We start from the raw sequence: 56,128 nt of genomic DNA, 5'->3' as shown, positions 1-56,128 counted from the left end.
CGACGGTGTCCTGCATGCGGTCGCGGACCCGCTGACTGACGAAGATGCCGGCCGTCCCGGAGACCGACTGCACCTGGTTGGCGAGGCTCACCGCGTCGCCCCACATGTCGTAGGCGAGGCTCGTCCGCCCGACGAGGCCGCTCGTCACGACACCGGCGTCCACCCCGACCCGCAGGGTGAGGTCCGCCTGGTGCTGCGCATTGAAGCGTTCGACGATCGTGCGCATCTCGAGCGCGAAGTCGAGGGTCCGACGCACGTTGTCGACACGTGGGACGATCAGCCCGCAGCTCGCGAGATACCCCTCCCGCAGCGTCCGCACCTGCTCGATCCCGAGCCGTTCGGCCGCCTCGTCGAAGCTGCGGACCAGCGCGTTGAGCATCGACAGCTCCCGCTCCGGATCGAGGCCACGGGTGAGGTCGTCGAACCCGACGAGGTCGGCGAAGATGACGGACACGTCCTGGTGGACCTCGGAGATCGTCTCCTCACCGTCCTTGTAGCGCTTGGCGACCGACGCCGGCATGAGGGTGAGCAGCAGCTTCTCGTTCTCCGCTCGCTGCTCCTCGATGAGCTCCTGCTTGAGTCTCAGGCTGCGGCTCATGTCGTTGAAGGCCGTGCCGAGGTCACCGAACTCGTCGCGCCGGGTGTTCGGCACCTCGACGCTGTAGTCGCCACCGGCCACCCGCCGCACCGCACCGACGAGCGCCCGCACCGGCCGGGCGAACACCTGCGCCAGGAGCAGGGAGAGCAACGACACCACGACGACGATCGCGAGGACCGAGATGACGAGGTTGCGGGTGAAGTCGGTCACCGGCGCGAAGGCCTCAGCGGCGTCGACCCGCGCGACGAGCACCCACTGGAGCCCGTCGATGTCGAGCGGCGTGTACGCCGTGAGGTTCTCCTGACCGAGGTAGCCCCGCCCGATGGCCGTGCCGGTCTCGCCCGCGAGCGCCCGCTCCACCGAGACGGTACGGGTCGGCTGGATCTGGATCGTCCCCGCGACGGCCACGGCGCGCGCGGCGGTCTCCGGCGGTGTACCTGCTGCGACCGCGGCCCGCTCATACGCCTTCGGATCCTCGATCAACAGGCGGGAGGTCGATCGCATGAGCTGATCGGGACCGGCGAGGTACGTCTCTCCGGTCTCCCCCAGGCCGTCCTGCTCCCACTGGCCGGAGCCCGTCATGATGTCGTTGATCGCCCCGATCGGGACCTGCAGCGCCATCACCCCGTCGATGCGACCGTTCTCGCCGACCGGTGAGAAGATCCACTGGGTCGGGACGTTGAGCGACGGCTGGTAGCGCTCGAAGTCGGTGATGCCCACGTAGTCGATCGCGTTCGACCGGAGCGCCGCGGTGAAGCCGTCTTCGAGCACCCCGCCCTTGTAGGGGCCGGTGAGGACGTTCGTGCCGAGGTCCGGGCCCTTGTAGGCGCTGTAGACGACGTCGCCCTCGTCGTCGATGAGCAGGGCGTCCTCGTACCCGAAGCGGTCGATGATCTCGCGGAAGTAATCGTGGTACTGCGCGTGTACGGACGACCAGGCGCTCCCGTCGCCGGCATCGTCGACGGTGATGGCGGTGTCGTAGTCGAGGTCGTCCGGCGTGTACACCGACTGCAGGTAGGTCTCGGCCGGGTTCGTCGGGATGAACGCCGACGGGTCGGCCTCGTCGCCGGTGCGTTCAGCGAGCTCCGGCGCGAAGGTGTCCTCGTAGAACGACGTCACCGCCGACGCGCGCGCCGGGTCCACCGGCTGCTCCTCCAACTCGTGGAAGGCGTCGTGGAAGCCGTTCATCGCGTCGACCACCGTGGTGCCGCGGGTGTAGACGACGAGCGAGTCGCGCGTCTGGTCGTAGTAGTTGGTGATCTCGCGGGCGCGCGACTCCCGGACCTCGGTCAGCCGCTCGAACGAGGCCTGGCGCAACGAGTCGCTGCCGGACAGGTAGCCGACGATCCCCGTGACGATCGACGCGCCCACGCTGACGAGCAGCAGCATGACGAGCAGCTTCGACTGGATGCTGAAGCCGGGGCGGCCGAACCGTCCGCGGCCGAGCCTGCGGGATCTGGCGGCCGAGGAGGGCGCCGGTGGGATGGGCGGGCCTGACTGGGCTGTCGGCGCGGGGCCGTCTGGCGATGATCCGGATGGTGCGTCCACAGCTGCGGTCATCGACGAGTCCCCTACTCGATCCGGCGGTGCGCGGGCACCCCCTCCTTCGGGGGTCACGATGGCGCTCACTCTAGCCACTCGTGCCACGCGTGCACAATGGGCTGGACCGCTCAGACGGTGACGGCCTGCTGGGCGTAGAGGGTCGCGTACACGCCGCCGGCGGCGAGCAGTTCCTGGTGGGTGCCGCGCTCCACGATGCGCCCGCGATCGAGCACGAAGATGACGTCGGCGTGCACGATGGTCGACAGCCGGTGCGCGATCGACACCGTGGTGCGTCCGCGGGTCGCGTCGTCGAGCGCCACTTGCACGACCCGTTCGGAGATCGTGTCGAGGGCGCTCGTCGCCTCGTCGAGGATGAGCACCTCCGGGTCCTTCAGCAGCACGCGCGCGATGGCGATGCGCTGCTTCTCGCCGCCGGACAAGCGGTAGCCGCGTTCTCCGACGAGCGTGTCGTAGCCGTCCTCGAAGCGAGCGATCGTCTCGTGGATGTTCGCCGCACGACAGGCGGTCTCGAGCTCGTCGAGGGTCGCGTCGGGTTTGGCGTAGCGGAGGTTCTCCGCGATCGTCGCGTGGAAGAGGTACGTCTCCTGGCTGACGATGCCGATGCGGGAGACGAGGGACTCCTGGGTGACGTCGCGGACGTCGGCACCCGCCACCATGACCCGGCCGCCCGACACCTCCTGGAAGCGCGGGATGAGGTAGGAGATGGTCGTCTTGCCGGCTCCCGACGGTCCGACGAATGCGGCGAACTGTCCGGGTTCGATCGAGAAGGAGACGCCGTCGAGGGTGGGGGTCGAGTCGTCCTGGGCGTCGGCGTAGCGGAAGGTGACGTCGTCGAAGCGGATCTGCGGTGCGACGCTCGGGAGCGGTGCGGCGCCGGGGCGGTCGGCGATCGCGGGCTTGAGGTCGAGGTACTCGAAGATCCGCGCGAAGAGGGCGCCGGAGGTCTGCAGGTCGAGGGCGACGCGCATGACGCCCATGAGCGGGAACAACAGGCGGGCCTGGATGGTGGTGAAGGCCACGATGGAGCCGGCGGTGACGTCCACCGCACCGCCGGTGATGAGCCAGCCGGCCACGAGGTACACGATCGCGGGGATGGACGACAGGAAGATGTTCACCATCGCGAAGAACCACTGACCGCTCATCGCCTGGCTGACCTGGAGGCGGATCTGGGTGCGGTTCTCGGCGCTGTAGCGCTCGACCTCGGTGTCCTGGCGGTTGAAGCTCTTCGCGAGGAGCACGCCGGAGACGCTCAGGGCCTCCTGGGTGATCGCGGTCATCTCCGACAGCGACTCCTGCGTCTTCGTCGCGATCCGTGCCCGGACCTGACCGACGCGGCGCTGCGCGATCACGAGGATCGGCATGAGGATGAGGGCGACGATCGTCAGCTGCCAGTTGAGGATGAGCATCGCGACGAGCGCGGAGATGACCGTCACGGTGTTGCCGAGCACGCTCGACACGGTGTTGGTGAGGACGTTCGCGACGCCGCCGACGTCGTTCTGGAGGCGCGACTGGATGATGCCCGTCTTCGTGCGGGTGAAGAAGCTCAGCTCCATCGCCTGCAGTTGCGAGAACAGCTTGATGCGCAGGGCACCCATGACGCTGTTGCCGACGGTCGCCGTGAGGTAGGTCTGCCAGACGCCGAGCAGGGCGGCGATGATGAACAGCGCCACCATCACGCCCACGATCTCCGCGAGGGCGACGAGGTTCGGACTGCCACCGTCGGTCGGGAACAGACCGACGTCGAACGCCTGCTTGACCAGCAGCGGAGGGAGCACCGCGAGGGCGGCACCGATGACGACGAGCACCATCGTGAGGATGATCTTGGCGCGGAAGGGCACGAACAGCGCGACGATGCGCTTGCCGAGGTTCGGGATCCTGGGCGCCTCGGCGTTGAGCGCCTTCTGCGCCGCCATGTCGCCACCGCTGACGCGGCTGCCTGCGCGGGGCCCGCCGCCCCCGGGTGCACCGCCGCGTGGCCCGCCCCGTCCGCCGTGCATGCTCATCCCGCCACCCTATCCCCGCCCACCGTCCCTCCCGCCCCTCTCCCCGTCCCCGTATGCTTCCCGCTCCGTGTCCTTTCTCAGGAGTCCGCCGGCGCGTCGCCTCGCCCGCTCTCCGACCCGCCGCAACTGTCCTGAGATAGGGCCACCGCCGCGAGTCCGCTCCCCAGATCCACGACGGGGCGGATCATCCCCAGATGAGCAGCGTGGCTCGGCGGTCCGGCGACACCGGGTGGACGATCGACCGATGACAGGAGGAACCTACGCCTACCGCCCGGCGTACGGTATCGCCACGGTCCATCAGCTTCGGGCTCGCGGCCATTCCAAGCGGTCGCTCCGACTCGCGGTCGAGATGGCCGAGCTGATCAGGGTGAAACGAGGCTGGTACGCGGACCCCGGTGCACCCCCGGAGATCGTCCAAGCCGTTCGGGTCGGCGGGAGACTCGCGTGCATCTCGGCGGCCGCTTGGTTCGGCTGGGCCACACCGGAAGACCAGCGCGTACACGTCGCTGTCCCGTCGAACGCGGGGCGCCTCCGCGATGCGGGCGACCGCCGGTGCCATCCGCCCGCGCAGGACCGGGACGACGCGGTCCTGCACTGGGACGACGATCAACCGGTGGTCCCTCGGGGCGATTCGATCGCGCCGCTCCTCGTGGTGAGCCGTGAGTCGGCCGTTCGTCAGATCGTCACCTGCCAGAACCCTGACGTCGCCGGCGCGATCTTGGACTCCGTCCTGCACCGAGAACCCCACCGCCGTCGCGATCTCCGGGCATGGCTCGACAAGCTGCCTTGTGCCCGCAGGCGCAGGCTTCCCCGTCTCGAGGCCGGATGCGAGAGTTTCCTCGAGAGCATCGGTCGCATCCGGCTCGAACGCGCTGGGATCGTCGGTCGACATCAGGTCGAGATCCCGGGCGTCGGACGCGTCGACGAGCTGATCGACGATTGGTTAGTGGTGGAGTGGGATGGACGTGCGTTCCACGACACCCCGGACGCCCATGAACAGGATCGCTGGCGCGACGCTCAGTTGGCGATCCTCGGCTATCGCTCTCTCCGCTTCACGTATCGCATGGTGATGGACGACTGGTACGCAGTCATCGGAGCGGTCCACGCAGCGCTCGCGCAGGGCCGTCCAAGGCGCCGCTGAGCGGATCCGATCACCCTCGCACCTGCCAGCCTGCACTCCGTCCCTTTCTCAGGACTCCCCCGGCGCGCCGGGCGTGCTCAGACACGACGCACCGCAACTCTCCTGAGAAAGGACCATCCCGGTCACTCGTCGGCCAGAATTCAGCTTCGTCCCGTTCTCAGGACTCCCCCGGCGCGCCGGGCGCACGCCGACACGACGCACCGCAACTCTCCTGAGAAAGGACCATCGGGACGAAGAGAACGAACGACCCGCAGACGCACGGACGCCCCGGGGGCGTGAGCTCCCGGGGCGTTCGCGCACCGACGACGCTGTCGATCGGAGGATCGAACCGCGTGTCAGGTCAGCCCTTCGTCGAACCGGCCAGGAGCCCGCGGACGAAGTACCGCTGCAGTGCGAAGAACACGACGAGCGGGACGAGGATCGAGATGAACGCGCCAGCCGTGAGCAGGTGCCACTCGTTGCCACGCGTACCGGTGATCTCCGCCAGCAGCTTCGTGATCGGTGCGACCTCGCCGTCCGCGAAGATGAGCGCGACCAGCAGGTCGTTCCACACCCACAGGAACTGGAAGATCGCGAACGACGCGATGGCGGGCATCGTCAGCGGCAGCACGATCCGGAAGAAGATCTGACCGTGACCCGCGCCGTCCACGCGTGCCGCCTCGATGACCTCACCGGGGATCTCCGCGACGAAGTTGTGCAGCAGGAAGATCGCCAGCGGCAGCGCGAACATGGTGTGGGCGATCCACACCTGGGCGAAGGTACCGCTCGCGTCCAGTCCCTCGCCGACCTGCAGACCGAAGATGTTCAGGCCACGGGAGAAGGTCGACAGCAGCGGGACGAGCGCCATCTGGATCGGCACCACCTGCAGCGCGAACACGAGGATGAACAGGAAGTTCTTGCCGCGGAAGTCGATCCACGCGAACGCGTACGCCGCGAGGCTCGCCACCACCAGCGGGATCAGGGTCGCCGGGACCGCGATGGCGATCGAGTTGACCCACGAACCCGCCAGGTTCAGTGTCGAGTTGCCGGCCTGCAGCACCTGTACGTAATTGTCGATGGTGACCTGGAAGTCGGAGAAGATCGTCCACCAACCGGTGGTCTTCACCTGCTGCTCAGGCCGGAACGAGGAGACGAAGAGACCGAAGGTCGGGATCGTCCACAGCACGGCGATGACGACGGCCGCGATGGTCGCGCCACGGCTCGTGAGCCGCTTCTTCGTCCGTCGGCTCGCAGCCTCGATGCCGCGCTCACCCTTCGCGAGCTGGTCCTTGGTGGACTCGTCGATCGGTAGTTCGATCGGCTGCACAGCACTCATCGGATCTCCCTCTGCTTCTTGATCTGCCGTGCGTTGTAGATGACGATCGGCAGCACGAGGATGAACAGGATCACGGCGAACGCCGCACTCCGGCCGTTCTCGAAGTTCTTGAACTGGGTGTACATCTCGTTCGCGATGACCGAGGTGCCGTTGTTGCCGGCGGTCATGGTGCGGACGATGTCGAAGACCTTCAGCGACGCGATGGAGATCGTCGTGACGACGACGACCAGCGAGGAGCGGATGCCGGGGACGATGACGTTGGTGAAGCGCTGCCAGCCGTTCGTGCCGTCGAGCTCGGCGGCCTCGATCTGCTCGGTGGGGACACCCTTGATCGCGGCGGACAGGACGACCATCGCGAACCCGGTCTGCACCCAGATGAGCACGACGATGAGGAACAGCGTGTTCCACGGCTCGTTCTGCAACCACTGCACCGGGGTGCCGCCGAACCACACGACGATCTGGTTGAGCAGACCGATCTGGGTCGCGCCGGCCTCACGGTAGGCGTAGATGAAGCGCCAGATGATGGATGCGCCGACGAAGGAGATCGCCATCGGCATGAAGACGAGGATCTTGAAGTACTTCTCACCGCGGGACTTGTCGATGAACACCGCATAGGCAAGGCCGAAGGCCGTCGACAGCGCCGGGACGAGGAGCACCCAGATGATCGTGTTGATCACGGTGCGGATCGCGCTCGGCTGCGTGAACAGCCAGATGAAGTTGTTCAGCCCGACGAAGTTCTTGCCGGACGCCGACATGAATGCGGCGATCGTCGTGTTGATCGACGGCAGGATCAGGCCGATCAGCAGCAGCAGGAACGCCGGTGCGAGGAAGCCGACGAGCTGGACGAGGTACCCGACGCCCTTCTTGGAGCGGTAGTCGAGGAGGAAGAGCACGCCACCCAGGACGGCTGCGACAGCCGCGGCCCACAGGAACGAGCCGAAGAAGAGGACGACGACGACGGGCACCAGGACGCAGAACGCCAGACGGATGACCGTGTAAAGGGTGCCCTTGCGTGGCGCGATGTCCACGAAGAAGAGGAGGAGGGCCACCACCGCGCCGAAGGCGATGACGACGATCGGGATCTGGGCGAGCGGTGGCAGTCCGCCCAACCAGTTGAGGAAACCTGACATAGCTGGCCTTTCGAGTACGGCGTTGGACCCTGAGTGAACCCTAGGGGGTTCCACTGCCGAGGCGGAAGCGCCGGAGGGTGATCACCCTCCGGCGCTTCCGCTCATGAGCAGCAGTTCCGGATATCGATTACTCGCTGGAGGGCCAGCCGGCTTCGATGTCCTTGAGGACCTGGTCGGTCTCGTCGCCGTTGATCCAGTTCACGAGGCCCTTCCAGAAGGTTCCGGCGCCGACGGCACCGGGCATCAGGTCGGAGGCGTCGAAGCGGAACGTGGTCTTCTCGTCCTGCAGGATCTCGATCGCCTGGCTGAGGATCGGGGTCGAGGCGTTCGCCGGGTCGAGGCCGTTGTTGGCGGAGATGACACCGCCGAGCTTGACCCGCTTGTTCGCCCACTCAGGGCTCGAGAGGTACTCCTGGACCTTGACGGTGCTCTCGTCGTCGCTGAACGCGCCGACGATCTCGCCACCACCGGTGACAGCGGTCTCGCCCTCCTTGATGCCGGGGGTCACGAAGGCCCATACGTCACCGTCGGGAGCCACGGTCGCGCCGGCGTCCTCGAGGAAGCCGGAGAAGAACGATGCCTGGTGGTGCAGTGCGCAGGCGCCGGAGGCGAGCGCCGGAGCGACGTCACCGAACTCGGTCGAGTTGATCGAGGACACGTCGCCGAAGCTCGCGTTCACGTACTCCGGGTTCTTGAGGATCTCGCCGACCGAGTCGAACGCTTCCTTGATCTTCGGGTCGGTGAACTTGACCTTGTTGGCCACCCAGTCGTCGTAGACGTCCGGACCCTGCTGGCGCAGGACGAGGTCTTCGATCCAGTCGGTGCCGGGCCAGCCCGAGGCGTCGCCGGAGCCGAAGCCGGCGCACCAGGGTGCGGAACCCGTCTTCTCCTGGATGGTCTTGGTCAGCGTGAGCAGCTCGTCCCAGGTCTTCGGGACCTCGACGCCCCACTCCTTGAACTTGGCCGGCTGGTACCAGACGAGGCCCTTGACGCTTGCCATGAGCGGCGCGCCGTAGACGGTGTCGTTGACGGTGCCGTAGGCGGCCCAGTCCGTCGACCAGTACTTCTCGATGTTCGCCTTGACGCTGTCGGGCGCGGGCTTCAGGTAGTCGCGCTTGGCGAGGTCGGCCAGGAGGCCGGGCTGCGGGAAGATCGCGAGGTCGGGCGGGTTACCACCCTGGGCGCGGATACCGATCTGCGACTCGAACTCCTTGGAGGACTCGTACTTGATCGTGATGCCGCTGTCCTTCTCGAAGTCGGCCCAGCTCTCCTCGAGCAGCTTCGCCTCGGTGTCGGCGATCGTCCCGTAGATGGTGACGGTCTTGTCGTCGTCGCCACCGCCGCTGCTGCCCGATCCGCCTGAACAAGCGGTGAGCGCGACGCCCGCGACGGCCAGGACGGCCAGCGGCAGGGCCGTCCGGCGGGTCCGAATGAAACTCATCTGTGTCCTCCTCATTGAGTGCTGCAGGTTCGAACGTCTCCAGGGTCGAGCCGTTCCGATGATGCACTGGTGCGGAATCGGTCCGGATGCGGAACCGTTTCCATGCGTCAAAGTACTTCACCCGGCGACAGGATGCAAGCACGAGAACATAACGAAATAGACAGTGAGAGCGCTCCCACCAAAATCACGCGGCTGGGCGGACCATTCGTGTTCCAGATGTTATGGATCAGTTCCAGTCGGCAGTTCCAGGTCTGTTCCAGATTCGCTATGGTGGTGCTACCCAACGGAGGGAGTCGGCATGAGTGGTGCCATCAGTGATGTCGCGGCCCTCGCCGGCGTCTCGAAAGCGACGGCCTCGCGAGCGCTCACCGGGCGCGGATACGTGTCGGCCGAGACCCGGGAACGGGTCGTGCAGGCCGCGGCCACGATCGGGTATGTCGCCTCGCCCATCGCCGCGAGCCTGTCCACCGGACGCACGCTGGCCATCGGCGTCCTCACCTCATTTCTCAACCGCTGGTACTTCGGCGAGGTCCTGGAAGGCGCCGAGGGAGCCCTCCGTGCGCGGGGATACGACCTGACACTCCACCATCTGCCGCCCGACTCCCCGGAACGCGATCGGATCTTCGACGCCTACCTCACGAACAAGCGCTTCGACGGCATGATCTCGATCGGGATCGAGGCCTCGCAGGACGAGATCGCGCGCCTGCTCGCCAACCCCCGTCCACTGGTGTCGATCGGCGGCAACATCCGCGGGGCCCACTCCATCAACATCGACGACCAGGCACTCGGGCGCGAGGCGACGGAACACCTCATGACACTCGGGCACACGCGCATCGCCCACATCACCGGTCACGACGCCGAGCTCCAGACGGACACCGTGCACGGCAGGCGCCTGGCCGGCTACCTGGCGGCGATGGAGGATGCCGGTCTCACCTCGGCCGTGCACGTCCTGCCCGCCGTCCACTCGCTGCCGGGCGGGTACGAGGCCGCGGCTCAGTTGCTGCGGGACGCGAGGATCCGCCCGACGGCGGTGTTCGCCTCGACGGACGAGGTGGCGATCGGCATCATCATCGCCGCACGACGCCTCGGGATCACCGTTCCCGCGGAGCTGTCGGTCATCGGGATCGACGGGCACTCCTACGCGGAGATGTTCGCGCTCACCACCTTCGAGCAGGAGCCCCGCGCGCAGGGGCGGCATGCCGTCGAGATCCTCCTCCAAGACCTGGAGGACGAGCAACGCACGCAGGCCCCGGACTCCGGGGAGCCGGGCAGCACCGTCTCCGAGGTGCGCTGGCCGACCCGTCTGGTGATCCGACAGACCACGACGCGCCGCGAGTCCGCCGAGTAGACACCCGGCTGCGCTCCCCAGCGCGATGCCCTGACACGAACGCGCCCCACTGACGTGAGCGCGGGCCCCGGAGGGGAGCGCTCGCGTCAGTGGGGCGCGGTGACCGGTCGGATCAGCTCGCGTCGGCTGCGGTGATCGCGATGGCCTCGTCGAGTTCGCTCTCCACCGGACCGTCGACGCGGGCGAGGTGCTTGCGTCCGAGGACGACGATGAGGACCGCGACGATGAGCGAGCCGGCGGCCACGTAGTACGGTGCGGCGGGCGAGAGGAGCTTCGCGATCTCCGCGGCGGCCGGCGGCGCGATGGCCCCACCGAGGAACCGTACGGACGAGTACGCCGAGGATGCGACGTTGCTCGGCAGGTCCGTCGCCTCCATGACCGACTCGGTCAGCACCGTGTTCATGACGCCGAGCAGGAGTCCGCCGACGACGATGCAGACGATGAGGCCGGTGGTGGACTGCACGAGGAGTCCGGCCGCGACGAGGTCCAGCGCCAGCAACGGCAGGACCAGCTTGATCACGGAGGTGCGACGCATCCGAGCCGTGAGCAGCGGTGCGACGAACACGCTCGTGATCGCCAGCGCGACACCCCACCCGAAGAACGTGAACCCGAGACCCATCGCATCGAGGCCAAGCGGGAACGGCGAGTACGCGAGGAGCGTGAAGAAGCCGATGTTGTAGAACAGGGCTGCTGCCGCGAGGATGCCGAGCGACGGGATCGCCAGCGCTTTGAACGGCGCGGACAGCTTGAGCGGCGCGGGCTTCGGCCCCTCGGTCTTCAGCAGGGTCACGATCGCGATGAACCCGACGGCCATGAGCGTCGCGGTGCCGAAGAACGGCCACTTCCAACCGATGCCGCCGAGGAGACCACCCAGGAGCGGACCGATCGCAATGCCGAGCCCGAGTGCTGCTTCGTACAGGATGATCGCGTTGGCGCGGCCGCCCGCTGCAGCACCGACGATGGTGGCGAGTGCCGTCGAGATGAAGAGCGCGTTGCCGAGGCCCCAGCCGGCCCGGAAGCCGATGACGGCTCCGACGGAGTCGGACAGGCCCGCGAGGAGGGCGAACAGGACGACGAGTGCGAGTCCGATGAGGAGCGTGCGTTTGGCACCGATCCGGCTCGACAGCCAGCTCGTGAAGAGCATGGCCACGCCGGTGACGAGCAGGTAGCTCGTGAAGAGCATCTCGGCCTGGGTCGGCGTCGCCTGGAGGTCTTCGGCGATCGCGGGGAGGATCGGGTCGACGAGGCCGATGCCCATGAAGGCGATGACGCTCGCGAAGGCGACCGCCCAGACGGCCTTCGGCTGGTGCAGGATGCCGCCGAGGCCTGCACTGTGGCCGGCGCCGTGGCCGTGGCTCGACGCCGTGGGAGTGGGCACGGAGGACGTTCGTGCGCTGGTGTCGGCGCTCATGCCGTCAGCTCCGAGGCGACCTCGACGGCCACGCGGGCCTGGATGATCTCGACCGTCCTGGCGATCGCAGCGAGGTCGTCGTCCTCGAGGTCGGTGAAGGCCGGCTCCAGGGCGTCGGTGAGCTCGTCCCGCCAGGCGAGGAGGGCGGCCGTCCCCTTGGGGGCGATGGCGATGAGCCACGCGCGGTGGTCGTCGACGTCGGCGATCCGCTTGATCCAGTCGCGCTCGTCGAGGCTCTGCACGAGCTTCGTCATCGTGGGTTGGGACACCCGACTCTGGCGGGCCAGTTCGCCGACCCGGACGGGGCCGACCGTGGTGAGCACGGAGAGCGTGCGCCAGACGGCGGGCGATTCGGAGGATCCGGTGGCCTGGGCGGCAAGGCGGGTGAGCCGGTGCGATGCCGTGATGAGGTCGCCGAGGATGGTGTGCAGGGGTGAATGCGTGCGGTTCTCGGTCATGATCCATCCAGTATACATAGCCAGGCTATGCATTTGCACACGCAGTCCGGTGATCACCATTCAGGAGGCTCCCGGCGTGTCGGCACCGGGAGCCTCCCGCAGGGCGGGACTCGCCCAGGCGGACCTGAATTGTGAACCGGTCAGCGCATCCAGGTGGTGAAGGACTGGCTGACCCGCGGATCGGGCGGGTGGGCGTCGCTCGCCCGTTCCGACTCGGTGAAGGCGGATGCGAGCTGGGCTCGGATCCAGGTGATGGTTGCACGCCAGCGTGCGTGGGTGTTCATGGTGGTGGGTTCTCCCGATTCGGGCACCGCACCGACGGCCCGCGCTCACACGGAGCGGGACGACGACGCGGATACCTGCGTGAACCGTCGACGAACGTCGTCGACGGGTGCAGAGCATCCGCGTCCGTGTGGAGTGACGCGACGAATCGCAGGCCCCCCGGTTAACTGACGGAGGGCACCGCTCCCGAACGAATCGGGGGCGATGCCCTCCGATCACGGATGTCTCTGCCGAGTGCGTGCAGCACTCGTCTCAAGAAGATCCGCGATCGTCAGCGGCGACCGACCGGAGTCGGTCGCCAGCCCAGTGGTTGTCCCCCGCAGGGGACCGACTACTTGAGCGTGACGGTGGCGCCGGCAGCCTCGAGGGCTTCCTTCGCCTTGTCAGCGGCTTCCTTGTTGGCGCCTTCGAGGACGGCAGCCGGAGCGCCGTCGACGAGAGCCTTGGCCTCGCCGAGGCCGAGCGAGGTGAGCTCGCGGACCGTCTTGATGACCTGGATCTTCTTGTCGCCAGCAGCCTCGAGGATGACGTCGAAGTCGGTCTTCTCTTCGACCTCTTCGACAGCAGCGCCAGCAGCAGCCGGGCCGGCGACGGCGACGGGAGCAGCAGCGGTGACCTCGAAGGTCTCCTCGAACAGCTTGACGAACTCGCTGAGCTCGATGAGCGTGAGCTCCTTGAACGCGTTGATCAGTTCTTCGTTTGACAGCTTTGCCATGATTGTTCTCCTTGTTTCATGCCCTGCAACCGCATCACGCGGCGGACAGGTACGGGGTTGATTGTTCGCGGAACCGAATTACTCGGCCGCGGACTCCTGCTTCTCGCGCAGCGCCTCGACCGTGCGAACGGCCTTCGAGAGCGGTGCGTTGAAGAGGTAGGCAGCTCCGAACAGCGAGGCCTTGACGGCGCCGGCAAGCTTTGCCAGCAGCACTTCACGGGACTCGAGGTCGGCGAGCTTGCCGACTTCTTCAGCGGTCAGCGGGTTACCGTCGAAGTAACCGCCCTTGACCACGAGGAGAGGGTTTGCCTTGGCGAAGTCACGAAGAGCCTTCGCGACGGTGACCGGGTCACCGTGCACGAATGCGATCGCGGACGGACCGGCGAGCTCGTCGTCGAACGACGAGATGCCGGCGTTGTTCGCCGCGATCTTGGTCAGCGTGTTCTTCACCACGGCGTAGGTTGCGTCCGCACTGATGCTCTTGCGCAGGTTCTTGAGCTGAGCAACAGTGAGGCCGCGGTACTCGGTCAGCAGAACGGCGGTCGAGCTCTGGAACTTCTCCGTGAGTTCGGCAACCGAGGCTTCCTTGTTCGCCATGGCCACTCCTTTTCGAATCTTGAATGCATGCAGCGGAGGCCGCACACACCAACCGCCGGGACGGCGAAGGGTTCGGGCATGAAAAAAGCTCCGGCGCAAGCGCACGGAGCTGGGGAGAGGCGAGCCTCGATCAGATCTTCATACACCTGCGCTGGACGTCTCGTCATGAGAACCTTCGACTGTCTCGTTTGCACGCGACAGTGACCGGCGGTCTTTGGTTTCGACAACCATAACACACCCCCGGCCCCGTTCCGACAGGCGTGCACCGGGCGCTCACGACCGCCCGTCCGGATGTCCGAGGCGACCGGCACCATGGAGCCATGATCCAGACGCTCGCCATCTCCGGCTACCGTTCCATCCGAGACACCGTGCTGCCGCTGCACGGCCTCGACGTCGTGACCGGCGCGAACGGCACCGGCAAGTCCAACCTCTACCGGGCACTCCGACTCCTCGCGAGTGCGGGCGACGGCGATGTCGTCGGATCCCTCGCGCGCGACGGCGGGCTCTCCTCGACGCTCTGGGCCGGCCCCGAGCACGTGAGTCGAGCCATGGTCGACGGTTCCGTCCCGGTCCAGGGCACGCGCCGCACGGGTCCGATCAGCCTGCGACTCGGGTTCGCGACGGACACGCTGGGGTATCTCATCGACCTCGGGATCCCGCAGCCGTCCACGACGCTGTTCGGCCGCGACCCCGAGATCAAGCGGGAGCAGATCTTCGCCGGTGCACTGGCCAAACCGAGCAGCCTGCTCGTCGACCGGCACGGTCCGGCGGTCCGGGTCCGCGACGGGTCGTGGCGTCCGATCGGTCGAACGCTCGGCACCGCGGAGAGCATCCTCACCGAGTTCTCGGACGCCGACGCGACGCCCGAGGTCCTCCGCGTGCGCGGCCAGGTGCGCGGCTGGCGGTTCTACGACCAGTTCCGGACCGACCGCGACGCCCCCGCACGTGCGCCACAGGTCGGCACGAGGACGCCGGTCCTCGGCCACGACGGCGCGGACCTCGCCGCCGCGGTGCAGACGATCATCGAGTCCGGCGGTCGGGACCGGCTCGACACCGCCGTCGACGACGCGTTCCCCGGCAGCGTGCTGCGCGTGCGCGCCGACGACGGGGTGTTCCGACTGGAGCTCGAACAGCCCGGGATGCTCCGTCCGCTCTCGGCCGGCGAGCTGTCCGACGGCACGCTCCGCTACCTGCTGCTCGTCGCGGCGCTCCTCACTCCGCGCCCGCCCGAGCTCATGGTGCTGAACGAACCCGAGACGAGTTTGCACGGCGACCTCCTCCCCCAGCTGGCTCGGCTCATCACCGCGGCGAGCGCCGACACACAGCTCGTGGTCGTCTCCCACGCCCGCCCACTCATCGAGGCCATGCTCGAGGCCGGCGAGGTGCATGAGCACCGGCTGGTGAAGCGACTCGGCGAGACGACCGTCGAGGATCAGGGCCTGCTGTCGACGCCGCCGTGGGCCTGGCCGTCGCGGTGAGCGTCCGGCCCAGGTGACCGCCGGCTAGGCGCGGTCGGCCTGCTTGCCCAGGTAGCGGTCCGAACCGTAGCTGAGGATGAAGAACCCGATCAGCTGGAACAGGACGAGTCCGAAGATCCGGAACACCGTGCTCTTGTCGAACTGCTTGCCGATATGCCATCCGACGATCCACCCGAACACGATGTTCACGAGCGGGATGAAGTAGAGGATGGTCGCCGCACCCGTGAAGCCGGCGAGCTTCACGACGACGTACCAGTTGTAGATCGGGATGATCGCGGTCCAGCCGGAGCGGCCAGACTTCTCGAACATCCCCCAGACGGAGGCGACGAACAGCGCGTAGCCGATGATGCCGCCGAAGACGTTGGCGGGGGCGTTCATGAACTCGATGGCGGCACGACCGTTGTCGTCAGCGGCGAGCAGGATGGTGTCGATCACGGTGGTGGCGCTCCTTGTCGTCATCGCGGTCGACCGACCGCCTCATCCGACGAATGTAGCGCGCGGGTCGCACCCCGGACCAGCGGGTGTCCCGCAGACGCTCAGACGGCCCGGGCGGTGCGGGCGGCGTGCACGAACGAACGGATGAGCTCCGGCGACTTCACCCCGCGCGAGGACTCGACCCCGCTGGACACGTCGACCCCCCAGGGCCGGAGTTCCGCGATGAGGCCCTGGACGTTCTCCGGCGTGAGACCGCCGGCGAGGATCCACGTGCGGGTGGGTGGGTTCGCCACCAGAGCGATCGTGTCGAAGGTCTTCCCGGCTCCCGGGTCAGGTGCATCGAGGAGCAACAGCTCCTCGGCGTAGGCGGCGCGCTCGGCGGCGTTCTCGGAGGCGTAGTGCACCGCCGAGGTCGCCCGGAGCGTCCGCCATCCCATCGCCTGCAGCTCCTGGAACGCCTCGGGTGGTTCGTCACCGTGGAGCTGGACAGCCTGCACCCCGGCAGCACCGGCGATCCGCGAGACCTCCTCGACCGACTGGCGCCGGAAGACGCCGACCGTCAGCACCGACTCGGGGACGTCGGCGAGCAGCGAGGCGACGCGTTCGGGCTCGATGGTCCGGGGCGACCCCGGCGCGAAGACGAATCCGATCGCGTCGACTCCGGCGTCCACCGCCGCAGCGACGTCGGACGCCTCGGACAGACCGCACACCTTGACCCACATGGGGACCACGCTACCCGGCCGCACGGATCACTCCGCCGTCGGGACGAGGACGTCCGGGGTGGCGACGGCCGGTAGCTCCACGCGGAACACCGTCCGTCCTGGTGTGCTCTCGCACCTGACCGTGCCGTGGTGCGCGGCCACGACGGCGTGCACGATCGCGAGCCCGAGGCCGGTGCTCCCGGTGGCCCGGGAGCGGGAGTCGTCACCGCGGACGAAGCGCTCGAAGAGGTTGGGCTGCAGCGCAGGGTCGATGCCGGGGCCGTCGTCCGACACGGTCAGCACGGCGATCTCGCCCGCAGGACCGCTCTCGACCGCCAGCCCCGTCCGCACGGTCGTCCCGGCGGGCGTGTGGGTCCGCGCGTTGGCGAGTAGGTTGACGATCACCTGTTGCAGTCGGGACGCATCACCCGTGACGAGGACGGGCTCCTCGGGGAAGTCCAGTTCGAACACGTGGTCCGGCCCGGCGACATGGGCGTCGCCGACGGTGTGGATGACGAGTTCGGTGAGGTCGACGGGGCGCTTGGCGAGTTCGCGTCCCTCGTCCAACCGCGCCAGCAGCAGCAGGTCCTCGACGATCGTGGTCATGCGACCGGCCTCGGAGCGGATCCGGCCGAGGGAGTGGGTGACGTCCTCCGGCAGCGCGTCCGACTTCCGGGCGGCGAGTTCCGAGTATCCGGCGATGGACGCCAGCGGGGTCCGGAGCTCGTGGCTCGCGTCCGAGACGAACCGGCGCACCTTGTTCTCGCTCGCCTGCCGGGCGTTCAGCGCGGACGAGACGTGCCCGAGCATGCGGTTGATCGCCGATCCGACGCGTCCGACCTCGGTGCGCGGGTCGGTGTCCGACTCCGGTACCCGGACGGCGAGCGCCACCTCACCGCGGTCGAGGGGCAGTTCGGCGACGACCGCGGCCGTCGCGACGACCCGGTCGAGCGGGCGGAGCGAGTACCGCACGATCGCGAACGCGGCCAGCCCGGCGAGCAGCAGGACCACGACGCTCATGATCGCGATGAGGGTGACGAGCTGCATGACCGTCGACGCGACCTCGGCGAGCGGCAGCCCGATGATCCTCGTCGCGCCGCTCGCGTCGGTGACCGCGACGACGCGGTAGTCGCCGAGATGCTCCCCGAGGTTGATGGTCGACGGTCGGTCACCGGCCGACACCGTGAGGATCATGGCGTCCTGACTCTCGGTGCACGGGACCGTGCTGCCGTCGGCGTTGAGGTATCCGGCGCTGACGATGGTGCCGTCGACGACGATCGCCCCGAGTGCGCCGGGCCCGAGGCCCGGAGCGCCGATGAAGGCGGGCGGCTCGCGCGTGCCCGAACCACCGCCGTAGCCGTCGGGGATGCCGGAGTCAGGCAGGGATTCCGGTGCGGGGAGCTGGCCGTTGCGACCGTAGTCGACGATCCGCTCGGCGGCCTTCGTGAGCTGGTTGTCGACGCCCTCGGTGAGGAGGCCGCTCACCGCTACCGCGCTCGCGACACCGACGACGGCGCTGCCGAGGGCGAGGAGCCCGACGACGACGACCATGAGGCGTCGACGGAGCGTCCACGGAGCGCGCTTGGGGTGGGTGGAGTCGGTGGTCGTCGCTGCCGGGTCGGTGACGGGGGCGCTCGTGGTCACGAACCGACCGTCGGGATCTTCAACATGTAGCCGGCGCCGCGCACGGTGTGGATCATGGGCTCGCGCCCGGCGTCGATCTTCTTCCGCAGGTAGGAGATGTAGATCTCGACGACGCTCGCACGACCACCGAAGTCGTAGCTCCACACCCGGTCGAGGATCTGGGCCTTGCTCAGCACCCGGCGCGGGTTCCGCATGAGGAACCGCAGCAACTCGAACTCGGTCGCGGTGAGTTCGATGGGCTCGCCGTCGCGCGTCACCTCGTGGCTGTCCTCGTTCAGCACGAGGTCGCCGACCACGATGTCCGGGCCGGACTCGTCGGCGGCCAGCAGGGTCGAGCGGCGGATGAGCCCGCGCAGCCGGGCGACGACCTCCTCGAGGCTGAAGGGCTTGGTCACGTAGTCGTCGCCGCCGGCGGTGAGGCCCGCGATGCGGTCGTCGAGCGAGTCCTTGGCGGTGAGGAACAGGACGGGGACGTCGCTCCCCGAGGTCCGCAGGCGGTTCAGCACCTGCAGGCCGTCCAGGTCGGGCAGCATGATGTCGAGCACGATGGCGTCCGGGCGGAAGTCGCGGGCGGTCGTGAGGGCCTCGCGGCCGTCGGCGGCGGTCCGGATCTCCCAGCCCTCGTAGCGCAGGGCCATCTGCAGGAGGTCCGTGAGCGTCGCCTCGTCGTCGACGACGAGCACACGGACGGCGGTGCCGTCGGCCCGTTTGAGTGCGCTTCGCGCGGCACCGGGCGCCTGGGTCGGGATGTTCACGCGTTCAGTATTCGCCTCCGCCCTATGAGCTGTCTATGAACCGACCAGACGGATGCTGTGCCCTCCCCGAGCCGGCGAGGCGCCCACATCGACCTGGGCCGATTCATAGCGTCGCCGAGGCGCAGGCCAAGCGGGCCTCCGTAGCGTCCGGTCCAAGTCATCCGCGACGTGCGGATCGTCGGCGTCGCGCAACGGGGACGCCGGAACGTGCACCAGAGCAGAAGGAAACACAGACATGTTCGGAACGTATCTCCGGCGGGAACTCGTCGGTCGTCGGAAACAGACGATCATCATCGCCATCGGGATGGCGCTCGCCATCGCCCTCGTGATCATCGTCAACTCGGTCGCAGCCGGTGTGAAGACGGCGCAGGCGTCGGTGCTGGAATCCGTCTACGGGGTCGGAACGGACATCACCGTGAGTCAAGCCGCCGAAGCGCCGACGGAGGGCGGCGGCCCCGGCCAGAACTTCGACTTCGGCTCGGGCGACGGGTCGACGAGCGACGGCACGACGACCGTCAACCAGTCGCGGTTGGAGGCGGCGCGCGGCACGTCGACCTTCGACGCGACGGCGCTCGGCACGATCACCGACGTCGCCAACGTCGAGGCCGCCGCAGCCACCCTGTCGCTCACGAACACGACCTTCACGGGCGAGCTGCCCGACTTCTCGCAGGCGCAGGGATCCGACGGGACGGCAGGCGCGCCCGGCGGTGACCCGTCCGGTGCGACCCCGCCGCAGGGCGGTCCGGACGGCGCAGGCGGGAGCTCCTTCGGCGTCGACTCCTTCACGGTCCTCGGTCTCGACCCCTCGGGCGACGCCGTCGGTCCGCTCTCGGCCGTCACCCTCAGCGACGGTCGCTCGCTCGCAGCCGACGACACGGGCACGGACGTCGCCGTCCTCGACGCCTCCTACGCGACCGAGGCGGGGATCGCCACCGGCGACACGATCGACATCGCGGGCACCACGTTCAGCGTGGTCGGCACGGTGACCGCCTCCGGAGCCGACGCCACGACCGCCTCGAACGTCTACATCCCCCTCGACGTCGCGCAGACGCTCGCCGGACTCGACGGCCAGGTCAGCGACGTGTACGTGCAGGCCGCCTCGTCGACCGACATCACGCAGGTGCAGACGGACATCGAGGCGGCACTGCCCGACGCGACCGTGAGCACCCAGGAGGACCTCGCGTCCACCGTGTCCGGCTCGCTCGCCTCGGCGTCGACGCTCGTGTCCAACCTCGGCACCTGGCTGTCGCTCATCGTGCTCGCCGCCGCGTTCCTCATCGCGATCCTGTTCACGATCTCCGGCGTCACGCGCCGCACTCGCGAGTTCGGCACGCTCAAGGCGATCGGCTGGAGTGACCGGCGCATCGTCGGCCAGGTCGCCGGTGAGTCCGTCGTGCAGTCGCTCATCGGCGGCGCCGTCGGTGTCGCGGTCGGCCTCGTCGGCATCCTCGTCGTGAACCTCGTCGCCCCGACGCTCAGCGCGGCGGCGACGACCTCGGCCGGTGGCGGACTCGGCGGCCCCGGCGGTGCCGCGGGCATGCCGTCGGATGCGGCGGCGGGAGCGGCCGGTGGGTTCGGCGGTGCCCCGGGCGCTGCGGCCGCGACCACCACCGACATCGTCCTCCAGGCTCCCGTGACCGCGTGGATCATCGTCATCGCCGTCGGGATCGCCGTCCTCGGCGGGCTGCTCGCCGGTGCCATCGGCGGGTGGCGCGCCTCACGGCTGCGTCCGGCCGAGGCGCTCCGCTCCGTCGCCTAGGCGACGCACCAGACGCCGCCGGGTGGCCCCCCCCCCGACCACCCGGCGGTTTCACTTCTCACTCCGACCAGCAGAACGAAGGACCCCATGTACACGATCACCGGCCTCACCAAGCAGTACCGCCAGGCGAAGCGCTCCGTCACGGCGCTCGACGACGTCGCCCTCGACATCCCCGACGGACAGCTCGTCGCCATCCAAGGTCCGACCGGCGGCGGCAAGTCGACGCTCCTCCAGATGCTCGGCGCACTGGACCGACCGACCTCCGGCAGCATCTCGCTCGCCGGCGACAACCTCTCGACGCTCAGCGAGACGAAGCTCGGCAGGATCCGCGCCACGGAGATCGGCTTCGTGTTCCAGGGGTTCAACCTCATCCCGACGCTGACGGCACAGGAGAACGTCGAGATGGCCCTGGTCCCGATCGGGACCCCTCGGGCCGAACGCGAGACCAGGGCTCGGGCGGCGCTCGCGTCCGTCGGACTCGCGGAGCGGGGTTCGCACCTCCCCGCCGAGTTGTCCGGCGGGCAGCAGCAGCGGGTGGCGATCGCCCGTGCGCTCGTCAAGGAGCCCGAGGTGCTGCTCGCCGACGAACCGACCGGCAACCTCGACGAGGAGACCCGCGACGAGATCATGGACCTCCTCGAGGGCCTGTGGCGCGACCGCGGGCTCACGGTCATCGTGGTGACGCACGACACCGCGGTCGCCAAGCGCGCCGAGCGTCGTCTCCACATCGCGAACGGGAAGCTCAAGGACGTCACGACTCGGCGCTGATCGGCCACTCGGCAGGCTCGGGGAGCGGCTCACATCCGCTCCCCGAGCCACCTACTCCCTGTCGAAGGGCCACGGGAATACCCCGTCGTCGTGATTGGTTGACACTGATCAACTACTTCTCATATAGTTGACGCATATCAACTAGCTGACGTCATCACGATCGCGGAGCCCATGTCACACACCACTTCTTCACCAGCCACGCCCGCTCGCGCGGACAACGGCATGACGCATCGCCAGGTGCTCGAGGCCCTCTCCGGCCTCCTCCTCGGCATGTTCGTGTCGATCCTCGCCGGAACCGTCGTCTCGACCTCCCTCCCCCGGATCATCTCCGACCTGAACGGCGACCAGACGGCGTTCACCTGGGTCGTCACGGCCACGTTGCTCGCCACCACCGTCTCGACGCCCATCTGGGGCAAGTTCGCCGACCTCTTCAACCGCAAGCTGCTCATCCAGCTGGCGCTCGGGATCTTCGTCCTCGGCTCGGCGCTGGCAGGCTTCTCGCAGGACACCGGCACGCTCATCGGCTTCCGCGTCCTGCAGGGCCTCGGCGCCGGTGGTCTCACGGCGCTCAGCCAGATCATCATGGCCGACATCATCAGCCCGCGTGAGCGTGGCCGGTACATGGGGCTCTTCGGCGCGGTCATGGCGGTCGGCACGGTCGGCGGCCCGCTCTTCGGCGGCCTCCTCACCGACTCGCTCGGCTGGCGCTGGAACTTCTTCGTCGGTGTCCCCTTCGCGATCGCCGCGATCTTCCTCCTGCAGCGCACGCTCCACCTCCCGAAGCGGAACGTCGGCAAGGTCAAGATCGACTACCTGGGCGCAGCCCTGATCGCTGGCGGCGTCTCGCTGCTGCTCATCTGGGTCACCCTGGCCGGGACGCAGTTCGAGTGGGCGAGCTTCACGACGCTCGTCATGGTGGGCATCTCCGTCCTCCTGCTCGCCGCAGCGGTCATCGTCGAGATCAAGGTCGACGAGCCGATCATCCCGATGTCGCTGTTCAAGAACCGCACCTTCACCCTCGCGGTGATCGCGAGCATCTCGGTGGGTGTGGCGATGTTCGGCACCTCGGTGTTCCTCAGCCAGTACATGCAGCTGGCGCGTGGGGCGACGCCGACCGAGTCGGGTCTGCTGACGCTCCCGATGATCGGCGGCCTCCTGATCGCCTCCATCGTGGTCGGGCAGTTCATCTCCCGCTTCGGGCACTGGAAGCCGTACCTCATCGTGGGTTCGATCCTCCTCACCGTCGGCCTGTTCCTCATGAGCACGATCCACTACGACTCGAACTACCTGGTCGTCTCCGTGTACATGTTCGTCCTCGGCGCGGGTGTCGGCATGGTCATGCAGAACCTCGTGCTCGTGGTGCAGAACGACGTCCTCCCGCAGCAGCTGGGCACGGCGAGCGCGGGTGTCGCGTTCTTCCGCAGCCTCGGCGGCACGATCGGCGTCTCGGTCATGGGCTCGGTGCTCGCGACGAAGGTCACCGACATGCTCTCCGACCGACAGGACGACCTGCAGGCGGCAATCGTCGCCCTCGGTGCTCCCGGCGCCAAGATCGCCGAGACGCTCTCGAGCGGCACGATCCCGAAGGTGAGCGCGCTGCCCGAGTCGGTGCGGACCATCATCGAATCCGTCTACGGTGACGCGGTCGCCGACATCTTCCTCGTCGCCGCACCACTCGCGATCCTGACGATCATCGCCGTGATCTTCCTGCCGAACAAGAAGCTCGGTTCGAAGAACGCCGTGCAGCGCATGGCCGAGCAGGGCACCGGAGCGCCGGCCCTCGTCGGCGCGGCCACCGGTTCCGTCACGACGGCCACCGCGTCCACATCGACCCAGTCGTTCGCGACCGGTGCGCTGGACGTGGCCGAGGCCATGATCGGTGGCGAGGCGGACACCCGACTCGAGCGAGGACGGGACGAGACCGCCGACGCCGACAGCGGCTCGGAGGCCGAGGCACACAGCCCCCGCCACGGCCGCTAGTCCGTACAATGCGAACGATGTCCATCGATCACGACGCCCAGGCCGGGCCGGCCGCTGCCGACGACGCAGCGGCCGGTACCGCGCACGACCTCGCGATCGGTGCCGTGGAGGAGCAGTTCGCGCTGCTCATCAACCGCATCCGCAACGGCATCCGCGACCGCGCCGAGCGGATCTCCCCCGGACTCCAGCCGGCCGGCTACAAGCTGCTCAGCATGGTCTCGCGCTCCGGAGCGATCCGCGCCGGTGCCCTGGCCGAGATGCTCGCGACGGACAAGAGCGCGGTGAGCCGCCTCATCCACCAGCTGGAGACGCTCGGCCTCGTGACGAGGACGCCGGACCCCGAGGACGGCCGCGCGAGCCTCGTCGTCGCGACCGCCGAGGGCGAGCGCCGGATGGAGTCGACACGGGCCAACGACCAGGCGATGCTCTACCAGCAGCTCTCGTCCTGGGACGAGGCCGAGGTGCGGCGGCTCGCCGAACTCCTCGCGAAGCTCAACGGCGCCCTCTGAAGTCCCTTTCTCAGGAGTCCCCCGGAGCGCCGGGCTCACGAGCGAGTGACGCGCCGAGGAACTCCTGAGAACGGGTCAGCGCCAGCTGTGCTTCGGGTCGTACCCGAGGACCTCGCGCGCGTGGTCGATCGAGAGCAGCGTCCCGTTGCCGGCGATGTCGCCGTTGACGGGCACGTCCGGGAAGACCTCCGCGACGAGCTCGACGTTGTCGCGCGACATGACCGTGTCGGCCGCAGCGATGATGAACCGGTCGAACCCGGTGGCCTGGTGCTCGAGCGCGAGCCGCACGGCCTGCGCGCCGTCACGGCCGTCGATGTAGCCCCAGAGGTTCCACTTGCGGAGGGTGGCGTCGGCGTCGAACGACGGGAACGCCGCGTAGTCGGCCTCGTCCATCACGTTGGAGAAGCGGAGGGCGATGATCTTGAGCTCGGGGTGCCACCGCGTGAGTTCGATCGCCAGCTGTTCCTCGAGGTGCTTCGAGAGCGAGTACGTCGACTCGGGTCGGGCGGCGTAGGCCTCGTCGACGGGGATGTAGGGCGGCGGGGTGTCGAACGGCAGCCCGAGGACGGTCTCGCTCGACGCCGTGACGATGTTCGTGATGCCGGCCTTGATGGCGGCGTTGAACACGTTGTAGGTGCTGAGGATGTTGTTCTGAAAGGTCGCGGTGTTCGTCGAGAGCCCCGGCGCGGGGATGGCGCTCAGGTGGACGACCGCGTCGAACCCGTCGGGCGCCTGCTCGTCGACACCGGTGAGGGCGTCGAACACCTGGCCCGCGTCACGCAGGTCGACGCGGACGAAACCGTCACCGCGCTCTCCCGCCTGGTCGAGGTTGATCACCAGGTGACCGTGCTCCCGAAGATGGCCGACCACTGTTCGCCCGAGCTTGCCCGAGCCTCCCGTCACTGCGATTCTCATGACGCCCATCCTGGTCCATCAACCCGCGATCGCGTGGACGATTGACAACTCCCCCAGGATCGGGCGACCGAAGCGGAATGGTCGACCGCCGGGTCGCGTTGGACGAGACGTGAAGCTCACCCTGTACACCTCCGCGTTCTGCGCTCCCTGCATGCAGGCTCGCGCCGTCCTGGCCGAGGTCCCGGCGCTCGTGGCCGGTGCCGTCGTCGAGGAGCGCGACGTCGCCTTCCGTTCGGCGGAGGCCGAGGCGGACGGCATCCGCTCCACCCCCACGGTCATCATCAGGGCCGACGACGGCACCGAGGTGTTCCGTGCGACGGGCGCGCCGACGCTCAACCAGGTGCTCGTCGCGGCGGCGAAGGCGCTGTAGCCCTTCGACAGGCTCAGGGACCGAAGAGGCGGCTCAGGGACCGAAGAGCAGCTCAGGATCCGAAGGAGGCAGCTCAGGGTCCGGAGCTACTGAGTGCTGAACGCCGCGTCGAAGGACTGCTCGGGCAGCTTCCAGAGCAGGTTCCGGATGTATCCGACGGCCTCCTCGGCTCCGTGCAGGCGGTCCATGCCGGCGTCCTCCCACTCGATCGAGATCGGCCCCGCGTAGCCGATGCTCGAGAGGGCACGGAAGGCGTCCTCCCACGGCACGTCGCCGTGACCGGTCGACACGAAGTCCCAGCCGCGTCGTGGGTCGCCCCAGGGCAGGTGCGAGCCGACGATGCCGGCGTGACCGGTCGCCGGCCGGATCCGGGTGTCCTTGCAGTCGACGTGGTAGATCCGGTTCGCGAACTCGACGATGAACCCCACCGGGTCGACGCCCTGCCACATCATGTGCGACGGATCCCAGTTGAAACCGAACGCCGGGCGGTGGTCGATCGCCTCGAGGGTCCGGACACTCGTCCAGTAGTCGTAGGCGATCTCGGACGGGTGCACCTCGTGGGCGAAGCGGACACCTTCGGCGTCGAAGACGTCGAGGATCGGGTTCCAGCGGGTGGCGAAGTCCTCGTAGCCAGCGTCGATGACGGAGGCCGGCACCGGCGGGAACATCGCGGAGTACTGCCAGATCTTCGACCCCGTGAAACCGACGACCGTGTCGACGCCGAGCTTGCGCGCGACCCGTGCGGACCGCTTCATGTCCTCGGCCGCCCGCTGGCGCACCCCCTCCGCGTCGCCGTCGCCCCAGGTGTAGTCGCGCACGATCGCCTGGTGGCGGAAGTCGATCGGGTCGTCGCACACGGCCTGGCCGGTGAGATGGTTCGAGATCGCGAAGACCTCGAGGCCGTGCCGGTCGAGGATGTCGAGGCGGGACTGCAGGTAGGCGTCGTCCTCATCCGCGCGCTTCAGGTCGAGGTGGTCGCCCGAGGCCGCGATCTCGAGGCCGTCGTAGCCCCAGGAGGCGGCGAGGCGGGCGACCTCTTCGAAGGGGAGATCCGCCCACTGTCCGGTGAACAGGGTCACCGGGAGGCGGCTGGCGTACTGCTTGTCGGTGGTGTCGGTCATGCGGTGATCCTCTGCTCGTCGTCGGTGGAGGTGGCGATCGCTTCCCAGCGGCCGGTTTCGGCCGCGTCGAGGACGGCCTCGGTGATGCGCGCGGTGCGGAGTCCGTCGGCGAAGACGGGCAAGCCGTCCGGCGACTGCCCGGCCATCGCCGCGTAGCTGTCGGCCACGAACGCGTTGAAGGCGTCCTGGTAGCCCATCGGGTGCCCCGAGGGGACGATGGACAGGCGTGCGGCGTCCGGGTGCAGCTGGTCGGCGTCGCGAGGCAATACCTGCGTCCCCGACCGGCGTCCGAGCCACAGCGTCTCCGGCGCTTCCTGATCGAAGCCGATGCTGAGCTCCGTCCCGGCGACCTCGAGGTGCAGGCGGTTCTTCCGACCGGGCGCGACCTGCGAGACGAGCAGCGTGCCGATGGCGCCGCCCTCGAGCCGGATCACGACCGCGGCCGCGTCCTCGGTCGTGACCTCCGGAGTGTTCGCGCGCTCGGCGAAGAAGGTGCGGACCGTCGAACTGAGCTCCGTGATGCGCGCGCCGGTGATGAACTCGAGGAGGTCGACGAGGTGCGAACCGATGTCGGCGAAGGCGCGCGAGCGGCCACCGGCCGCCGAGTCGACCCGCCAGTTGTCGTCGGCCTGCGCGAGCAACCAGTCCTGGAGGTAGGACCCGCTGATGGTGAGCAGGGTCCCGAGGTCACCGGCGGCGACACGCGCCCGGGCCTCCCGGACGAGCGGGTGGAAGCGGTACACGAACGGCACCGTGCCGACGACACCGGCCTCGGCCGCGGCGGCGACGAGACGCTCGGCGGTCGCGGCGTCGGTCGCGAGGGGTTTCTCACAGACGACGTGCTTGCCCGCCGCGATGGCCGCGAGTGCCTGCTCGGCGTGGAGCGCGTTCGGCGTGCAGACGTGTACCACGTCGACCGAGGGGTCGGCCAGCAGCTCGTCGAGCGAGCCGTATCCACGCTCGAACCCGAGGCTCGCGGCGACCTCCCGCGAGCGTTCGGGTGTCGAGGCGACGACACCGACCAGCCGGGCACCCGCAGCGCGGGCCGCCCGGCTGTGGACGGTGGCCATGAAGCCACCGCCCACCACCGCGATACCGGGACCGGCCACGGTCATGCTCCGAAGGTGCCGTCCGCCGGGGTCCACGACTCCGGCAGTGCGGGAGCGAGCTCCACGGTGCTGACGACGTCCACCGAGGTACGGCTCAGGCCCGACTCGGCCGTCGAGACCATGACGTCGAGCACGTGGTAGGCGAGCTCACCGGAGGCGCGCTCGGGACGACCGGCGCGGATCGCCTGGGCGAGCTCGACCACCCCGGTTCCGCGACCCTGCGTCGGACCGGTCGACGGGATCGACTCGGGCTCCTCGCCACCGCCGTAGACGAGCAGGTCGCCCTCGAAGGTGTTCGGGTCGGGGACGACGAGCGTGCCGGTCGAGCCGGCGACCTCGAACTGCGTGCGGCCGAGCTTGGAGTCGAAGCTGAAGACGCTCTGCGCGAGCTGGCCGCTCTCGAACTCGAAGAGGGCGCTCACGTGCGTCGGCACCGTCACATCGAACGACTGACCGGCGCGCGGGCCGGATCCGATCGTCCGCTGCGGGAAGGCCTGCGAAGCCAGCGCGGTGACACGGGCGATCGGACCGAACAGCTGCACGAGCGCCGTGATGTAGTACGGGCCGATGTCGAAGAGCGGACCGGCGCCGTCCTGGAACAGGAAGTCGGGGTTCGGGTGCCACGACTCCGGGCCGGGGCTCTGCATGAGGGTCAGCGCGGTGAGGGGCTGGCCGATGCCACCGGCCTCGACGAGCCGGCGGGCGGACTGGATGCCGGCGCCGAGGAAGGTGTCCGGAGCCGTGGCGACGCGGAGCCCCTTCTCCGTCGCGGCGGCCAGCAGGGCCTGCCCGCTCTCACGGTCGAGCGCGAAGGGCTTCTCGCTCCACACGTGCTTGCCGGCGTCGAGGATCTGCATGGCGACCTCGACGTGGACCTTCGGGATCGTCAGGTTGACGACGATCTCGATCTCGGGGTCGGCCAGGAGTTCGGCGACCGAGCCGTGGCCGGGCACCCCGTACTTCTCGGCCTGCGTCTTCGCCCGCTCGAGGTCGAGGTCCGCGACGAACCGGACGTCGAGGTCGGGGAAGGTGACCATATTGCTGAGGTACTGGTCGCTGATGACGCCGGCGCCGATGAGGCCGACACCGACCGTTCCGGTGCTGTTGCTCATGCCTGGACTCCGTTCGTGGTGAGGTACGTGAAGCTCTGCTCGAGCCCCTGGAAGATGTCGCCGTCGAACGCGTCGAACTCGACGACGCGGAGGGCCTGCGGTGCCGCGGCGAGGATGTCGAGCACCGGGACGACCCCGGCGCCCGCGGGCAGCTGCTTCAGCGTGTCGCGCGAGGCGTCGCCGTCCTTGACGTGGATGAAGCGCACACGATCGCCGATCGCACCGAGGACGTCGACCGCGCGGCGTCCGCCGACCTCGACCCAGTAGGTGTCGACCTCGAACACGACGGCCGGGTCGGTGAGTGCGGCGAGGTGCTCGAGCGGGCTGGTGCCCGCGACGTCGCCCTCGAGCTCCCACCAGTGGTTGTGGTAGCCCACCTGGACTCCGTGACCGGCGGCGACCGCTGCCGCGGCGTTCAGCTCGTCGGCGATCGAAGCGACCGTCTCCGCCGTGGCGAAGCGCTCTTCGGCGATGGCTGGGTCGATGAGGACCTGCACGCCCTGCTCCGCCGCCGCGCCGAAGGCCGCCGACAGGTCGATGTCGTCGGCGATGACCTTGCCGTGCGCGCTCGGGGTGGCGAGGCCGGCATCGTGGATGTCCTGCAGACTGACGCCGGGACCGAAGCCGAACGGCTCGGCCTGGCGGAAACCGATCTCGGTCAGGCGCTGCAGCGCTGCGGCACGATCCGCGGTGAGCGGCTCCCGTACCGAGTAGAGCTGGACAGAGAGTTGGGAAGTCGACACGATGCTCCTCAATGATGATGGTGTCAGGCAGCCGCTGCTGCGAGATCCAGGCTAACCACACTTCTGTCGGTGGTCAAACAAAAGTCTCCCACCGGTCGCCGCTCCCCCGGCGACGAATACCGCAGGAGTCGGAAGCGTGGGGGACAATGGAGAGGTGAACTCAGCTCTGCTCTCCCGGATCGTCGCTGACTCCAGCGACCGCATCTCGTGGTTGCGGGCTCGTTCGCGCGGGATCACCGCGACCGACGTCGCCACCCTCTCGACCCCGGCCTCGATCCAGCGGGCGGCCGACGCGAAGCTCGGCGGGACGGGCTTCTCCGGCAACGCCTTCACCGACCACGGTCGCGCCCGCGAGCCGGAGATCGCCCGGTGGGTCGCCGCGACACACGGGATCAACCCCTCGTCGGCGCTCTTCCGGGCTGAGGTCGAACATCGCCACCTCGCCACCCCCGACGGCATCGCCGTGACCGAGCGCGGGGCCGTCGTGCTCGCGGAGATCAAGACCACGACGAAGTCCTGGCGCTCGATCCCCCGCAACTACCTGCGTCAGGTGTGGTGGCAGCAGTACGTGATCGGCGCGGAGCGGACGCTCGTCGTCTGGGAGGAGCATAAGGACTTCGTCCCCATCGACGACGAACCGCTCTGTCGATGGGTCGAGCGGGATGACGTCGAGATCGCGAAGCTTGTGGGCCTTGCGAACGCACTCATCGACGAGCTGTACCACCGCACCAATCCAGCCGCCCGGCGCCCGGTCCTCCCGGAGCCTGCGCCCGTCACTCGGCAGCTCCGGGAACCACTGCTGAGCGCCGACTTCTGACGACAAGTCGACAGAAGTCGGCCGAGGTGGTTGACTGTCGCCATGACCGAGCCGCTACGCCCCTCCCCCGGAGCACCGGGCGCCGGCGACCTCTTCCAACTCTTCCGCGGCGGTGAGGCACGCACGAAGTCGGAGTTGTGCGCCCTGACCGGCCTGGCCCGCTCCACCGTCTCCCTCCGGATCGACGCCCTCGTGGCCGCAGACCTGCTCCGTCCCGCTGGAGAGGCAGCCTCCTCGGGTGGTCGCCCGCCCGCACGGATCGCATTCAACCCGCTCGCGCGCGTCGTCGTCGCCGTCGACCTGGGGGCGACGCACGGGACGGTGGCCGTCACCGACCTGGCCGGCGCGATCCTCGCGACGAGCCGCGCGGAGCTGCAGATCGCCGCAGGACCCGAGCCCGTCCTCGACTGGGTGGTCGAAGCGGCGTCGGCCCTGCTGGCCGCTCCGCACACCTGGGCCACACCCCAGCCGGTCGCGCCCCCGGTCATCGGGATCGGGATCGGGCTTCCGGGGCCGGTCGAGCACTCGACCGGACGGCCGACGAACCCGCCGATCATGCCGGGCTGGGACCGTTTCGACGTCCCCGCCTACATCCGTCGGACCATCGACGTCCCGGTCCTCGTCGACAACGACGTCAACGTCCTCGCGCTCGGCGAGCACGCGATCTCCTGGCCGGACACCGACGACCTCGTCTACGTGAAGGTGTCCACGGGTATCGGTGCCGGCATCATCGCGGGTGGCGAGCTGCAGCGCGGGGCACTCGGTGCGGCCGGCGACATCGGGCACGTCCAGGTCCCCGTCGGCCGAGACTCCCCGCGCGCTGCGGACGACGAGCGCGACCTCGAGGCCATCGCGAGCGGGCCGGCGATCGCGACCGAGCTCCGCGCCCGCGGGATCGACGCCGTCAGCAGTCGCGACGTCGCAGCACTCATCCGCGCGGGCGACCGTACGGCCATCGAGACCACGCGGCAGGCCGGCCGGGAGATCGGTGAGGTGCTCAGTGTCGTGGTGAACCTCCTGAACCCCTCGGTGATCGTGCTCGGTGGGACGATGACCCGGGCGGGTGAACATCTCCTCACCGGTGTCCGCGAGGTGGTGTACCGCCGGTCGATGCCGCTCGCCACCGGACACCTCGGCATCGTCACCTCGACGGCCGGCGAGGAGGCCGGGGTGTTGGGAGCGGCGATCATGGTGCTGCGCGACGCCCTGTCCGCACCGGCGATCGACGCGATGACTCAGCCCCGGGCGCTCGAGGCCGCGTCGACCTGACGCGCGTCCTCCAGTGCGGAACCAGGGCGTCCGACGTCGTCCGCCTTCCCGACGGCGAGGACTTCCGCCAGGCCGTACCCGACGAGCCAGAACAGGGCGATGGTCATCGCCGCGAACTCCAGCCAACTGCCGACCTGCTGCCCGACCTCCGCGAGTGAGAGCAGGCCACCGAGCCCCGCGACCACCGCGACGGCGGATCCGGCGAACCAGGACAGCCGCCGGACGGCGCGCAGCCGCGACCCGAGGGCCGACCCGATCATCGCCAGGCAGGCGAGGGCGAAGCCCAGCACGGCGAAGGAGATGTGCACCGCGTCCTGGAGCGTGAACAGCGGATTCGACGGGATCGGGCACTCGTAGGTGCAGGTCACCCGGGACGCCACGAGGAAGCACAGGCTCGACAGTCCCACGAGCAGCCAGGGGATGAGCAGCAGTCCAACCCTCGTGCGGCGATGACCGGGCTCGCGGGACGGGACCACTCGCTGCAGCGCCACGGCGATGCTGAGACCACCGACCGCGACCATGAGCAGTGCCGCGTTGAAGACCGGCGCCGTCACCTCGCCGGTGGCACCGAGGCCGCTCACGTAGCTGTTCTTGCCGAGGCTGAGTCGTGCGGCCCAGATCATGATCGTGGCGACCACGACGAGCACGCCACCGATGATCGCGAACCCGAGGGCGACGGATCGGCGCCGACGGACGGCCGACGGGCGAGAGACCCGCTGGTCTGAGGTGCCCCCCGTCATCCGCGGATGAGCCTCGTCCGGCTCAACGCGACGACGGCGCAGCCCATCAGGCCGATGAACCCGGCGATGGCGATCATGTACACGACGACGGCTCCCAAGCCGCCTGGCTGGGCCGGGTTGAGGAACGGGTACGGGTACCAGCCGACGATCGATCCGCGGATCATCGTGTAGACGGTCCAGACGAGCGGGAACGCGATGATCGCCCACACCTGACGCCATTCCAGGCGGGACTTGCCGGGCGTCACGATCCAGACGAGCACCAGATAGATCGGTGCGATGAGGTGCAACACCTCGTTCGACCAGCCGAGGGTGTGCCCCTGGTCGAGGGCGATGCCGCGGAGCAGCAGGTTGTAGACGACGCCCGTGGTCGCCATGTAGGTCACGACGCAGCCGAGGACCAGGTTGTACCAGGCCGGATCGCGTCGCAGGCGGAAGCAGAACCCGGCGCCGACCAACAGGACGATCGCACTCAGCGCGTTCGACAGGATCGTGAAGTAGCTGAAGAAGTTGACGAAGAAGTCGTCGGGCGCATCACCGAAGGACAGGGTGTAGACGAACTGGCCGACGATGGCGGCGATGATCACCCCACCCGCGATGATCCTGATGACTCCGAACAGTGCGCGCATTGCGCCACTGTATCGGAAGCACGCGCCCGAGGATCGGGCGACAGTCGGGCCGCCGTGTCCCCCGAAGAGAGGGAATCGTTTCCAGCCAATTGACACTCCCGTAACAGCGCCGACTCATTCGACGGCTTTGATGAGAACAGAGCCGGACCACGCACCGGAGCGAGACTCGTCGCCGAGCCGACCTCCGCCGGGTGGAGCTTTCGGGGGATGAACGACGAAGGAGTACTCGATGCGTCAAGGAGTCGGACACTCCTGGTCTCTGGCGACAACCGCGGACGCGGTGAAGCCGGCACCGGAGACCATGCGAGCCGCGGTGATCGACGCCGTCGGCAGCCCAGAGGTCCTCCGGATGGAGACCGTACCGACACCGCGTCCTGTCATGGCGGAGTTCCTCGTGAAGGTCGTCGCGGCCGGCGTGAACCCGGTCGACGCCAAGACCCGCGCGGGCCGGGGCGTCTCCTCTGCCATCACGGCGATGCCGGCCGTCCTCGGGTACGACTTCAGCGGCATCGTGGTCGAGTCACCGTTTGCAGCTGCCGGCCTCCTGCCCGGCGACGAGGTCTACGGCATGACGAGTTTCCCGCGGACGGGCGGCAGCTACGCCGAGTACGTCGCGGTGTCCTCCCTGAGCCTGACGCGGAAGCCGACGACACTGTCGCACGTCGAGGCAGCCGGGGTCCCTCTCGCCGCGCTCACCGCGTGGGGCATGGTCGTCGACGTCGCGAAGGCGCACGAGGGGCAGCGCATCCTCATCCACGCCGGGAGCGGCGGTGTCGGGCACTTCGCCGTGCAGTTCGCCACCTATTTCGGCGCGCGGGTGATCGCCACCGGCTCCGGTCGCAACGTCGGTTGGCTGCGCGAACTCGGCGCCCATCAGGCGGTCGACCACGAGTTGCACCGGTTCGAGGACGTCGTCGACCAGGTCGACGTCGTGATCGACCTCGTGGGCAACACCGTGGACGACACGGGGTCGCGTTCCCTGCGGGTCCTCCGCCCTGGCGGGCTCATCATCAACGCGCCGACCGGTTCCTGGCCGACACTCGAGGAGGAGGCCCGGGCCGCGGGCGTCCGCGCGACGCGGTTCACCGTGGCCCCCGATGGTGCCACACTCGACACCATCAGCAGGCTGCTGGAGTCCGGGGACGTCCGGGTGTTCGTCGACCAGGTGTTCGACCTCGACGCCGTCCGGCAGGCCCACGTGCTTCTCGAGGGCGGTCACTCACGCGGCAAGATCGTCCTCAAGGTCGCCGACGGCTGACGACCGAGGCCGTCGGGTGACGACGCCGCTACGGCGCCGCCACCCGACGCTCAGCGGACGAGGGTGAAGTCGTAGGGCAGTGTCCTGACCACCGTGCCACCCACGGCTTCCGTCACCGTGCCACCCGAGTACCGAGCAGGCAGGTAGTCCGACGGCCAGGTGATGCTCCAGTCGCCCTGAGGTCCGGCCGTAACGCTCCCGAGGTCCGTGCCCCAGGCCCCGCGGATCTGGATCAGGGCGCCGGGGTTCGCGCGGCCGGAGAACACCGGCCGGGTTCCGGCGATGGTGCCGCCGAGCGCGGGCGACACCACCTCGAGGCGTGGGACGACGACGGTGAAGTCGTAGACGACCGAGTGGGTCTGCTCCCCGTCCACGAACTGCCGGACGGTGCCGCCGACGTACCGTGCGGGCAGCAGGGTCTTGTTCCAGGTGATGGTCCATCGGCCGTCGTCGGCGACGCGGTCGACGGCGCCCAGGAGGTCTCCCGACGCACCGCGGATCTCGATCGCCGCACCCGGCTGCGCGGTGCCCGTGAACACGGGGTTGGTCTCCAAGACGATCGCCCCGACCGACGGGGAGGTCACGACGAGGGGCGCCACCCGCCAGTCGACTCGGAAGTCGTACGGGACGCTCGTGAACGGCTTGCCGTCGAGGTACTGCCGGACCGAACCGCCCGAGTAGGTCCCGGGCGTCAGCGCCTTGTTCCAGGTGAGCGTCCAGGTGGCGTCCGTCTCCACGCGGGTCTCACCCAGGAGCGAACCCCAAGCTCCGTAGACCTGGATCAGTGCGCCGGGCTGACCGGTCCCGGAGAACACCGGGGCGCCGGGCTCGAGGACCCCACCGGTCGCCGGCGAGAGCAGGACGACCGGGGCGTCGGGAACCGGCGCACCGGCCTCGATCGTCGCGGTCCACACCTGGTCGATCCCTGTGGCGCGCACGGCGCCGTCGAACACGCCGACGGCGGCATCGGCGTTCGCGGTCAGCGCCAGGGTGAACGATCGGTTCGCGGCCGTGATCGTGCCCCGGTAGCTGTTGCTCGCGGGGTACCAGGTGAATCCGGCCGGCGCATCGCCGGTGGGCCTGAGCCCGGCCGGGACGACGATCTCCGCGGATCCGGACACCGATCCGGTGAAGGCGACGGGGACCTCGACGGCGTCCCCCTGGCGGACGGTGACGTTCGGGATGGCGACACCAGGCGCGATGGGTGCCGCGAGGACGTTCGCCGTGAAGTCCGCGAGCTTCACCCGGTTCGTGGACCAGCTGACGCTCCCGCCGGTGGCCAGGCCGAGCCGCGCGTCGGCGTCGGCAGTGAGGGTGAAGGTGACGGCGGTGGTGCCGATCGGCAGGGTGCCCCCGGCACCGGTGCCGTCGAGCGCGAATGCCGGGTTCGCCACGGCGGTGATCCTGGTACCGAGCGGCGGCACGATGTCGATCCGTTGACCACCCGCGTCGGTGTTGAAGGTCGCCTGGACCTGGACCGATTCGCCCTGCCGGAGCGACGGGGTCGGCACGGAGGCCGACGGCGACAGGTCCGGCACCAGCTGGCTCATCACCAGCTTGCTGACGTCTGCGTCGTTGTTCGGCCCGAATCCGAGTTGCATGTCCTTCGTGCCGACCCCGAGGACGTTCAGGCGCCGCCCGGACGGATCGGTGAGGAACCCGTCGGCCGCCAGCGTGTACTGCGTGCTCGCCGAGGAGCAGCTCGCCACGCGCACGAGATCGGTCCTCGTGCCGCCCCGGTCCGTGGTGAGGCATTGACCGTTGATCTCGATCCGACCGCTGGTGCCGACGGCAGGGAAGGTCGCGGTGGCGGCGGCCGCCAGCGCTGCCTCGTACGACAACCCGTAGGGCCCGCCGGTGCCGATCGACTGCGGGTGGGTGAGCCACTGCGAGGACCCCCGCGGCGCCCATCCGTGGAATCCGGTGGACCACGCCGGATCGGTCACGAACTTGCCGCGCAACCGCGGCTGCGTGGCGGTCACCGACGTCTCCGCGTCTGATCCGGCCTGACCGACGGGCGCGGCCGATGCCGGACCGGACACCAGTGCTGTGGCGGCGACGGCCGTCAGGACGACCATCGAGAGGGCTGTGTGGGGCTTCATGGAGGGGCGTCCTTTCGTGATCGGGCCTGTCGGCCCGCGCCGCCTCGGCCTCCACCAGGAGGGAGACGTGCTTGGGAGGATCGAGGGCGCAGCTCACCGAGCGCCGCTCATGTCGTCCACAAACATATCAGTCGAACAGCTTGCTCGTCCGCACTCCTACCGAGGCCTGCCAGGGCTAGCCGATCGGGCCCCGTTCCGACATCCGTTCCATCACGAAGTCGTCGTGCCGCTCGGGCCCGACCAGGAACGTCTTCGTCCCCACCACCTCGAAGCCGCTCTTGCCGTAGAACCGGATCGCCCTGGCGTTCTGCTGGTTCACCCCGAGCCACACCGATCGCGCCCCGCGCGACCGGGCGTCGTCGAGCGTCGCCTCCATGAGCATGCGCGCTCCGCCGGCACCGTGGCTCGCGGGGAGCACGTACAGCTTGCTGAGTTCCGCTGTCGGGCGGTGCGTGACCGCGGCGAGCACGTCGGGGTCGTTCGGATCACCGAAGACGAGCATCGTGTAGCCGATGGCAGTGCCGTCATCGTCGACCAGGAGCCGGAGCGCGCGTCCGTGATCGGACAGGTAGCCGGTGAACCGGTCGAGGGTGAAGTGCTCGGCGATGAACGCGTCGATGTGCTCCGGCGCGGTGCCGGGTGGGCAGGCGAGGGCGAAGGTCGCTGCGGCGAGCGTGGCGAGGGTGGCGGCGTCGTCTGCCGTGGCGGTGCGGGTTGAGACCATCCCTGCATCGTACGNGGAGTTGACGTCCAGCGGGATGCCGGGGCCGAACGTGGTCGACACGGCGCCCTTCTGGATGTAACGGCCCTTCGAGGAGGACGGCTTGAGGCGGAGGATCTCCTCGAGCGCGGTGTTGATGTTCTCCTCGAGCTGCGACGCGTCGAACGAGGCCTTGCCGACGACGAAGTGCACGTTGGAGTGCTTGTCGACGCGGAACTCGATCTTGCCGCCCTTGATGTCGGACACGGCCTTGGCCACGTCCGGCGTCACGGTGCCGGTCTTGGGGTTCGGCATGAGGCCACGGGGACCGAGGACCTTACCGAGACGACCGACCTTGCCCATGAGCTCCGGGGTGGAGACCGCGGAGTCGAACGAGGTGTAGCCCTCGGCGCCCTCCGCGATGAGCTCGTCGCCGCCGACCTCGTCAGCGCCGGCCGCGATCGCGGCCTCTGCTGCCGGGCCCGTCGCGAAGACGATGACGCGGGCGGTCTTGCCCGTGCCGTGCGGAAGGATGACCGTGCCGCGGACCATCTGGTCCGCCTTGCGCGGGTCGACACCGAGCTTGAGGGCGACCTCGACGGTGCTGTTGAACTTGGCGGAACCGGTCTCCTTGGCGAGGGCGACGGCCTCGTTCGGGGTGTAGAACTTGTCAGCCTCGATCTTCTCGGCTGCGGCCCGGTAGGCCTTCGACTTCTGTGCCATGTGCGTTCTCCTATGAGAAATGTGGTCATCTGCGCCTGGCCGGCGCTGCCACGAGTGAAAAAGAAAGGTGCGAGGGTGTGGCCTGGACGGCTCACCCCGTGCGGTTCGGAAGGACTAGCCCTCGACCGTGATGCCCATGGAGCGGGCGGTGCCGGCGATGATCTTCGCGGCTGCGTCGATGTCGTTCGAGTTCAGGTCGGGAGCCTTCTGCTCGGCGATCTGACGGACCTGCTCCTTGGTGAGCTTCGCGACCTTGACGGTGTGCGGGGTGCCTGAGCCCTTGGCGACGCCGGCGGCCTTCTTGATGAGCTCCGCTGCGGGCGGGGTCTTCAGGATGAAGGTGAACGAACGGTCCTCGTAGACGGTGATCTCGACGGGGATGACGTTGCCGCGCTGCGACTCGGTGGCCGCGTTGTACGCCTTGCAGAATTCCATGATGTTGACGCCGTGCTGACCAAGGGCGGGGCCGATGGGGGGAGCAGGGTTTGCGGCGCCGGCCTGGATCTGCAGCTTGATGAGACCCGTGACCTTCTTCTTCGGTGCCATGTTTCTTCCTTCTTCTGGGGTTCGAACGCCATCGGATGATGTGCGCTCTCCCGCGCGCCCGTCGGGCGGCGGTGGACTGTGGAGCCGTGTGGCTTAGAGCTTGGTGACCTGGTCGAAGCTGAGTTCGACCGGCGTCTCGCGCTCGAAGAGGGAGACGAGCACCGTGAGCTTGCCGCTCTCGGGCTTGATCTCGCTGATGGAGCCGGGGAGGCCCGCGAACGAGCCTTCCTTGATCGTGATGGTCTCGCCGATCTCGAAGTCGACCTCGGCGGGGATGACACGCTGCTGCGTGGCGCTGCCCTTGGTGCCGGAGCCCTTGACGGGCGCGGTCTCCTTGACCTCGACGAGCGACTTCAACATGTTGAAGGACTCTTCGAAGCGGAGCGGCGTGGGGTTGTGCGCGTTGCCGACGAAGCCGGTGACGCCAGGCGTGTGGCGGACGACCGACCAGCTGTCCTCGTTGAGGTCCATGCGGACGAGCACGTAGCCGGGGATGCGGACGCGGGTGACCATCTTGCGCTGGCCGTTCTTGATCTCGACCACGTCTTCCATGGGGACCTCGACCTGGTAGATGTAGTCCGCGACCTCGAGCGTCGACTTGCGCTGCTCGATGTTGGCCTTCACCTTGCGCTCGAAACCGGCGTAGGAGTGGATGACGTACCACTTGCCGGGCAGGAAGCGGAGTTCCTTGCGGAACGCGTCGTAAGGGTCTTCCTCGGACTCCTCGGCGGGCTCGGCGTCGGTGGGGTCTGCCTCTTCTTCGGCGATGGCCTCTGCTGCGGCTTCGACCTCGGCTGCCTCGTCGAGTTCGAGGGCGTCGTCGACGACGGCGTCGGCCTCGGGGTCGACGGCCTCGGCCATCGCGTCGAGCACGGCGTCGAGGTCGACCTCGGTGTCGCCGGTCTCCTCGACGTGGACGGCGTTGTGCTCAGCGGGGTCGACGGAGTGCTCGTCGGCCGAGAGCACGTTGCCCTCCTGGGCCTCGTCGTCCTCCGAGGACTGCTCGGCAGCGGTTGCCCAGTCGACGTCGTTCGAGTTTCGCTCAGACACTGATTTCCATTCCGTTTCTGTTGTGCGGATCGTGGGTGATCCCCGACCGCGGCGCCAGATCCTGGCGCGTGACGACTGCGTCGCCGTCTGTGATTGTGGAACCCGGGTGCCGGACCGGAGCACCGGAACCTGAGCGGAACTAGCTCGCGGTACCGAACACCAGCGTGACGACCCAGGCGAAGACGAAGTCGATGCCGTAGACGAGCGCCATCATGATGCAGACGAAGACGAGCACCACAGCCGTGTAGCTGAGGAGTTCCTTCCGCGTCGGCGTGACGACCTTCTTGAGTTCCGCGAAGACCTGCTTCAGGAACAGGACGATGCCCGAGAAGAAGCCGCGCCGTTCGGCACGGTCCGCCTTCGCCTTGACGACGACGTCCTCGCCGGGCGTGTCGGTACTCTTCGGGGCCACTCGTTACACCTTTCGTGTGCCGGTGCATACGCACCGACTCGCAGGGCGGACAGGACTTGAACCTGCAACCTGCGGTTTTGGAGACCGCTGCTCTACCAATTGAGCCACCGCCCTTCAGTGCTGACGCACCGGAGGGGTCGAAGCTACCCTGACCTCCTGAGCGTTGCCTCACCACACGGTGAAAACAGGCGCAGAAAATCATGGCAGATTTCAACTACCTCCATCCAGTGTACGGCACGGTCGCCCGGCTGTAAAACCGGCGGGACCCTGCAGCCGACCACGGTCGGTCACGGGCGCCCGGCTGCCGCGTGATCGGCGACTTCCTCGACCGACAGCGCGCGCAGATGAACGCCGACGGCGTCGAGGTCGCCCCCGAACCAGGGCGACGTGGGGGCGTTCGGCCAGCCAGCCGTCACGTTGTCGAAACCGATACGCCAGTAGCCGCGGTAGTTCGTGGAACCGGTGCTCGGGTTCGACGCGACCAACTCGCCGTCGAGGTACAGCTCCATTCCTGACGACTCGGACATGACGGCGACCACGTGATGCCACTCGCCGTCCACCACCGGTTCAGGCGACATGACGACCTCAGGCGAACCGGACTGCACGCCGAACACCAGTCGTCCGTCAGGGCCGATGTACAGGTGCCGATCGGCCTTCCAGGACCCGACCGTCTGTGCCACGCCGAAGCCGATCAGCTTGCCCTGCGGGCGCGTGGTGCGGAACCAGGTCTCGAGCGAGAAGGTCCGCGGCGAAGAGACCTGAGGCATCGTCGTGACCTGGGTCCCGACTCCGTCCAGTCGGGCGAAGGGACCGTCGCCACAGACACCGTCGACGCGCACGGCCTCGTTGCTGATGAAGGCGAACCCGGGGCCGGACCCGGCGTTGACGAGCGCCGTACCGCTCGGCTCGTTGAAGTCGAACCACATCTCCGGAGCACCGAGCGGCTGGCCGAGGCAGGAGAACACCTCGGTTCCGAGGTGGTTGCCCGAGGAGTCCGCGGCGCTCGTCCAGGACGCACCGGCGGTCGGCACGACTGCCGCGATCGCCAGGACACCGGCCAGAGCGACGCCGCCCACCGGGGCCATGGCCTGCAACCGCCCACGCGAGGTCGTGCGGCCACGCTCGTCGACGAGGAACCGCCGCGTCCACACGATGGCGCAGCCGGTCGCCGCCGCCGAAGGGGCGAGCAGGGCCAGCTCCGCCCACCGACCCTCGTGCGCCCACACGATCGGAAGTCCGATGAACGGGACGCGGAGGATACCGAGACCACAGACATCCTGATCGTCCACGAGCTGCCGATCCGGTTGACGGTTCGCGTCGCCTTGCAAGCGGAGCCCGTCGAACGTCCGCTCGACGACGCGATGCAGGAGGTAGGTGTCGTCCTTCGCGGGGTCATCGACGAGCACCACCTGGCCGGCCGCCGCATCGGCGCCGTCGAGCGGCGCCGAGACGACGACGTCGCCGGTCAGGATGCGTGGCTCCATGGAGCCTGACGCCACGGTGGTCGGAATCCACCCGACGAGCTTCGGCACGGCCGCCCAAGCGAGGAGACACAGCGCGAGCAACGCGAGGACGCGCGCACCGAGGGCGACGACCACGATGCCGGACGACACGATGCGCCGGCGGGCGGATGACGGTTCCATGAGAGCTCCCGGAGGGACGAGGTGGACGGGGACAGGCGGGCCGCGGTGCTCCCGTCAGCGGGACGAGAGCACCGGGATCGCCTAGGAGGTGCGACCCTCCCAGACGAGGTCGACCGCCGCCGTGCCGCCCTGGACGGTGTTCGGCGCATCCGGGGACAGCGTGTACGTGACCTTGAAGACGCGCTCCTCGCCGCCGCCGACGGAGGCCCACGAGCCGAGTCCGGACGCGTGGTCGACCGCAGTGTTCGCGAGGCCGGCGAGGGTGCCGCCGTAGACGGACGCGCCCGTGGTCGCGGGGACGAAGTCCTCGCAGGACCCGTAGCCGCCGCCGGCGCCCTGGACGATGTCGAGCTGCAGGTGCTGGTCGAGGTCCTGCGTCTGCGCCGCGTTGTCCGCATAGAGACGGATGTCGGACGACAGCGAACCGTCCGAGGTGACGGCGATGCAGTTCACGCCGGTCGAGCCGGGCTGCAGGTCGTCCGCGGCGAACATGGCGGCGCCGGAGTCGTCATCGCTCAGCGCGATCGCCCCGGCGCTCCAGGCGTTGCCGGAGTTGTCGGTCGACGAGGTGAAGGCGGCGTAGGAGGCGGTCGAGACGATGACGCCGCTCGCCAGGACGGCGACGGGCAGCGCGGCCCAGCGGACGAGACGGCGGGATCGAGGGGACAGGGCGGTGGTCATGGTGATTCTCCAGGGTCGGGGCCGAAATCGGCACGTGTTGTACAACTAATATTCCATATGTTGTTCTGAAATACAACATGTGCTGGCGATGTCGGTAGGGTGGACGCACGAATGCACGACGACTCGACCCAGGGGGACCGATGAGCAGCGCAGACGAACACGCAGTCACCGCGAATGCGGCGGCGACGGACCGCAAGGACGATCGCCGGATCCCGGCCCGCTTCGCGGATGACAGCCCGCTCCCGGGCGCCGGCCCGATCCAGGCGTTCCTCCGCTTCTGGAAGCGGTATCCGATCTTCACCGGGCGGGCCAGCCGGAGCGAGTTCTGGTGGTGGGTGGTCGTCCACGCGGTCATCGTCACCGCGCTCCTGGTGATCGGACGCGGTGTCGACGTCGCGACCGGGGTGACGGCCGGTTTCTGGGAGGGCCAGGTCACCGAAGGACCCGCATGGGGTGTCCAGAGCGTCCTGTCCGGGATCTGGGGCCTCGCGACGATCATCCCGGGGCTGTCACTGAACGCCCGTCGCATGCACGACACGGACCACAGCGGCTGGTGGCAGCTCATCAACCTGGTCCCGATCTTCGGCTGGTTCTTCTTCATCTGGCTCGCGGCGCAGCCGAGCGACCGGGGCGGTGCCCGCTACGACACGGGGCCGCACCGCGAGGGCGCCCAGATCAAGCCTGGTGACGCTCCGCAGTGACCCGCCGGTCCGGGAGGACCGTGTCGGCGATCGCGGCGAGGACGAGCACCAGCGTGCAGAGACACCCGAGGACGAGTTCCCCGAGCTGCGGCACGAGGAACGCGGCGACCGCGCAGCCAGCGAGCATCGCGAGGCCGATGACCGGCGCGAGTGGAACGGCGCGGTCGACGACGAACCGGAACAGCGACAGCCCGAGCAGGTAGAGGGCCGGTCCGCCGAGGATCACGACGCCCCCGGCGAGTTCGACGGCGTCGGCCGGTCGGTCGAGGATCTCCTTGTCCCCCACCGAGACGAGCACGATCCCAGCGACGATCACGACGTGGGCGTAGCTGTATCCGTCGCGCGCGATGCGTCCGAGACGTCCCGGCCCCCGTCGACCGGGACGACCCTCGTCACCGTCGGCGCGGTCGGCCTCCTCCTCGGCGGCCTCGACCGCTCGGCGTCCCGCCGCCTCCGTGCGGTGGAAGTACAACCACCACAGCGCGACCGCGGAGACGAAGGCACTCAGCATCCCGAAGACGGCGGCGACCGACGTCTCGAGCTCGACGAACGCGAACCCGGTGACGAGCAGCGACTCGCCGATCGCGATGATGATGAAGAGCGACGCCCGCTCCGAGAGGTGCGCACCGGAGAGCTCCCAGCTCTCGACCTCCGAGGTCCGCACACCCGGCAACCGGAATCCGAGGGCCCCGCCGCCGTACTCGATGGCGACGGCGCAGATCCAGAACGCCAGTTGCCAGTCGGTCGGCACCAGCGCGCCGGCGATCCAGAAGACCGCGGCGAACGCGGTCCAGACGAGGACGCGTGCGAAGCTCAGGGCCACGTCGCGGTCGTGCCGCCAGGTCGCCACGACCATGAACAGCGTCCGGATGAGCTGGAGCACGACGTAGGCGACGGCGAACGCCAGCGCGCGGTCGGTGAACGACGCCGACACCGACACCGCCGCGACGAACGCCAACAGGCCGAAGCCGATGAGCGCGAGTCGCACCGCGAGCCGTTCCGGGTCGAGCCAGTTCGTCACCCAGCTCGTGGACACCCAGGACCACCAGAGCGCCAGGATGAGGACGATCGACTCGAGCGCGGCGGTGACGCTCTGGTCGTCGGCGATGAGCTTGCTCAGCTGGGTGAGCGCGAAGACGAAGACGAGGTCGAAGAACAACTCGACGAAGGTGACGCGCTCGGCGCGTTCACCGGACTCCGGACGACGAAGATCGGAGACGAGGCCGAATCTGGGGGCGGGCATGTTCGTATCCTGGCAGGGTTCCCGGTGCCGACGCCTCCCCCTCGGATTCGTCGACACCGGGTCGTGCTCGTCGCGAGCTGCGGGGACAGAGCCCGACGACCACACCGTGAGCCTAGCAAGAAGTATTCCAGATACACAAGGTCCAGAAGCATCATCGGAATATCGACGGCCGCAGCCGGGTTGCGTCCGGAGGCCGCGTCCTCCGCGAGCCGCATCCCCCACGAAAGGCATCACCCGTATGGATCTCTTCGCGCCCGTCCGACTCGGCGACCTCGAACTCGCCAACCGCGTCGTCATGGCCCCGCTCACCCGCATGCGGTCCGGAGCCGACGGCGTCCCCGGCGACCTCGTCGCCGAGCACTACAGCCAGCGCGCAGGACTCGGGCTCATCATCACGGAGGGCACCTACCCGAGCGCCGAGTCGCGCTCCTACCCGGGCCAGCCCGGCATCGTCACCCCCGAGCAGGTCGAGGGTTGGCGTCGCGTCGCGGAGGCCGTGCACGGAGCGGGCGGGCTCATCGTCATGCAGCTCATGAACGGCGGCCGCGTCTCGCACACCGACATCACGGGCACCGACCGCATCGTCGCGCCGAGCGCGATCGCCATCGCCGGCGAGGTCCGGACGCCGGAGGGCGCCCAGCCGTACCCGGTCCCGCACGCGCTGAGCGCCGAGGAGCTCGACACGGTCCGCGAGGAGTTCGTCCAGGCGGCTCGCAACGCGATCGAGGCAGGGCTCGACGGCGTCGAGCTCCACGCCGCGAACGGCTACCTGCTGCACCAGTTCCTCTCCCCCGTCTCCAACGTGCGCGACGACCGCGCCGGAGGCAGCCCGGAGGCTCGCGCGTCGTACGTCGCCGAGGTCGTCAGCGCCGTCGCCGAGGCGGTCGGTGCAGCGCGCGTCGGCATCCGCATCTCCCCGATGAACGGCGCCGGTGACACGGCGGAGACCGACGAGGCCGACGTCCGCGCGACCTACGAGGCACTGCTCGACGCCCTGGCACCGCTCGGCCTCGCCTACGTCAGCATCCTCCACGAGGACCCGGCCGGCGCGCTCGTCCAGGACCTGCGCGGTCACTTCGGCGGCAAGCTCATCGTCAACAGCGGCTTCGGCACCGTCACGACGCGCGACGAGGCGATCGCCCTCGTCGAGCACGCGCATGCCGACGCCGTCGCCGTCGGGCGTCTCGCCATCGCGAACCCCGACCTCGTCGAGCGTTGGGCGGGCGAGCACGAGGAGAACACCCCGAACCCGGCCACCTTCTACGGCCCGGGCGCCGAGGGCTACACGGACTACCCGCGCCTCGCGAGCTGATCACGCTGAGGTGAGGCACCTCGTCGCTCGACACCACGTCGGGCGACGAGGTGCCTCACCTCAGTCCGCCCGTGGCGCGTGCGACTCGAGGAACTCGTACACCTCGACGGAGTCGACCCCCGGGAAGGATCCGGTCGGCAGCGCAGCCAGCAGACTCGTCGGCGTCCGCGCCGCCGGCCAGGCCTTCCCCTCCCACCGTTCGGCGAGCGCCGGCGACGCCCGACGACAGCATCGCTCGTCGGGGCAGTTCGAGGTCGACCGATGCGGCGTCTCGCGTCCGCGGAACCACTTCACGTGCGCGAACGGGACGCCGACGCTGACCGAGTACTCGCCCTCCTTGGCCTTCTCGATCCGCGAGGTGCACCAGAAGGTGCCGGTGTCCATGTCGGTGTACTGATACCAGGGGCTGAAGCGGTCCTCGACGTCGAAGACGGTCCTGGCCGTCCAGTTGCGGCAGACGAGCGAGCCCTCCACTGCTCCGAGGACGTCGGACGGGAACGTCACCCCGTCGTTCTCGTACGCCTTGATGATCGTCCCCGACTCGTGCACCTTCATGAAGTGCACCGGGAGCCCGAGGTGCCTCGTCGCGAGGTTGGTGAAGCGGTGCGCGGCGGTCTCGTACGACACCGCGAACGCGTCGCGCAGGTCCTCCATCGAGATGCGCCGGAGCTGTTTCGCCTCACCGAGGACGCGCACGGCGTCGCGCTCGGGCAGCAGGATGGCCGCCGTCAGGTAGTTGGTCTCGACGCGCTGCCGCAGAAAGTCCGCGTAGTTTCCCGGCTCCTCGTGTCCGCACAGGTGACTGGCGAACGCCTGGAGGATGGGGGAACGCGAATCACGGGACATCGAGGGTTCGGTCGGCAGGTAGATCCGACCGTTGCGCCGGTCGGTGACCGAACGCGTCGAGTGCGGCAGGTCGCCGACGTAGTGGAGCGAGAACCCGAGGTGCTGTGCCATCTCCGCGACCGTCTGGTGCGAGACCGGCCCTCCGGTGTAGCCGACGGCGTCGAGCAGTCCTTTCGCGACGGCCTCGAGCTCGGGGAAGTGGTTGTCGGCCGCGCGCATGTCCGCCCGGAGGACCGCGTTGGCCCGGCGCGCCTCCTCGGGTGTCGCCGCTCGCTCCCGATGCAGGCGGGCGACCTCGTCGTGCAGCGCCAGCACGGTGCGCAGCGTCTCGTCCGCTGTCCCTTTCGAGACGCGGATGGGCGCGATCCCGAGGGCGGAGAAGACAGGCCCCCGCTGGGCACGCTCGACGGCGATCTCGAGCGCGGCCCGGTCGCTCGGCGGTTCGTCACGGAGGAGGTCGTCGACGGTGGTGCCGAGGGCCGCGGCGATGACGCGGAGCATCGACAGGCTCGGCTCCCGATGCCCGTTCTCGATCGCCGACGCCTGGGACGGTGCACGGTCGATCGCCTGCGCGAGGTCGTCGAGCGTGAGGCCCGCACGGGTCCGGGCATCGCGGATCCGGCGACCGAGGACGAGGGCGTCCGCGTGCGGAGCAGGTCCGTCACCAGGGGTGGCGGAGGCGGGTGGAGCAGCGGCGGTGCTGGTCATGGTGATCATGCTCACACGCGCCGGTTGTTCCGGCAAACAGAAGGTCGGCCGTTCTTCTGTCCACGGATGACGTCCGTCGGGGTTGCGGCGAGCGCAGGATCGTTCCCACAGCACGACCCGCCCCACCGACCTCGACACCACAGGAGTCATCGTGAGCAACGAAGCCACCCGACCGACCGACCACCGCACGCCCCTCCGCGCCGGCGACCAGACGCAGACGGCCGAGGAACTGCAGCGCGAGTGGGACACCGACCCGCGCTGGGACGGGGTCCGCCGCGACTACACCGCCGAGGACGTCGTCCGCCTGCGCGGCGGTGTCCGGGAGGAACCGACGCTCGCCCGCCGCGGGGCGGAGCGCCTGTGGAACCTCCTCCACACCGAGGAGTGGGTTCCTGCACTCGGCGCGCTGACCGGCAACCAGGCCGTGCAGCAGGTCAGGGCTGGCCTGCAGGCGATCTACCTCTCCGGATGGCAGGTCGCCGCCGATGCGAACCTCTCGGGGCAGACCTACCCCGATCAGAGCCTCTACCCGGCGAACTCGGTTCCGGCGGTCGTCCGGCGGATCAACAACGCGCTGCTCCGGGCCGAGCAGATCGACTTCGCCGAGCGAGCCGTCGGGGAGACGCCGGGACCCGAGGCGATCGACTGGCTCGCGCCGATCGTCGCCGACGCCGAAGCCGGCTTCGGTGGACCGCTCAACGCCTACGAACTCATGGCCGGCATGATCCAGGCCGGCGCCGCGGGCGTCCACTGGGAGGACCAGCTCGCGGCTGAGAAGAAGTGCGGCCACATGGGCGGCAAGGTGCTGGTGCCGACGAGCCAGCACATCCGGACGCTCAATGCGGCCCGGCTGGCGGCGGACGTCGCCGGTGTCCCGACCATCGTCATCGCCCGCACTGATGCGCTGGCAGCCACGCTCCTCACGAGCGACATCGACGAGCGCGATCTGCCGTTCCTGAACGGGAACCGGACCCCGGAGGGCTTCTACGAGGTGGAGAACGGCATCGGTCCGGTGCTCGCGCGCGGCCTCGCCTATGCGGAGTACGCCGACCTGCTCTGGGTCGAGTCCGCGGAACCCGACCTCGACCTCGCCCGTCGGTTCGCCGAGGCCGTCCACGAGCGGTTCCCGGGCAAGCTGCTCGCCTACAACTGCTCGCCGTCGTTCAACTGGAAGTCGCACCTCGACGATGCGCAGATCGCGTCCTTCCAGCGTGAGCTCGCCGCCATGGGATACGCGTTCCAGTTCATCACCCTCGCCGGCTTCCACGCGTTGAACCACTCGATGTTCACGCTGGCGAGTGATTACAAGGAGCGGGCGATGAGCGCCTACGTCGATCTCCAGGAAGCCGAGTTCGCTGCGGAAGCCAGCGGCTACACCGCCACCAAGCACCAGCGGGAAGTCGGTACCGGCTACTTCGACCTCGTCGCGACCGCCCTCAACCCCGGCAGCGCCACCCTCGCCCTCGCCGGATCGACCGAGGAACAACAGTTCCACTGATCCACACCAGCCCCGCCCTTCGACAAGCTCAGGGACCGCTCGAAGGACCCATCCGACGCACGACCATCCGAAACGGAGTCACCCCATGAACACCCTGCTCGCTTCCCCGTCCACACCCACCACCGGGCCGGTGCCCACGCAGCGCACCGGCCCCGCCATCGAGGTCGTCGGTCGTCTCGGTGACCGGTACGAGGAGATCCTCACCCCCGACGCCCTCGCCTTCCTCGCCGAACTGCACCAGCGGTTCGCGGGTGCGCGGCACGACCGCCTCGCCGAGCGCATGCGCCGACGCTTCGAGATCGGGAACGGCCGCGACCCGCGGTTCCGCGACGACACCGCGGCGATCCGGGAGGACCGCTCCTGGCGCGTCGCCGGCGCCGGGCCCGGTCTCGAGGACCGCCGGGTCGAGATCACCGGCCCCACCGATCCGAAGATGACGATCAACGCCCTCAACTCCGGTGCGAACGTCTGGCTCGCCGACCAGGAGGACGCGACGAGCCCGACGTGGGCCAACGTCATCGGTGGTCAGCTCTCGCTGCGCGACGCCGTCCGCGGTGAGCTGACGTTCACGAACGAGGCGGGGAAGGTGTACCGCGTCACCGCGACGGAGACGCCGACGATCGTCATGCGCCCGCGCGGCTGGCACCTCGTGGAGAAGCACCTGCGGTTCATCGACCGATCCGGGGCGGCGATGGCGGCCTCCGGGAGCCTCGTCGACTACGGCCTCTGCATCTTCCACAACGCCCGACCGCTCATCGACGCCGGCCGCGGGCCGTACTTCTACCTCCCGAAGTTGGAGTCGAGCGAGGAGGCGCAGCTCTGGGACGACGTCTTCACGTTCACCGAGGAACGCCTGGGTCTCGACCACGGCACTATCCGCGCCACCGTGCTCATCGAGACGCTCCCGGCGGCGTTCGAGATGGACGAGATCCTGTACGCGCTCCGCGACCACTGCGCCGGTCTCAACGCCGGCCGGTGGGACTACATCTTCTCGATCATCAAGAACTACCGGGGGCGCGGTGCCCGGTTCGTCCTGCCCGACCGCAGCGAGGTGACGATGACGGTGCCGTTCATGCGCGCCTACACGGAACTCCTCGTGCAGACGTGCCACCGCCGCGGTGCGCACGCGATCGGCGGGATGTCCGCGTTCATCCCGAACCGGCGCGATCCGGAGGCGACGGCGCGCGCCATCGAGAAGGTCTCAGCCGACAAGCGCCGCGAGGCGGGCGACGGCTTCGATGGGACCTGGGTGGCGCACCCGGACCTCATCGAGACAGCCAGGGCCGAGTTCGACGCGGTCCTCGGCGATCGTCCGAACCAGCTCGACCGACTGCGGGAGGACGTGTCGGTGACACCGTCACAGCTCCTCGACGTGCGCATCGGTCGGGCGGTCACGGACGCCGGTCTCCGTGACAACGTGTCGATCGCCGTCCGCTACCTCGACTCCTGGCTCCGGGGGATCGGCGCCGCGGCCATCGACGGACTGATGGAGGATGCGGCCACGGCGGAGATCAGTCGATCGCAGGTCTGGCAGTGGATCCACCAGGACGTCGCGACCGACGACGGCCGTCCGATCACCCGTGAGCGGGTCGAGGACCTCCTCGACGAGCTCCTCGCCTCGCTCCCCCGCACCGCGGACGACCGCTTCGACGACGCTGCCGAGCTGTTCCGCGAGGTGGCACTCCGCGACGAGTTCCCGACCTTCCTCACCGTCCCGGCGTACACGCGGTACCTCGTCGACCCCGCATGAGGACCGAGGTGAGGCACGTCGTCGTTCCCCGGCGGACCGGGCGACGAAGTGCCTCACCTCGCTGCACGCGGCGTCGGACACACACTGTCCTCTCGATGCCGGGTTCGGTACGCTCGGACTCGTGCCTGAATCGACTCCCACGCCCCGCCTGTCCACGAAGATCTCAGCGATCGCCGAGTCCGCCACACTGAAGGTGGACGCGAAGGCGAAGGCGCTGCAGGCGCAAGGCCGACCCGTGATCTCCTACGCGGCGGGCGAGCCGGACTTCCCGACGCCCGAGCACATCGTCGAAGCGGCGCTCGTCGCCGCCCGCGACCCGAAGGCGCACCGGTACACCCCAGCGGCCGGCCTGCCGGACCTCCGCGCCGCCATCGCGGAGAAGACGCTCCGCGACTCCGGTCTCGAGGTCGACCCGAGCCGGGTCATCGTCACCAACGGCGGCAAGCAGTCGGTGTACGAGGCGTTCCAGGTCCTCCTGAACCCGGGCGACGAGGTCATCGTGCCGACGCCGTTCTGGACCACCTACCCCGAGGCCATCGCGCTCGCCGACGGTGTCGCGGTCGACGTCTTCGCCGACGCCTCGCAGAACTACCAGGTCACCGTCGAACAGCTCGAGGCGGCGCGCACCCCGCGTACCAAGGTCCTCCTGTTCGTCTCCCCCTCGAACCCGACCGGGTCCGTCTACTCCCCCGAGCAGACGAAGGCGATCGGCGAGTGGGCGCTCGAGCACGGCATCTGGGTCATCACCGACGAGATCTATCAGAACCTCACCTACGACGGCGTCCGCGCGACGTCGATCGTCGAAGCGGTGCCCGAGCTCGCCGAGCAGACGCTCCTCGTCAACGGCGTGGCCAAGACGTACGCGATGACGGGCTGGCGGGTGGGGTGGACCGTCGGCCCGGCGGACGCGATCAAGGCGCTCGGCAACCTCCAGTCGCACCTCTCCGGCAACGTGAACAACATCGCGCAGCGCGCGGCGATCGCGGCCCTCACCGGTCCGCAGGACGCCGCGGAGGCGATGCGTGAGGCGTTCGACCGCCGCCGCAAGCTCATCGTCGGCGAGCTCAACAAGATCGACGGCTTCGAGACGCCGACCCCGCAGGGCGCCTTCTACGTCTACCCCGACGTCACGGCACTGCTCGGCCGCACGTTCGGCGGCGTGACGCCCACGACGTCCCTCGAACTCGCCGACCTCATGCTCGACCAGGCCGAGGTCGCGGCCGTGCCCGGCGAGGCGTTCGGGCCGTCCGGCTACCTGCGCTTCAGCTACGCACTCGGCGACGACCAGCTGCTCGAGGGCGTCCAGCGTCTCCAGCGCCTGTTCGCGTCCTGACCCGAGGTCCGCTCGCTCGTCCCCGGGCGAGCGGACCTCGGCAGCGTCAGATCGTGGCGCCGACCACCACGGGCTCGGGCTGCAGGAGGACGCCGAACTCGGCGTGGACGCGCGCCTGCACGAATCGCGCGAGCTCGGCGACCTCGGTGGCGGTCGCCCCGCCCCGGTTCGTCAGGGCGAGCGTGTGCTTCGTGGAGACCGCGGCGTGCGATCCGGGGAGCGCGAACCCGCGACGGACACCGGCCCGCTCGATCAGCCAGGCGGCCGAGAGCTTCGCGAGGCGCTCCACGGGAGCCGGTCGGGGCGGGTTGACGACCTCGCCGAGCGGGAAGACGTACTCGGTGTGGTCGTCGGCCGCCGGGTCCACCGGCCACCACGGGGCGTCCCCCGGCAGCGAGCGAGCGACGTGCTCGGACACGATCGGGTTCGTGAAGAACGACCCGGCGCTGGCGGTGTCGGGGTCGTCGGGGTCGAGCACCATGCCCTTCGACGCCCGGAGCGCGAGCACGGTCGTGCGCACCTGGGCCAGGCGCACCTGCTCGCCGACCTCCACGCCGAGCGCGAAGGCGAGCTGCTGATAGGCGATCGGTGCGGCCAGGCCGTCGGCGCCGACGTCGTCGAGGTCGATGATGATCGCCACGACCACGCCGGAGCGCTCAGGCTCTCCGCCACCGTGGCGCTTCAAGACCGAGGTCCGGTAGCCGAGCCCGAGCTCCGCGGCCGGAACGCGCTCGACGGTCTGCGACTCCTCGTCGAGCAGGTCGACGGCGACGAGCGACGACACGATCTCCTGCCCGTAGGCGCCGATGTTCTGCACGGGCGCAGCCCCGCAGGATCCCGGGATGCCGGAGAGTGCCTCGATGCCCGCCCAGCCGTGCTCGACGGTGAAGGCGACGAGCGCATCCCAGTCCTCACCGGCCTGCACCCTCAGGCGGACACGGCCGGACGGGGCGTCGAGGCGTTCGATGCCGCGGTTCGCCGCCCGGATGACGGTCGCGTCGAGGGGCTCGTCGCCGATCAGCAGGTTCGACCCGCCGCCAAGCAGCAGCCACGGCTGGTCGGTGTTCCAGACGTCGAGCACGGCATCGATCAGCTCAGCCTCGCTCGTGCACTCCACGAAGGCGGCGGCGGGCCCGCCCACCCCGAGGGTGGTGAGCTCGCTCAGACGGATGGCGTCGTTCATGGTCCTCCGGGTCAGGCGAAGCTGACGACGAGCTGCGCCTTGCCGAGCACCGTCTGCTCGGCGTAGGTGACGGTGAGGTCGACGCGCGCGGTGTTGGCTTCCTCGTCGATCTTGCCGACCTTGGCGACGATCTGGAGGTCGGCGCCGGTCTCGGGGTCGACGACGACCGGTCGGGTGAACCGCACCTGGTACTCGAGCACCCGACCGGGGTCGCCGATCCAGTCGACCACCGGCTGGGCGGCGATCCCCATCGTCAGCATGCCGTGGGCGAGCACGCCCGGCAGCCCGACGGAGGCCGCGACATCGTCGCGGTAGTGGATGGGGTTGAAGTCTCCGGAGGCGCCGGCGTACCGCACGAGGGCGTCGCGCGTCAGGTGGACGGTCCGCTCCGCGACGACGTCGCCGACAGCCGGCATGGTCGGGGTCTGCTGCACGTCGCTCATCCTTCGTCTCCTCGCACCACGAGCGTCGAGGTCGCGGTGACCACGGGCTCGCCGGCGGCATCGGTCATGACCGAGTCGCACGTCACCATCGAGTGTCCGCCCAGGGACTTCACCGCGGTGACGGTCAGCTGCGCGGTGAGCTCGTCGCCGGCGACGATCGGACGGTGGTGCACGAAGCGCTGGTCGCCGTGGACCACCCGGGTGAAGTCGATACCCGCGTCGGGTGCGGCGAGCAGTTGCTGGAGCGTGTGCTCCTGGACGACGACGGCGAAGGTGGGCGGCGCCACGACGTCGGCGTATCCTGCGGCGCGGGCCGCCTCCGGGTCGAGGTTGATCGGGTTCGTCGCGAAGACGGCCCGCGAGAACTCGCGGATCTTCTCGCGTCCGACCAGGTACGGGGCGACGGGCGGGAAGACCCGACCGGCGAGCTCTGGGTTCACTGACACGCCCTCCAGCCTACCCGCTGCCTCGGCTCGACGACCGGGCACGGATGGACCGGCGAGGGTCGGTCAGGAGCGCTTGAGCGCCTGGAACACCATGCGGATGGCGATGACCACGAGGAACGCCGCGAAGAGCAGGTTGCCGACGAACGGCGGGACGACCGACGCGACGATGGCGCCGAGGGCCGTGGTCGTGCAGGCGGCGACACCGATGATCGCTGCGGCCGTCAGGTCGACGTTGCCTCGCCGGACGTTGCCGATGGTGCCGGAGATCGCGGTCGGCACCATCATGAGCAGCGAGGTGCCCTTCGCGATGAGGTCGCTCGCGCCGAACAAGAGAATGAGCATCGGCACGACGACGACCCCGCCGCCGATGCCGAGCAGCCCCGACAGGACGCCGGTCAGGAAGCCGAGCACGATGAGGCCGATGATCGAGCCGACGTGCAGATCGATCTCGGCCGTGCGGGATGGGACGATCAGGAACAGCGAGACCACCACGACGAGCAGGAAGCCGATGAAGCCCCACTGGAGCGCCTTCTTGGGGAGCTTGGAGAGGAGGTAGCTGCCGAGTTGTGCCCCGCCGATCGCACCGATCGCCAGGAGGATCGCCGCCACCCAGTCGACGGTCCCGTTCACCGCGTAGGAGAGGACGCCGACGAGCGAGGTCGGGACGATCGCCGCGAGTGAGGTCCCCGCGGCGAGCCGCTGGCCGAAGCCGAGCAGGAAGACGACGGCGGGGACGATGAGGATACCGCCGCCGACGCCGAACAAGCCGGAGAGGAATCCGGCGGTCAGTCCGATGCCGATCAGCCAGGCGATGCCCGACGGGGTGCGGACCGGACGGCCGGTCGAGTCGCTCCCGCTCACTGCGCGCTGGAGCCGGACAGCGCCGTCTCGAGCGAGGGCGTCGTGCGAGCGGTACCGGCGTCCAGGAGTGACCAACCGGTGTCGGTCGCCTCGATGACCGACACGGAGCAGTTCTCCAGCGGAGGGACCGTCGTACCCGAGAGGTGGCTGAGCGTGAGACGGATGAGCGTTCCGTGGCTGACCACGAGCACGTTCTGGCCGGGGAAGTCACGGGCGATGGCGTCGATGCCGCGGACGCCGCGTTCGATCACCGACTCCTCGGACTCGAGGTTCGGGTACTGGTGGTCGGGCCAGTTCTCGAGGACCATCTGCGCCGTCGCGCCCTCGGCGTCGCCGTAGTGCCGCTCGATGACGTCGGGATAGGACGGGCCGAGCTCCAGTCCGAGCGCGTCGGCGATGATCTGCGCGGTCTCGCGTGCGCGCCCCAGTGGGGAGCTGACGACGACGTCCCAGGTGCCGGTGAGCCGAGGGGCGACCGTGGCCGCCTGCTCCCGCCCGGTGTCGTTCAGGGGGATGTCCGTCGTGCCCTGCAGCCGTCGTTCGAAGTTCCAGGCGGTCTGTCCGTGACGGATGAGGGCGATGGTCATGTCTCAAGCCTAACCGGCGTCGGACCGAGGTCTTCCGGCCTTCACCGCGACACGGGGCTCACTGCTCGTCGACGGCGTCCTTCGCCCATCGGATCCGGATGGGTCCACGGACCGTCGCGCGGTCCACCGCCTCGTCGCCCTGCGTGATCCGCACCCGGCCCTCGTCGACCAAGCGCCAGGCGACCCGGCGGGTGTCGTCCATCAGCGCTCGCCAGTCGTCGCCGCCGACGGCTCGTGCCACGTCCGACGGACAGATGGACGAGGTGGCGGCGCGCTTGCCCAGCAGGTCGAGCATCGTCGACTCCAGGAGGTCGTCGTCTACGGCTGCCGCAGGCGTCGGGTCCGGTGCGGCTTCGTCGGTCATGGTCCCAGTATGCGCGCGCCGCTACGCGAGGTCGGCGTGCCGGGACAGATCCGCATGTTGCGCGACGAACGCCTGGGCGAGGCGCTTCGTGACGCCGAGTTCCGCGACGAGGTGCTCGAGATCCGGTGCCCACCGCGCGATGGCCCGGAACTCGTCGAGGTCGATGAGGTTGGATGCGGCGAACCGGTCGGCCTGCACCTCGTGCTTCGGTCGGTCGTCCTCGTGGCCGAGCACGCAGTGCGCGATGCCGTGGGCGAGGGCGTTCCGCCGATGGACGGACCGGAGCGACTCCTGGATGACGATCGTGTGCGCGGACGGCAGCCAGCGCTCATGGGACACCCGCAAGGGCCGGAAGATCACCGCGAGACCGAGCTCCTCCGCGTGCGCATACGGGTCGTAGGCGCGCCCGCGCTCACGGGGCTTCCGGCTCGGGTTGCTCCAGTTCTCCATCGGTGATTGCCGCCCCACGTTCCCCCTCCAACTGCTCCGTCGTCCACGACGCAGCTTCCCTCTGCCGGCGTCTGCGATCCAGCTCGTCATTCGTAGCAGTGGTGTCCGACACCGGAGCCACACGCTCATCGTCGCTCGCCTGCAGTTCGGCCTCGATCCGGCTCATCCCCCCGACCGCTTGCAGGGCGTCGGCCAGGAGTCGCACCGGATCGGCGCCGGTCGCCGCGCAGAGCGTGACGAAGGTCGGGCCGCTGATCTCGCTGCGACCGGCGAGGACACGTTGCAGTGTCGTCGGACTCATCCCGGTCGCCTCAGCCAGGGCGCGCTGATTCATGCGTCGCCGCTTGTAGGCGGCCACGAGTTCGTCCGCCAACGCCTGATTGACCATCGCCTCTGCTGCGTTCACGTTCCGATCGTAGCCAGAAACCCTGTCGT

The 56,128-nt window shown here is 69.1% G+C and carries 55 protein-coding genes and 1 tRNA gene (1 of these 56 cut by a window edge); 16 read left to right on the top strand and 40 right to left on the bottom strand.

The genetic code is table 11. The annotated features are described in order from the left end of the window. Together IFU11_RS12045 and IFU11_RS12040 are read right to left on the bottom strand one after the other, a co-directional pair. Positions 1-2,158: the 5' portion of an adenylate/guanylate cyclase domain-containing protein gene (locus IFU11_RS12045; RefSeq protein WP_199862272.1), read on the bottom strand. 80 nt of this gene lie to the left of the window's left edge; only the first 2,158 of its 2,238 coding nucleotides appear in the window; the start codon lies at positions 2,156-2,158; its stop codon lies beyond the left edge, outside the window. Positions 2,159-2,268: 110 nt separating this feature from the next. Continuing rightward, entirely contained in the window at positions 2,269-4,158 is a 1,890-nt protein-coding gene (locus IFU11_RS12040) for an ABC transporter ATP-binding protein (protein WP_192019089.1), read from the bottom strand. A 250-nt stretch (positions 4,159-4,408) separates the two neighbouring features. Between IFU11_RS12040 and IFU11_RS12035 the strand changes: the two genes are divergently transcribed. Continuing rightward, positions 4,409-5,305: a DUF559 domain-containing protein gene (locus IFU11_RS12035; RefSeq protein ID WP_192019068.1), complete on the top strand. Its 897-nt coding sequence runs from the start codon at positions 4,409-4,411 to the stop codon at positions 5,303-5,305. Positions 5,306-5,645: 340 nt separating this feature from the next. Here IFU11_RS12035 and IFU11_RS12030 read toward each other — a convergent pair whose 3' ends face one another. The 3 genes from IFU11_RS12030 to IFU11_RS12020 form a co-directional block, all read right to left on the bottom strand. Then, complete coding sequence (locus IFU11_RS12030) at positions 5,646-6,620, bottom strand: carbohydrate ABC transporter permease (RefSeq protein ID WP_079706730.1); 975 nt, start codon at positions 6,618-6,620, stop codon at positions 5,646-5,648. Beyond that, on the bottom strand, positions 6,617-7,750 hold the full coding sequence (locus IFU11_RS12025; protein ID WP_137243882.1) for a carbohydrate ABC transporter permease: 1,134 nt from the start codon (positions 7,748-7,750) through the stop codon (positions 6,617-6,619). Before IFU11_RS12025 ends, IFU11_RS12030 begins: the two co-directional genes overlap by 4 nt. 127 nt (positions 7,751-7,877) lie before the next feature. Next, the gene (locus IFU11_RS12020) at positions 7,878-9,191 is read right to left on the bottom strand and encodes an ABC transporter substrate-binding protein (RefSeq protein WP_137243883.1); all 1,314 of its coding nucleotides are present in this window, start codon (positions 9,189-9,191) and stop codon (positions 7,878-7,880) included. 298 nt (positions 9,192-9,489) lie between these two features. On the opposite strand from IFU11_RS12020, the gene IFU11_RS12015 reads away from it, so the two are divergent. Continuing rightward, complete coding sequence (locus IFU11_RS12015; RefSeq protein WP_137243884.1) at positions 9,490-10,539, top strand: LacI family DNA-binding transcriptional regulator; 1,050 nt, start codon at positions 9,490-9,492, stop codon at positions 10,537-10,539. A gap of 112 nt (positions 10,540-10,651) precedes the next feature. On the opposite strand, the gene IFU11_RS12010 is transcribed toward IFU11_RS12015, so the two are convergent. The 5 genes from IFU11_RS12010 to rplJ form a co-directional block, all read right to left on the bottom strand. Further along, positions 10,652-11,950, bottom strand: coding sequence for an MFS transporter (locus tag IFU11_RS12010; protein WP_191941752.1), 1,299 nt, complete (start codon positions 11,948-11,950; stop codon positions 10,652-10,654). Beyond that, on the bottom strand, positions 11,947-12,408 hold the full coding sequence (locus IFU11_RS12005) for a MarR family winged helix-turn-helix transcriptional regulator (RefSeq protein WP_064294532.1): 462 nt from the start codon (positions 12,406-12,408) through the stop codon (positions 11,947-11,949). Before IFU11_RS12005 ends, IFU11_RS12010 begins: the two co-directional genes overlap by 4 nt. A gap of 140 nt (positions 12,409-12,548) precedes the next feature. Then, a complete protein-coding gene (locus IFU11_RS12000) occupies positions 12,549-12,692 on the bottom strand; it encodes a hypothetical protein (RefSeq protein ID WP_153303516.1) in 144 nt (47 codons plus the stop codon). 329 nt (positions 12,693-13,021) lie between these two features. After that, positions 13,022-13,405, bottom strand: coding sequence for a 50S ribosomal protein L7/L12 (gene rplL, locus IFU11_RS11995; protein ID WP_056014124.1), 384 nt, complete (start codon positions 13,403-13,405; stop codon positions 13,022-13,024). Positions 13,406-13,483: 78 nt separating this feature from the next. Further along, on the bottom strand, positions 13,484-14,002 hold the full coding sequence (rplJ, locus tag IFU11_RS11990; RefSeq protein ID WP_079706724.1) for a 50S ribosomal protein L10: 519 nt from the start codon (positions 14,000-14,002) through the stop codon (positions 13,484-13,486). Between the two features lie 320 nt (positions 14,003-14,322). Between rplJ and IFU11_RS11985 the strand changes: the two genes are divergently transcribed. Further along, complete coding sequence (locus tag IFU11_RS11985; protein ID WP_191941753.1) at positions 14,323-15,480, top strand: AAA family ATPase; 1,158 nt, start codon at positions 14,323-14,325, stop codon at positions 15,478-15,480. Between the two features lie 24 nt (positions 15,481-15,504). On the opposite strand, the gene IFU11_RS11980 is transcribed toward IFU11_RS11985, so the two are convergent. From IFU11_RS11980 to IFU11_RS11965, 4 genes are all read right to left on the bottom strand, one after another. Then, the gene (locus IFU11_RS11980) at positions 15,505-15,915 is read right to left on the bottom strand and encodes a DUF5684 domain-containing protein (RefSeq protein WP_079706722.1); all 411 of its coding nucleotides are present in this window, start codon (positions 15,913-15,915) and stop codon (positions 15,505-15,507) included. 101 nt (positions 15,916-16,016) lie between these two features. After that, complete coding sequence (locus IFU11_RS11975; RefSeq protein WP_124767341.1) at positions 16,017-16,637, bottom strand: phosphoribosylanthranilate isomerase; 621 nt, start codon at positions 16,635-16,637, stop codon at positions 16,017-16,019. A 27-nt stretch (positions 16,638-16,664) separates the two neighbouring features. Further along, on the bottom strand, positions 16,665-18,260 hold the full coding sequence (locus tag IFU11_RS11970) for a sensor histidine kinase (protein ID WP_274500401.1): 1,596 nt from the start codon (positions 18,258-18,260) through the stop codon (positions 16,665-16,667). After that, positions 18,257-19,015 (bottom strand): response regulator transcription factor, encoded by a 759-nt coding sequence (locus IFU11_RS11965; protein WP_124767343.1) that lies wholly within the window; start codon positions 19,013-19,015, stop codon positions 18,257-18,259. Before IFU11_RS11965 ends, IFU11_RS11970 begins: the two co-directional genes overlap by 4 nt. A 235-nt stretch (positions 19,016-19,250) precedes the next feature. Between IFU11_RS11965 and IFU11_RS11960 the strand changes: the two genes are divergently transcribed. The 4 genes from IFU11_RS11960 (at position 19,251) to IFU11_RS11945 (ending at position 24,031) form a co-directional block, all read left to right on the top strand. Continuing rightward, the gene (locus IFU11_RS11960) at positions 19,251-20,774 is read left to right on the top strand and encodes an ABC transporter permease (RefSeq protein ID WP_192019067.1); all 1,524 of its coding nucleotides are present in this window, start codon (positions 19,251-19,253) and stop codon (positions 20,772-20,774) included. Between the two features lie 87 nt (positions 20,775-20,861). Further along, complete coding sequence (locus IFU11_RS11955) at positions 20,862-21,542, top strand: ABC transporter ATP-binding protein (protein ID WP_192019066.1); 681 nt, start codon at positions 20,862-20,864, stop codon at positions 21,540-21,542. Positions 21,543-21,764: 222 nt separating this feature from the next. Further along, positions 21,765-23,522 carry an MDR family MFS transporter gene (locus IFU11_RS11950; RefSeq protein WP_192019065.1) on the top strand — a complete coding sequence of 586 codons (1,758 nt, stop codon included), beginning with the start codon at positions 21,765-21,767 and terminating at the stop codon, positions 23,520-23,522. A 17-nt stretch (positions 23,523-23,539) separates the two neighbouring features. Further along, positions 23,540-24,031: a MarR family winged helix-turn-helix transcriptional regulator gene (locus IFU11_RS11945; protein WP_192005853.1), complete on the top strand. Its 492-nt coding sequence runs from the start codon at positions 23,540-23,542 to the stop codon at positions 24,029-24,031. Positions 24,032-24,106: 75 nt separating this feature from the next. On the opposite strand, the gene IFU11_RS11940 is transcribed toward IFU11_RS11945, so the two are convergent. Next, positions 24,107-24,946, bottom strand: coding sequence for an NAD-dependent epimerase/dehydratase family protein (locus tag IFU11_RS11940; RefSeq protein ID WP_192005855.1), 840 nt, complete (start codon positions 24,944-24,946; stop codon positions 24,107-24,109). A 109-nt stretch (positions 24,947-25,055) separates the two neighbouring features. Here IFU11_RS11940 and IFU11_RS11935 point away from each other — a divergent pair, with 109 nt between their 5' ends. After that, positions 25,056-25,316 carry a thioredoxin gene (locus IFU11_RS11935; RefSeq protein WP_192019064.1) on the top strand — a complete coding sequence of 87 codons (261 nt, stop codon included), beginning with the start codon at positions 25,056-25,058 and terminating at the stop codon, positions 25,314-25,316. Between the two features lie 86 nt (positions 25,317-25,402). Here the strand turns inward: IFU11_RS11935 and IFU11_RS11930 are convergent, their stop codons facing one another. From IFU11_RS11930 to IFU11_RS11915, 4 genes are read right to left on the bottom strand one after another with little or no spacing between them, the layout of a single operon-like run. Beyond that, entirely contained in the window at positions 25,403-26,437 is a 1,035-nt protein-coding gene (locus IFU11_RS11930; protein ID WP_064294543.1) for a sugar phosphate isomerase/epimerase family protein, read from the bottom strand. Next, on the bottom strand, positions 26,434-27,552 hold the full coding sequence (locus tag IFU11_RS11925; RefSeq protein WP_124767347.1) for a Gfo/Idh/MocA family protein: 1,119 nt from the start codon (positions 27,550-27,552) through the stop codon (positions 26,434-26,436). Before IFU11_RS11925 ends, IFU11_RS11930 begins: the two co-directional genes overlap by 4 nt. After that, positions 27,549-28,658, bottom strand: coding sequence for a Gfo/Idh/MocA family protein (locus IFU11_RS11920; protein ID WP_079706712.1), 1,110 nt, complete (start codon positions 28,656-28,658; stop codon positions 27,549-27,551). The genes IFU11_RS11925 and IFU11_RS11920 overlap by 4 nt, the downstream gene beginning before the upstream one ends. Further along, positions 28,655-29,401 carry a sugar phosphate isomerase/epimerase family protein gene (locus tag IFU11_RS11915; RefSeq protein ID WP_079706711.1) on the bottom strand — a complete coding sequence of 249 codons (747 nt, stop codon included), beginning with the start codon at positions 29,399-29,401 and terminating at the stop codon, positions 28,655-28,657. Before IFU11_RS11915 ends, IFU11_RS11920 begins: the two co-directional genes overlap by 4 nt. Positions 29,402-29,555: 154 nt before the next feature. Between IFU11_RS11915 and IFU11_RS11910 the strand changes: the two genes are divergently transcribed. Continuing rightward, positions 29,556-30,218, top strand: coding sequence for a YqaJ viral recombinase family protein (locus tag IFU11_RS11910; RefSeq protein WP_124767348.1), 663 nt, complete (start codon positions 29,556-29,558; stop codon positions 30,216-30,218). 42 nt (positions 30,219-30,260) lie between these two features. Beyond that, entirely contained in the window at positions 30,261-31,487 is a 1,227-nt protein-coding gene (locus IFU11_RS11905) for an ROK family transcriptional regulator (protein WP_124767349.1), read from the top strand. Here IFU11_RS11905 and IFU11_RS11900 read toward each other — a convergent pair. Then, positions 31,454-32,227 carry a DUF998 domain-containing protein gene (locus IFU11_RS11900; RefSeq protein ID WP_164486845.1) on the bottom strand — a complete coding sequence of 258 codons (774 nt, stop codon included), beginning with the start codon at positions 32,225-32,227 and terminating at the stop codon, positions 31,454-31,456. The genes IFU11_RS11905 and IFU11_RS11900 overlap by 34 nt on opposite strands. Continuing rightward, entirely contained in the window at positions 32,224-32,853 is a 630-nt protein-coding gene (locus tag IFU11_RS11895; protein WP_192019063.1) for a Pr6Pr family membrane protein, read from the bottom strand. Before IFU11_RS11895 ends, IFU11_RS11900 begins: the two co-directional genes overlap by 4 nt. Positions 32,854-33,154: 301 nt before the next feature. Between IFU11_RS11895 and IFU11_RS11890 the strand changes: the two genes are divergently transcribed. Continuing rightward, on the top strand, positions 33,155-34,111 hold the full coding sequence (locus tag IFU11_RS11890; RefSeq protein ID WP_124770005.1) for an NADP-dependent oxidoreductase: 957 nt from the start codon (positions 33,155-33,157) through the stop codon (positions 34,109-34,111). Positions 34,112-34,161: 50 nt separating this feature from the next. On the opposite strand, the gene IFU11_RS11885 is transcribed toward IFU11_RS11890, so the two are convergent. The 9 genes from IFU11_RS11885 to IFU11_RS11850 form a co-directional block, all read right to left on the bottom strand. Beyond that, complete coding sequence (locus IFU11_RS11885; protein WP_192019062.1) at positions 34,162-36,213, bottom strand: hypothetical protein; 2,052 nt, start codon at positions 36,211-36,213, stop codon at positions 34,162-34,164. A gap of 175 nt (positions 36,214-36,388) precedes the next feature. Further along, positions 36,389-36,937, bottom strand: coding sequence for a GNAT family N-acetyltransferase (locus IFU11_RS20080; RefSeq protein ID WP_207185355.1), 549 nt, complete (start codon positions 36,935-36,937; stop codon positions 36,389-36,391). Positions 36,938-36,952: 15 nt separating this feature from the next. Then, the coding region (rplA, locus tag IFU11_RS20075) for a 50S ribosomal protein L1 (protein ID WP_207185354.1) at positions 36,953-37,636 on the bottom strand (684 nt) is incomplete at its 3' end. A gap of 114 nt (positions 37,637-37,750) precedes the next feature. Next, positions 37,751-38,182 carry a 50S ribosomal protein L11 gene (gene rplK / locus IFU11_RS11875; protein ID WP_056014074.1) on the bottom strand — a complete coding sequence of 144 codons (432 nt, stop codon included), beginning with the start codon at positions 38,180-38,182 and terminating at the stop codon, positions 37,751-37,753. A gap of 93 nt (positions 38,183-38,275) precedes the next feature. Further along, positions 38,276-39,232: a transcription termination/antitermination protein NusG gene (gene nusG, locus IFU11_RS11870; protein ID WP_064294553.1), complete on the bottom strand. Its 957-nt coding sequence runs from the start codon at positions 39,230-39,232 to the stop codon at positions 38,276-38,278. 139 nt (positions 39,233-39,371) lie between these two features. After that, positions 39,372-39,644 carry a preprotein translocase subunit SecE gene (gene secE / locus IFU11_RS11865; RefSeq protein ID WP_079706702.1) on the bottom strand — a complete coding sequence of 91 codons (273 nt, stop codon included), beginning with the start codon at positions 39,642-39,644 and terminating at the stop codon, positions 39,372-39,374. Positions 39,645-39,685: 41 nt separating this feature from the next. Then, positions 39,686-39,758 (bottom strand) — tRNA-Trp (locus IFU11_RS11860). A gap of 173 nt (positions 39,759-39,931) precedes the next feature. Then, positions 39,932-41,287 (bottom strand): signal peptidase I, encoded by a 1,356-nt coding sequence (locus IFU11_RS11855; RefSeq protein ID WP_192019060.1) that lies wholly within the window; start codon positions 41,285-41,287, stop codon positions 39,932-39,934. Positions 41,288-41,368: 81 nt separating this feature from the next. Next, a complete protein-coding gene (locus tag IFU11_RS11850) occupies positions 41,369-41,968 on the bottom strand; it encodes a hypothetical protein (RefSeq protein ID WP_192019059.1) in 600 nt (199 codons plus the stop codon). Positions 41,969-42,108: 140 nt separating this feature from the next. Here IFU11_RS11850 and IFU11_RS11845 point away from each other — a divergent pair, with 140 nt between their 5' ends. Next, complete coding sequence (locus tag IFU11_RS11845) at positions 42,109-42,669, top strand: DUF805 domain-containing protein (RefSeq protein ID WP_124767355.1); 561 nt, start codon at positions 42,109-42,111, stop codon at positions 42,667-42,669. Here the strand turns inward: IFU11_RS11845 and IFU11_RS11840 are convergent. After that, positions 42,644-43,912: a low temperature requirement protein A gene (locus IFU11_RS11840; RefSeq protein WP_192019058.1), complete on the bottom strand. Its 1,269-nt coding sequence runs from the start codon at positions 43,910-43,912 to the stop codon at positions 42,644-42,646. The genes IFU11_RS11845 and IFU11_RS11840 overlap by 26 nt on opposite strands. Positions 43,913-44,150: 238 nt before the next feature. Between IFU11_RS11840 and IFU11_RS11835 the strand changes: the two genes are divergently transcribed. Next, entirely contained in the window at positions 44,151-45,224 is a 1,074-nt protein-coding gene (locus IFU11_RS11835; protein ID WP_192019057.1) for an alkene reductase, read from the top strand. A 60-nt stretch (positions 45,225-45,284) separates the two neighbouring features. Here IFU11_RS11835 and IFU11_RS11830 read toward each other — a convergent pair whose 3' ends face one another. Further along, a complete protein-coding gene (locus IFU11_RS11830) occupies positions 45,285-46,778 on the bottom strand; it encodes a helix-turn-helix transcriptional regulator (protein WP_192019056.1) in 1,494 nt (497 codons plus the stop codon). A 151-nt stretch (positions 46,779-46,929) separates the two neighbouring features. Between IFU11_RS11830 and aceA the strand changes: the two genes are divergently transcribed. From aceA to IFU11_RS11815, 3 genes are all read left to right on the top strand, one after another. After that, a complete protein-coding gene (aceA, locus tag IFU11_RS11825) occupies positions 46,930-48,276 on the top strand; it encodes an isocitrate lyase (protein ID WP_192019055.1) in 1,347 nt (448 codons plus the stop codon). 85 nt (positions 48,277-48,361) lie between these two features. Further along, positions 48,362-50,026 (top strand): malate synthase A, encoded by a 1,665-nt coding sequence (gene aceB, locus IFU11_RS11820; protein ID WP_192019054.1) that lies wholly within the window; start codon positions 48,362-48,364, stop codon positions 50,024-50,026. 121 nt (positions 50,027-50,147) lie between these two features. Continuing rightward, on the top strand, positions 50,148-51,359 hold the full coding sequence (locus IFU11_RS11815) for a pyridoxal phosphate-dependent aminotransferase (protein ID WP_138945169.1): 1,212 nt from the start codon (positions 50,148-50,150) through the stop codon (positions 51,357-51,359). A 46-nt stretch (positions 51,360-51,405) separates the two neighbouring features. On the opposite strand, the gene IFU11_RS11810 is transcribed toward IFU11_RS11815, so the two are convergent. The 8 genes from IFU11_RS11810 to IFU11_RS11775 form a co-directional block, all read right to left on the bottom strand. Beyond that, positions 51,406-52,542: a UDP-N-acetylmuramate dehydrogenase gene (locus IFU11_RS11810; protein ID WP_192019053.1), complete on the bottom strand. Its 1,137-nt coding sequence runs from the start codon at positions 52,540-52,542 to the stop codon at positions 51,406-51,408. Between the two features lie 11 nt (positions 52,543-52,553). Then, positions 52,554-52,985 carry a MaoC family dehydratase gene (locus IFU11_RS11805; RefSeq protein WP_244631770.1) on the bottom strand — a complete coding sequence of 144 codons (432 nt, stop codon included), beginning with the start codon at positions 52,983-52,985 and terminating at the stop codon, positions 52,554-52,556. Continuing rightward, entirely contained in the window at positions 52,982-53,431 is a 450-nt protein-coding gene (locus IFU11_RS11800; protein WP_192019052.1) for an FAS1-like dehydratase domain-containing protein, read from the bottom strand. Before IFU11_RS11800 ends, IFU11_RS11805 begins: the two co-directional genes overlap by 4 nt. Positions 53,432-53,494: 63 nt before the next feature. Beyond that, positions 53,495-54,292: a sulfite exporter TauE/SafE family protein gene (locus IFU11_RS11795; RefSeq protein WP_192019051.1), complete on the bottom strand. Its 798-nt coding sequence runs from the start codon at positions 54,290-54,292 to the stop codon at positions 53,495-53,497. Next, positions 54,289-54,879, bottom strand: a complete 591-nt coding sequence (locus IFU11_RS11790; RefSeq protein WP_124767362.1) for a histidine phosphatase family protein — start codon at positions 54,877-54,879, stop codon at positions 54,289-54,291. Before IFU11_RS11790 ends, IFU11_RS11795 begins: the two co-directional genes overlap by 4 nt. 58 nt (positions 54,880-54,937) lie before the next feature. After that, positions 54,938-55,243: a DUF3253 domain-containing protein gene (locus IFU11_RS11785; RefSeq protein ID WP_192019050.1), complete on the bottom strand. Its 306-nt coding sequence runs from the start codon at positions 55,241-55,243 to the stop codon at positions 54,938-54,940. Positions 55,244-55,264: 21 nt separating this feature from the next. Further along, positions 55,265-55,711 (bottom strand): ImmA/IrrE family metallo-endopeptidase, encoded by a 447-nt coding sequence (locus tag IFU11_RS11780; protein ID WP_192019049.1) that lies wholly within the window; start codon positions 55,709-55,711, stop codon positions 55,265-55,267. Beyond that, entirely contained in the window at positions 55,656-56,099 is a 444-nt protein-coding gene (locus tag IFU11_RS11775; RefSeq protein ID WP_085512825.1) for a helix-turn-helix domain-containing protein, read from the bottom strand. Before IFU11_RS11775 ends, IFU11_RS11780 begins: the two co-directional genes overlap by 56 nt. Between the last annotated feature and the right edge of the window lie 29 nt (positions 56,100-56,128).

The organism is Plantibacter sp. CFBP 8804, assembly GCF_014841225.1.
In the GTDB taxonomy this organism is placed as follows: Bacteria; Actinomycetota; Actinomycetes; order Actinomycetales; family Microbacteriaceae; genus Plantibacter; species Plantibacter auratus.
The sequence above is the reverse complement of the archived record's forward strand: the minus strand, read 5'-3'. Positions and strand labels throughout refer to the sequence as shown.

Bases quoted from the DNA above. Each gene is read 5' to 3' on its own strand.
- IFU11_RS12005 (WP_064294532.1), bottom strand. From the start codon at position 12,408: ATGACCGAGAACCGCACGCATTCACCCCTGCACACCATCCTCGGCGAC.
- IFU11_RS11785 (WP_192019050.1), bottom strand. From the start codon at position 55,243: ATGACCGACGAAGCCGCACCGGACCCGACGCCTGCGGCAGCCGTAGAC.
- IFU11_RS11885 (WP_192019062.1), bottom strand. From the start codon at position 36,213: ATGAAGCCCCACACAGCCCTCTCGATGGTCGTCCTGACGGCCGTCGCC.
- IFU11_RS11895 (WP_192019063.1), bottom strand. From the start codon at position 32,853: ATGCGCGCACTGTTCGGAGTCATCAGGATCATCGCGGGTGGGGTGATC.
- rplL (WP_056014124.1), bottom strand. From the start codon at position 13,405: ATGGCAAAGCTGTCAAACGAAGAACTGATCAACGCGTTCAAGGAGCTC.
- rplK (WP_056014074.1), bottom strand. From the start codon at position 38,182: ATGGCACCGAAGAAGAAGGTCACGGGTCTCATCAAGCTGCAGATCCAG.
- IFU11_RS12025 (WP_137243882.1), bottom strand. From the start codon at position 7,750: ATGTCAGGTTTCCTCAACTGGTTGGGCGGACTGCCACCGCTCGCCCAG.
- IFU11_RS12020 (WP_137243883.1), bottom strand. From the start codon at position 9,191: ATGAGTTTCATTCGGACCCGCCGGACGGCCCTGCCGCTGGCCGTCCTG.
- IFU11_RS11945 (WP_192005853.1), top strand. From the start codon at position 23,540: ATGTCCATCGATCACGACGCCCAGGCCGGGCCGGCCGCTGCCGACGAC.
- aceB (WP_192019054.1), top strand. From the start codon at position 48,362: ATGAACACCCTGCTCGCTTCCCCGTCCACACCCACCACCGGGCCGGTG.
- IFU11_RS11985 (WP_191941753.1), top strand. From the start codon at position 14,323: ATGATCCAGACGCTCGCCATCTCCGGCTACCGTTCCATCCGAGACACC.
- IFU11_RS12040 (WP_192019089.1), bottom strand. From the start codon at position 4,158: ATGCACGGCGGACGGGGCGGGCCACGCGGCGGTGCACCCGGGGGCGGC.
- IFU11_RS11900 (WP_164486845.1), bottom strand. From the start codon at position 32,227: ATGACGGGGGGCACCTCAGACCAGCGGGTCTCTCGCCCGTCGGCCGTC.
- IFU11_RS11920 (WP_079706712.1), bottom strand. From the start codon at position 28,658: ATGAGCAACAGCACCGGAACGGTCGGTGTCGGCCTCATCGGCGCCGGC.
- IFU11_RS11940 (WP_192005855.1), bottom strand. From the start codon at position 24,946: ATGAGAATCGCAGTGACGGGAGGCTCGGGCAAGCTCGGGCGAACAGTG.
- IFU11_RS11850 (WP_192019059.1), bottom strand. From the start codon at position 41,968: ATGACCACCGCCCTGTCCCCTCGATCCCGCCGTCTCGTCCGCTGGGCC.
- IFU11_RS11925 (WP_124767347.1), bottom strand. From the start codon at position 27,552: ATGACCGTGGCCGGTCCCGGTATCGCGGTGGTGGGCGGTGGCTTCATG.
- IFU11_RS11975 (WP_124767341.1), bottom strand. From the start codon at position 16,637: ATGTGGGTCAAGGTGTGCGGTCTGTCCGAGGCGTCCGACGTCGCTGCG.
- IFU11_RS12035 (WP_192019068.1), top strand. From the start codon at position 4,409: ATGACAGGAGGAACCTACGCCTACCGCCCGGCGTACGGTATCGCCACG.
- IFU11_RS11955 (WP_192019066.1), top strand. From the start codon at position 20,862: ATGTACACGATCACCGGCCTCACCAAGCAGTACCGCCAGGCGAAGCGC.
- IFU11_RS11790 (WP_124767362.1), bottom strand. From the start codon at position 54,879: ATGACCATCGCCCTCATCCGTCACGGACAGACCGCCTGGAACTTCGAA.
- IFU11_RS11840 (WP_192019058.1), bottom strand. From the start codon at position 43,912: ATGCCCGCCCCCAGATTCGGCCTCGTCTCCGATCTTCGTCGTCCGGAG.
- IFU11_RS11805 (WP_244631770.1), bottom strand. From the start codon at position 52,985: ATGAGCGACGTGCAGCAGACCCCGACCATGCCGGCTGTCGGCGACGTC.
- IFU11_RS11855 (WP_192019060.1), bottom strand. From the start codon at position 41,287: ATGGAACCGTCATCCGCCCGCCGGCGCATCGTGTCGTCCGGCATCGTG.
- IFU11_RS11810 (WP_192019053.1), bottom strand. From the start codon at position 52,542: ATGAACGACGCCATCCGTCTGAGCGAGCTCACCACCCTCGGGGTGGGC.
- rplJ (WP_079706724.1), bottom strand. From the start codon at position 14,002: ATGGCGAACAAGGAAGCCTCGGTTGCCGAACTCACGGAGAAGTTCCAG.
- IFU11_RS11830 (WP_192019056.1), bottom strand. From the start codon at position 46,778: ATGACCAGCACCGCCGCTGCTCCACCCGCCTCCGCCACCCCTGGTGAC.
- IFU11_RS12010 (WP_191941752.1), bottom strand. From the start codon at position 11,950: ATGAGCGCCGACACCAGCGCACGAACGTCCTCCGTGCCCACTCCCACG.
- IFU11_RS11890 (WP_124770005.1), top strand. From the start codon at position 33,155: ATGCGAGCCGCGGTGATCGACGCCGTCGGCAGCCCAGAGGTCCTCCGG.
- IFU11_RS11905 (WP_124767349.1), top strand. From the start codon at position 30,261: ATGACCGAGCCGCTACGCCCCTCCCCCGGAGCACCGGGCGCCGGCGAC.
- IFU11_RS11845 (WP_124767355.1), top strand. From the start codon at position 42,109: ATGAGCAGCGCAGACGAACACGCAGTCACCGCGAATGCGGCGGCGACG.
- IFU11_RS11930 (WP_064294543.1), bottom strand. From the start codon at position 26,437: ATGACCGACACCACCGACAAGCAGTACGCCAGCCGCCTCCCGGTGACC.
- IFU11_RS11950 (WP_192019065.1), top strand. From the start codon at position 21,765: ATGACGCATCGCCAGGTGCTCGAGGCCCTCTCCGGCCTCCTCCTCGGC.
- IFU11_RS20080 (WP_207185355.1), bottom strand. From the start codon at position 36,937: ATGGTCTCAACCCGCACCGCCACGGCAGACGACGCCGCCACCCTCGCC.
- IFU11_RS11960 (WP_192019067.1), top strand. From the start codon at position 19,251: ATGTTCGGAACGTATCTCCGGCGGGAACTCGTCGGTCGTCGGAAACAG.
- IFU11_RS12015 (WP_137243884.1), top strand. From the start codon at position 9,490: ATGAGTGGTGCCATCAGTGATGTCGCGGCCCTCGCCGGCGTCTCGAAA.
- IFU11_RS12030 (WP_079706730.1), bottom strand. From the start codon at position 6,620: ATGAGTGCTGTGCAGCCGATCGAACTACCGATCGACGAGTCCACCAAG.
- IFU11_RS11835 (WP_192019057.1), top strand. From the start codon at position 44,151: ATGGATCTCTTCGCGCCCGTCCGACTCGGCGACCTCGAACTCGCCAAC.
- IFU11_RS12000 (WP_153303516.1), bottom strand. From the start codon at position 12,692: ATGAACACCCACGCACGCTGGCGTGCAACCATCACCTGGATCCGAGCC.